Origin of the sequence: Flavobacterium sp. K77, assembly GCF_021608205.1 — a bacterium.
In the GTDB taxonomy this organism is placed as follows: domain Bacteria; phylum Bacteroidota; class Bacteroidia; order Flavobacteriales; family Flavobacteriaceae; genus Flavobacterium; species Flavobacterium turcicum.
Genome location: NZ_JAKIHO010000010.1, coordinates 1 through 50,168, shown reverse-complemented (window position 1 = coordinate 50,168; position 50,168 = coordinate 1). Strand labels below are relative to the sequence as shown.

Annotated in this window: 43 protein-coding genes and 1 pseudogene; 17 read left to right on the top strand and 27 right to left on the bottom strand. The window is 33.8% G+C overall.

Annotated features, from left to right (window positions below; genetic code table 11):
• Positions 1 to 248 precede the first annotated feature (248 nt).
• From L1S34_RS14155 to L1S34_RS14100, 13 genes are all read right to left on the bottom strand, one after another.
• Positions 249 to 1,340 carry a S41 family peptidase gene (locus L1S34_RS14155; RefSeq protein WP_236364670.1) on the bottom strand — a complete coding sequence of 364 codons (1,092 nt, stop codon included), beginning with the start codon at positions 1,338 to 1,340 and terminating at the stop codon, positions 249 to 251.
• A gap of 660 nt (positions 1,341 to 2,000) precedes the next feature.
• Positions 2,001 to 2,420: a hypothetical protein gene (locus L1S34_RS14150; protein ID WP_236364668.1), complete on the bottom strand. Its 420-nt coding sequence runs from the start codon at positions 2,418 to 2,420 to the stop codon at positions 2,001 to 2,003.
• Positions 2,421 to 2,664: 244 nt separating this feature from the next.
• Entirely contained in the window at positions 2,665 to 2,793 is a 129-nt protein-coding gene (locus L1S34_RS14905) for a hypothetical protein (protein ID WP_255710830.1), read from the bottom strand.
• 159 nt (positions 2,794 to 2,952) lie between these two features.
• Positions 2,953 to 3,393 carry a DUF3872 domain-containing protein gene (locus L1S34_RS14145; protein WP_236364666.1) on the bottom strand — a complete coding sequence of 147 codons (441 nt, stop codon included), beginning with the start codon at positions 3,391 to 3,393 and terminating at the stop codon, positions 2,953 to 2,955.
• A gap of 11 nt (positions 3,394 to 3,404) precedes the next feature.
• On the bottom strand, positions 3,405 to 3,965 hold the full coding sequence (locus tag L1S34_RS14140; protein WP_236364664.1) for a conjugal transfer protein TraO: 561 nt from the start codon (positions 3,963 to 3,965) through the stop codon (positions 3,405 to 3,407).
• A gap of 21 nt (positions 3,966 to 3,986) precedes the next feature.
• Positions 3,987 to 4,880 (bottom strand): conjugative transposon protein TraN, encoded by an 894-nt coding sequence (traN, locus tag L1S34_RS14135; protein ID WP_236364662.1) that lies wholly within the window; start codon positions 4,878 to 4,880, stop codon positions 3,987 to 3,989.
• Positions 4,881 to 4,904: 24 nt separating this feature from the next.
• Positions 4,905 to 6,203 carry a conjugative transposon protein TraM gene (traM, locus tag L1S34_RS14130; RefSeq protein ID WP_236364660.1) on the bottom strand — a complete coding sequence of 433 codons (1,299 nt, stop codon included), beginning with the start codon at positions 6,201 to 6,203 and terminating at the stop codon, positions 4,905 to 4,907.
• Between the two features lie 226 nt (positions 6,204 to 6,429).
• Positions 6,430 to 7,053: a conjugative transposon protein TraK gene (traK, locus tag L1S34_RS14125; protein WP_236364658.1), complete on the bottom strand. Its 624-nt coding sequence runs from the start codon at positions 7,051 to 7,053 to the stop codon at positions 6,430 to 6,432.
• Positions 7,054 to 7,073: 20 nt separating this feature from the next.
• Entirely contained in the window at positions 7,074 to 8,066 is a 993-nt protein-coding gene (gene traJ / locus L1S34_RS14120) for a conjugative transposon protein TraJ (protein WP_236364656.1), read from the bottom strand.
• Between the two features lie 2 nt (positions 8,067 to 8,068).
• On the bottom strand, positions 8,069 to 8,701 hold the full coding sequence (locus tag L1S34_RS14115; protein WP_236364654.1) for a DUF4141 domain-containing protein: 633 nt from the start codon (positions 8,699 to 8,701) through the stop codon (positions 8,069 to 8,071).
• A gap of 24 nt (positions 8,702 to 8,725) precedes the next feature.
• Entirely contained in the window at positions 8,726 to 11,230 is a 2,505-nt protein-coding gene (locus L1S34_RS14110; RefSeq protein WP_236364653.1) for a TraG family conjugative transposon ATPase, read from the bottom strand.
• Positions 11,227 to 11,559, bottom strand: coding sequence for a DUF4133 domain-containing protein (locus L1S34_RS14105; RefSeq protein WP_236364651.1), 333 nt, complete (start codon positions 11,557 to 11,559; stop codon positions 11,227 to 11,229). The genes L1S34_RS14110 and L1S34_RS14105 overlap by 4 nt, the downstream gene beginning before the upstream one ends.
• A gap of 10 nt (positions 11,560 to 11,569) precedes the next feature.
• A complete protein-coding gene (locus tag L1S34_RS14100) occupies positions 11,570 to 11,872 on the bottom strand; it encodes a DUF4134 domain-containing protein (RefSeq protein WP_236364649.1) in 303 nt (100 codons plus the stop codon).
• 431 nt (positions 11,873 to 12,303) lie between these two features.
• On the opposite strand from L1S34_RS14100, the gene L1S34_RS14095 reads away from it, so the two are divergent.
• From L1S34_RS14095 to L1S34_RS14075, 5 genes are read left to right on the top strand one after another with little or no spacing between them, the layout of a single operon-like run.
• Entirely contained in the window at positions 12,304 to 13,098 is a 795-nt protein-coding gene (locus L1S34_RS14095; RefSeq protein ID WP_236364647.1) for a thymidylate synthase, read from the top strand.
• Between the two features lie 2 nt (positions 13,099 to 13,100).
• Positions 13,101 to 13,988 (top strand): phosphoribosyltransferase-like protein, encoded by an 888-nt coding sequence (locus L1S34_RS14090; RefSeq protein WP_236364645.1) that lies wholly within the window; start codon positions 13,101 to 13,103, stop codon positions 13,986 to 13,988.
• 16 nt (positions 13,989 to 14,004) lie between these two features.
• Entirely contained in the window at positions 14,005 to 15,978 is a 1,974-nt protein-coding gene (locus L1S34_RS14085) for an ORC-CDC6 family AAA ATPase (RefSeq protein ID WP_236364643.1), read from the top strand.
• 3 nt (positions 15,979 to 15,981) lie between these two features.
• Positions 15,982 to 16,890 (top strand): hypothetical protein, encoded by a 909-nt coding sequence (locus tag L1S34_RS14080; RefSeq protein WP_236364641.1) that lies wholly within the window; start codon positions 15,982 to 15,984, stop codon positions 16,888 to 16,890.
• A 2-nt stretch (positions 16,891 to 16,892) separates the two neighbouring features.
• Complete coding sequence (locus L1S34_RS14075) at positions 16,893 to 18,086, top strand: N-6 DNA methylase (RefSeq protein ID WP_236364639.1); 1,194 nt, start codon at positions 16,893 to 16,895, stop codon at positions 18,084 to 18,086.
• A gap of 202 nt (positions 18,087 to 18,288) precedes the next feature.
• Here the strand turns inward: L1S34_RS14075 and L1S34_RS14070 are convergent, their stop codons facing one another.
• Genes L1S34_RS14070 through L1S34_RS14060 form a run of 3 tightly spaced genes read right to left on the bottom strand, consistent with a single transcriptional unit; the run spans position 18,289 to position 20,128 of the window.
• A complete protein-coding gene (locus L1S34_RS14070; protein ID WP_236364637.1) occupies positions 18,289 to 18,921 on the bottom strand; it encodes a conjugal transfer protein TraD in 633 nt (210 codons plus the stop codon).
• Between the two features lie 22 nt (positions 18,922 to 18,943).
• Positions 18,944 to 19,348, bottom strand: a complete 405-nt coding sequence (locus L1S34_RS14065; RefSeq protein ID WP_236364635.1) for a DUF3408 domain-containing protein — start codon at positions 19,346 to 19,348, stop codon at positions 18,944 to 18,946.
• Positions 19,349 to 19,360: 12 nt separating this feature from the next.
• Positions 19,361 to 20,128, bottom strand: coding sequence for a ParA family protein (locus L1S34_RS14060; protein ID WP_236364633.1), 768 nt, complete (start codon positions 20,126 to 20,128; stop codon positions 19,361 to 19,363).
• 710 nt (positions 20,129 to 20,838) lie between these two features.
• On the opposite strand from L1S34_RS14060, the gene mobA reads away from it, so the two are divergent.
• The 5 genes from mobA (at position 20,839) to L1S34_RS14035 (ending at position 26,386) form a co-directional block, all read left to right on the top strand.
• On the top strand, positions 20,839 to 21,285 hold the full coding sequence (mobA, locus tag L1S34_RS14055) for a conjugal transfer protein MobA (RefSeq protein WP_370637652.1): 447 nt from the start codon (positions 20,839 to 20,841) through the stop codon (positions 21,283 to 21,285).
• Positions 21,282 to 22,598, top strand: coding sequence for a conjugal transfer protein MobB (gene mobB / locus L1S34_RS14050; RefSeq protein ID WP_236364632.1), 1,317 nt, complete (start codon positions 21,282 to 21,284; stop codon positions 22,596 to 22,598). The genes mobA and mobB overlap by 4 nt, the downstream gene beginning before the upstream one ends.
• Positions 22,599 to 22,702: 104 nt before the next feature.
• Positions 22,703 to 24,703 carry a conjugal transfer protein MobC gene (mobC, locus tag L1S34_RS14045; protein WP_236364630.1) on the top strand — a complete coding sequence of 667 codons (2,001 nt, stop codon included), beginning with the start codon at positions 22,703 to 22,705 and terminating at the stop codon, positions 24,701 to 24,703.
• Positions 24,704 to 24,750: 47 nt separating this feature from the next.
• Positions 24,751 to 25,086: a helix-turn-helix domain-containing protein gene (locus L1S34_RS14040; protein WP_236364627.1), complete on the top strand. Its 336-nt coding sequence runs from the start codon at positions 24,751 to 24,753 to the stop codon at positions 25,084 to 25,086.
• A gap of 49 nt (positions 25,087 to 25,135) precedes the next feature.
• A complete protein-coding gene (locus L1S34_RS14035) occupies positions 25,136 to 26,386 on the top strand; it encodes a type II toxin-antitoxin system HipA family toxin (protein ID WP_236364625.1) in 1,251 nt (416 codons plus the stop codon).
• Between the two features lie 432 nt (positions 26,387 to 26,818).
• Here L1S34_RS14035 and L1S34_RS14030 read toward each other — a convergent pair whose 3' ends face one another.
• The 7 genes and pseudogenes from L1S34_RS14030 to L1S34_RS14000 all read right to left on the bottom strand — a co-directional run bounded on the left by L1S34_RS14030 (position 26,819) and on the right by L1S34_RS14000 (position 34,460).
• Positions 26,819 to 28,900: a type IA DNA topoisomerase gene (locus tag L1S34_RS14030; protein ID WP_236364623.1), complete on the bottom strand. Its 2,082-nt coding sequence runs from the start codon at positions 28,898 to 28,900 to the stop codon at positions 26,819 to 26,821.
• Positions 28,901 to 28,921: 21 nt separating this feature from the next.
• Positions 28,922 to 29,974 (bottom strand): annotated as a pseudogene (locus L1S34_RS14025) (DUF3945 domain-containing protein); the annotation flags it as partial.
• A 104-nt stretch (positions 29,975 to 30,078) separates the two neighbouring features.
• The gene (locus L1S34_RS14020; RefSeq protein ID WP_236364621.1) at positions 30,079 to 30,291 is read right to left on the bottom strand and encodes a hypothetical protein; all 213 of its coding nucleotides are present in this window, start codon (positions 30,289 to 30,291) and stop codon (positions 30,079 to 30,081) included.
• Between the two features lie 88 nt (positions 30,292 to 30,379).
• On the bottom strand, positions 30,380 to 30,685 hold the full coding sequence (locus L1S34_RS14015; protein WP_236364619.1) for a helix-turn-helix domain-containing protein: 306 nt from the start codon (positions 30,683 to 30,685) through the stop codon (positions 30,380 to 30,382).
• Positions 30,686 to 31,165: 480 nt separating this feature from the next.
• Positions 31,166 to 31,999: an RteC domain-containing protein gene (locus tag L1S34_RS14010; protein WP_236364617.1), complete on the bottom strand. Its 834-nt coding sequence runs from the start codon at positions 31,997 to 31,999 to the stop codon at positions 31,166 to 31,168.
• Positions 32,000 to 32,031: 32 nt separating this feature from the next.
• Positions 32,032 to 33,444, bottom strand: a complete 1,413-nt coding sequence (locus L1S34_RS14005) for a GNAT family N-acetyltransferase (RefSeq protein WP_236364615.1) — start codon at positions 33,442 to 33,444, stop codon at positions 32,032 to 32,034.
• On the bottom strand, positions 33,429 to 34,460 hold the full coding sequence (locus L1S34_RS14000; protein WP_236364614.1) for an aminotransferase class I/II-fold pyridoxal phosphate-dependent enzyme: 1,032 nt from the start codon (positions 34,458 to 34,460) through the stop codon (positions 33,429 to 33,431). The genes L1S34_RS14005 and L1S34_RS14000 overlap by 16 nt, the downstream gene beginning before the upstream one ends.
• 221 nt (positions 34,461 to 34,681) lie before the next feature.
• Here L1S34_RS14000 and L1S34_RS13995 point away from each other — a divergent pair, with 221 nt between their 5' ends.
• The 4 genes from L1S34_RS13995 (at position 34,682) to L1S34_RS13980 (ending at position 37,961) form a co-directional block, all read left to right on the top strand.
• Positions 34,682 to 35,065: a DUF7793 family protein gene (locus L1S34_RS13995; protein WP_236364613.1), complete on the top strand. Its 384-nt coding sequence runs from the start codon at positions 34,682 to 34,684 to the stop codon at positions 35,063 to 35,065.
• A 36-nt stretch (positions 35,066 to 35,101) separates the two neighbouring features.
• The gene (locus tag L1S34_RS13990) at positions 35,102 to 36,022 is read left to right on the top strand and encodes a helix-turn-helix domain-containing protein (protein ID WP_236364612.1); all 921 of its coding nucleotides are present in this window, start codon (positions 35,102 to 35,104) and stop codon (positions 36,020 to 36,022) included.
• An 86-nt stretch (positions 36,023 to 36,108) separates the two neighbouring features.
• On the top strand, positions 36,109 to 37,593 hold the full coding sequence (locus tag L1S34_RS13985; protein ID WP_236364611.1) for a MauE/DoxX family redox-associated membrane protein: 1,485 nt from the start codon (positions 36,109 to 36,111) through the stop codon (positions 37,591 to 37,593).
• An 89-nt stretch (positions 37,594 to 37,682) separates the two neighbouring features.
• On the top strand, positions 37,683 to 37,961 hold the full coding sequence (locus L1S34_RS13980) for a DUF6520 family protein (RefSeq protein WP_086452579.1): 279 nt from the start codon (positions 37,683 to 37,685) through the stop codon (positions 37,959 to 37,961).
• A gap of 44 nt (positions 37,962 to 38,005) precedes the next feature.
• Here the strand turns inward: L1S34_RS13980 and L1S34_RS13975 are convergent, their stop codons facing one another.
• The 4 genes from L1S34_RS13975 to L1S34_RS13965 are packed head-to-tail and all read right to left on the bottom strand — an operon-like array spanning position 38,006 to position 45,015.
• Positions 38,006 to 40,588 carry a S9 family peptidase gene (locus tag L1S34_RS13975; RefSeq protein ID WP_236364609.1) on the bottom strand — a complete coding sequence of 861 codons (2,583 nt, stop codon included), beginning with the start codon at positions 40,586 to 40,588 and terminating at the stop codon, positions 38,006 to 38,008.
• Positions 40,589 to 40,592: 4 nt separating this feature from the next.
• Positions 40,593 to 40,913: a RagB/SusD family nutrient uptake outer membrane protein gene (locus L1S34_RS14920; protein WP_370637654.1), complete on the bottom strand. Its 321-nt coding sequence runs from the start codon at positions 40,911 to 40,913 to the stop codon at positions 40,593 to 40,595.
• 9 nt (positions 40,914 to 40,922) lie between these two features.
• On the bottom strand, positions 40,923 to 42,002 hold the full coding sequence (locus L1S34_RS13970; protein WP_236364607.1) for a RagB/SusD family nutrient uptake outer membrane protein: 1,080 nt from the start codon (positions 42,000 to 42,002) through the stop codon (positions 40,923 to 40,925).
• 19 nt (positions 42,003 to 42,021) lie between these two features.
• Entirely contained in the window at positions 42,022 to 45,015 is a 2,994-nt protein-coding gene (locus L1S34_RS13965) for a SusC/RagA family TonB-linked outer membrane protein (RefSeq protein ID WP_236364605.1), read from the bottom strand.
• A gap of 1,624 nt (positions 45,016 to 46,639) precedes the next feature.
• Between L1S34_RS13965 and L1S34_RS13960 the strand changes: the two genes are divergently transcribed.
• The 3 genes from L1S34_RS13960 (at position 46,640) to L1S34_RS13950 (ending at position 49,565) form a co-directional block, all read left to right on the top strand.
• Entirely contained in the window at positions 46,640 to 47,422 is a 783-nt protein-coding gene (locus L1S34_RS13960; RefSeq protein WP_236364603.1) for a hypothetical protein, read from the top strand.
• Between the two features lie 640 nt (positions 47,423 to 48,062).
• A complete protein-coding gene (locus L1S34_RS13955; protein ID WP_236364601.1) occupies positions 48,063 to 48,743 on the top strand; it encodes a HEAT repeat domain-containing protein in 681 nt (226 codons plus the stop codon).
• 147 nt (positions 48,744 to 48,890) lie between these two features.
• Positions 48,891 to 49,565 carry a hypothetical protein gene (locus tag L1S34_RS13950; protein WP_236364599.1) on the top strand — a complete coding sequence of 225 codons (675 nt, stop codon included), beginning with the start codon at positions 48,891 to 48,893 and terminating at the stop codon, positions 49,563 to 49,565.
• Positions 49,566 to 50,168: the final 603 nt, after the last annotated feature.

Below are 50,168 nucleotides of genomic sequence, written 5' to 3'. Positions count from 1 at the left end.
ATTCAAAAATGGTTTTGAAATTGGCGAGATAAGTTGCCCAACAAAATACTTCCCAGAAGCATCAAGCATTAATTTTAAACGTAGCGTTATTTATGGGTTGGGGGTTCTAAAAGAATCATTTAAAGGAATGCAGAACTGAATTAGTAAAAGATTTTTATTTACCGAAATTTAGCTTATTTAACTTCTGGTACAAAAACAAAAAAATTGATTTGCCCTAATTCACTCCTTATTGCAATACTTCTTTAAAATCATTTTGAATCTATTTTTAAAACTTCAAGCGCCTTTATAATCAAGGGATCACGATTTGAACTAATATCATTTTTAGTATTTCTCATTTCAATCTGAACAGGAACGCCACGATCTTCAAGTAAAATTCTATCGACTGTGTAATAACTATCATTTGATAATGTAAAAAATAGATCACGTGACAATTTACCTTCAAACATGTCTGATAACATTCCGGAAGTGTTGGTTCCTATGGTAGTCACATGAGGTTGTTTGTACAAAGCAAGCGTAAAATCTTCGGCAGAGCTCGCTGTTTTATCATTAGTCAAAATCACAATTGGGTTGGTATAACGAACTCCTTTGTTGGGCGTTATCACAATTGGTCGTAAGGGAGAAAATGTTTGGTAATCTCCTTTTATTTTAGTGCTTTTATAATGCGTGATGCCTTCTTGCAAAACAAATCTTTTAGCTAATAAATCACCAGCATGACCTCCTCCATTTGCTCTCATATCAATAATGATTCCTTTTGTTTTTGAAAATGAATTTACAATACTGTCAAACAAAGTAAGCATGAGCTTTATATCTTTTAATTCCTTTTTGGTGCTATATAAACTTTCTAGCGTGCCAAAACAACGTGAAATTCTGATGTAGCCAATACCATCACCTTGTGATGTATAATATAAATACTCATCATTTACAACGGGACCAATTTCTTTTATTACCTCAAATTTTTCATTCTCCAAAGTCTTAAAACTGGTTTTCCAAAGTTCCTTTTCAATACCCTTAAACTCTAATTTGAAAGCGGATGGCTTTTTATTTTTGTAGACTATATCATCCCCTTTTGAAATGGTAATGTGACCATCTTGCAAAGGATCAACCATTTTTCCTAAAATACTGATTAGTTCATCTTGCGTGGTTGTAGCTTTTACTTGGTTGCGATATTGGATGTAAGCATCATCCCAGTTAATGCCTTTTAAGTCAAAAAATGCATAATTATCCTTAAACGTAGTCCAGAATTTTTCGAAGTCTTTTTCAGGTAAGCTTAATGCTTTTTTGTTTTGTGCAAAAACAATCGAGGTAATACATAAAAAGATTGTAATGAGTAATTTGGTCATGGTTGTATTTTACATTAATTGACTTTGAAGCAGGAATTTAAAAATGCTACTTAAGCTTAGTTTAGGATTGAACAAATTTGTTACAGATAGTTTTGACATTAGAGCTACTGCGAGCTTGGCATAATGCTCTAAATAAAAATGAACTTATTGCAAAGTACAAAATGGTATGATCATATTTGTTCGCACTCAAACATGATTTCCCATTTTAAATATTTTTTTTTTATTTTTGTGTTGGGTTTTGTAGCACAACAAAAAATAGTGCATCGATTACGGCGTAAATATTGTGGGTGAAAACCCCATCAAAACCAAGTCAGGCTCGCGCGGTCGGGCAACGCTCAATAGTAAACATTATACTATGCTATTGTTCGAAAGTATAGCAGTACATGAGATGACATCAAGTGTACTTTGTCAAAGCCCCTTTATAGGGGTTTTGTTGCATTAGATCATAATGGCACCCAGCTCCACTTGCTGCAAAACCAAGTCATCCTACTTTCTACCCATTTCTGTTTGTCCATTGTGGATAAAATAGTGCTTCATGCTTTATTGTGGTTTTTCTTTTACGTTTCTTGTTAATTTTGTTCTACTGCTACTCCAATCTTACGAACATTTTTACTATTTACATTTTAATTAAAGAGGCAAATTGTGAATTATCAAATAGATCTAGCGTTCTAGCTCTCCATTTGCTAGTTTTCCTCCCATTAATTGCATCGTAAGCAGCGCTCCATGCGTTTGAAGAATTAACTTAGATGCTTCTAAATTATCTTTAACGGTAGAGAAACCTTTAATGGCATCGGAACTTACCGCCTCACTATTTATTGCTGCTAAAATAATAGCATCTAGAACTGGATTTTCAAATACAGTAATAGCATCTTCTACTGTGCTTATTTGATCAAATTTTGTACTGCTTTCAACTGCATTGAGCGTTTCTAAAAAATCGTTTACAAATTTTGGTATTTCAACTTCAAACAAATTTTTACTTCCATCTAAAATGGATTGTGGCAGCACGTCAACATAGCTACTAATAATTTCGTCAAAATCAGATTTAGATTTAAGCAAAGTAATATAAATTTCTTTTCGCATAATAGTTGTTTTTTAGTTCTTTGTACAATTAATACCTGTTAAATAAAAAAATTTAAATACCAATACCCAAAAAATGAATATTCTCTGACTCTATGGTGCATAAGTATCTGCTAGCATGCTACAAAACAATACCTACTTTAGGAGATATTAAATTGTAAAATTATATAGCTCTTTACCTAATACATCTAATAACAGTTATGTATTTGTGTCAAAAAAAATTTAGAATCATCCTTTCTACCAATTGTCACCTCTTTTTGGGTACGGGTGGTTTTAATGAAGGTGTATTTCCTGGAGTATCCTTATTGTCGCGTTGTCGCTTATCAGGATCGCCAGTTGTTTTAGCCATTCTCTTTGGTCCTGGTTTAAGTGCCATAGTGTTTTTGTCTTTTGGAGTTACAACACAAATATAACAAAAATACACCTACAATAAAATACTAAAAAATAACAAAATCATCTTTGTAAAAAAATTAAAAGTCAAAAAACCGACTTGCATACAGGATACAAGTCGGTTATGTTCAATTCGATGCTTACTTTAGTCACTACTATTAAACTCAAAACTCAATTGCTTTTCATTCCCAAAATTATCGGAAATCCATACATCAAAGGATTGCGAGACAGTAGAGTTAGACGTATAATACAATCTAAATTGCTTGGCCAGCAACGGATACAAATCATTTGGCAGATATGGCGGTTCATCGTTATTCCGTAACGATCCTTGTCCGTCAAATTGAAAATACCGAATAAAGTACTGTGTATTACTATAATTGCCAGTTGGTTCAATAATAAACCTTATCTCCGCGGTATTGCCAGTTGCAATTTCTTTGGGTACGGGCATCACTTTAACTTCAAAAGGGAAATTATTTTGTATTTCTAATTCGTCATTGCTACAAGATGTATTGGAACTTATCAAAATTGCCAACAATACGTACATTGTCACGATGCCAATTCTGGATTTATTGCAAAATGTTATCATAATCTTATATTTTAAAAGTTAATCCTAAATCCTATGCCCGCTGATGGCCTGAAAAGTCTCAGGTCTCTACCCCACAGAACTTTTGTACGCCCTTGCAGGACTAGTACAAATCTGTCAGACAAGTATGTTTCAAAAGACAGCCGTCCACCAGCACCATAAATGAAATTATCTTCACTTGCTATTTTCGCCCCGTCAAATAAAAGCTCTTCTCCTCGATTGATACTTTCATACCCGACTACACCTATTATGGCTGCATTGAATGTAATGTTCTTGCGGGGATCACTCAGCAGGAAAAAGCTGTAGCCACCTTCTGCAGTGTAGGTCTCCTGCGGAATGTGAGAGTCTTTATATTCATAATCTTGTTGTGAATACTCCAAAGCCCAAAGCTGGTAATTGCCGTTTTTACCATTTACGGTCATAGCCACATTGATGTAATAATCATTGCCGATTTTGTTATTGGATAATACACCTGCATTTACTTCCAGTCCTTTTTGTTTAGGCAGCATACGTTGTGCCTGTGCAATTGTGATACTCAGCAAAACGAGCATTACTGTATAGATATACTTTTTCATTTTCTAAGACTTAATAGATTACTAAAACTTCAAATGCATATCGCTAATTAATCGGGCTTTTATCAAATCCGAATTTTCCACCTGAAAAGTTTGATGTCTTCCGCCGTTATTCTCGAAAACCTCAATCAATAGCACTTTATCATCATCAATGGTAAATTGGTCCAATAGGAACACATTTTGTTCTGTTGTTTTTCCGCCAATCTCACCAAGTGACTTGTAAGTTCTTAGCGGTGTCATTGGTCTTTCCTGCACCACGGTTCGCTTGGCAATCTTTTTGTCCACTACCTTGAAATTGACAAAATCAATCTTGAAGGGAACATTCGTGCGATTATCCAGTTCGGTATGGAAATAATATTTACCGTTATAAATGTAAATTCCTTTGAGAAGAAATTGAATACCGAAACTTTTCGCCCCAATGTGCTTTACAATGCGTTTATCGTTTTTATAAATTGTTTCCAATAACAAGCCTGCCAGAGAGGGAGAGTTGTTACCCAACTCTTCAAAAAGTACATTACTCGCGCTACCCTTGTCAACTGTCTTTTGCATTGTTAGTAGGTCATAACTCAACACCTTCGGAGAAGAGCTGTAATACACATTGAAACTGTAAAAATGGCCGTCATTGGTAATTACCGAAAAATTGGTTTCTGGTTCAAATTCTTTGACCGATGCTTTAACACGAAGTACATTTTCGGCATCATCCGCTTTTCCCGCAATCAGATATTCACTACCCAAATCCACGTAGCGGATAGCGGCTGGGAAAATCAAATGCGAAGTTTTATCATAAGTAACTTCCATAAAGTACGGCTCTATCTTGCCCAAAACAAAAGGTTTGTTTGCGCTGTCCTGTGCAAAAGAGGATACGACAAAGCCAATGATCATGGCAAATGCCCAATAGGTTCTAAAATAATTTTTCATTGTTAATTCTATTTATATTTTACATTATTTTTTGGAAACAAGAAACACTTGATGACCTGCTTTTACGGTAACTTTCGGCATTTTGACTTTTTTGGCGAAATAGCCCGAAATGCCCTGTACTACACCACGGCTCAAATCAGCGGCAACTTGTTGTCCTGCAGATTGGGTTAGCATGAGGCTCGTTCCTGATTGCTGACTCATATTGCCAGCCATTTCAGTACGTGCATTCATTTCGCGCGAGTCAGGGATATACAAACCCTGCTGACCATCTAGATCATAAATCGTAATGTCAACGGGGATGATGTTCCCGTCTAGTTCTATTGAAGTAATTGTAAGTTGTAAACGTCCTCCTTCCAATTTGGCGTTAGCCGTTAAGATTGTTCCTTTAGGAATGGAACTATTAGACGTTTGGGCAGGCTCTAGTAAACGTAAACGCACTCCTGTTTCGCCAATAATAGTTTGCGTTTCTTGAATACAGGCTTTAATACTGTTTTTAGGTTGAACCACATGATTTAGAGTACTTGGAGTATAAAAACGGTTGTTTCTTTTTCGACTCCAGTCGGCTAAAAATATGCTATCGTTTGACTCCTGATGCAAGGCCGATACACTGTTCTTTCTTTTAGAAGTGAATGGCACAAAATGCTCTTTTTGAGTAAATGAAGAAGACTTAGAAACAGTACCATTGACAGTTGCAACTTCTCTTTTATTTGTATCCAAAGGCAAATATTTAGCCGCCATCTGATAGGATTTTTCCATCAAATCCAATTGATGATCAACAACATTAGTTGAGGGTTCTTCCTTTCTTGCCAATTCTTCTTTTAGCTCATCCAACTGTTTACGTAATTCCTTCGTTTCAAAATTATCAGTATTGTAAAAACTACTTAATGTGGTTTGTGCATTACGATAACTATTCAATGATTCGTTAGAATTTGCTTCTTTTTCAGGAACATCTTGCAAAGATTCATCTGTACTGCCTTCATTCCAGTAATCAGACAGCGATGTCAAGGCATTTTGCTTTGCTTTATTGTTCTGTTCTAATAATTCCTGTTCATAGGCTTTTTGTTTGTCATTTTCTAAGCTAATGGTTGTAGCTTGAGGAACAGAGTCATTAAGTCCCGGAAACTCGATGTTTTTTATATTTTCTGCTGGTTTAAATATCAAATACATACATCCAAAAAATACTACTGCCATCAATCCATAGATGATCGGCTTTTTAATTTTTTCGGTTTTACTCTCATTACTCACCTCTTGTCTATCAGAAGCTGTATTGATATTGCCATCTATAACATAGACCGCATTTTTCTTACTTACATTTTCTTTCATGTCGTTTCTTTTTTATAATTATTACTAATCATTCCTTGAAGTATTTTACGCAAAAGGATCTAGAACAAAGTGGTAAGAATACCAACTATGCTGATTATTAAATAGGCGGTAAAACAGACCATGATATATGTATACTGCTTGTGCAATGGGAGCACCCGCCATTTAACCTCAACTTCATTGATCCACAGATCAATATTTTTCCGAATCTCTTTCATAGTAATCGTTTTTATCGTTCTATAATTTCCAGATCTTTGTTTTCCAAAATCGTAAACTTCTCCATATTGAATCCTTGTGGATTATTATCTGAACGAACGGAATTAACTAGGTAGCACGAACTAACTAGATTCCTTTTCGTCACATTACTAGATCTAATAATGAATTGCTTAGAATACGTTTTTACAGCATAAGGATAAGTTTCAAAATCACATACCACACTATCAACTTCAAGTCGTTGTTGGACATTTCCTGAAATGATCCTATTGTAATATCCCTTTTCAGCTAAGTCTTTGTAATAATCAAAAGCACTTTTATCAGCAAGATTAAATGCTCTTTTCATATTATTCTCAATTGCATTTTTATCTGGAGCCAGTGTAAAGAATAGCTCGTGAAACCGACGAACATGCTCACGAGCCTCTACAGGTCGATTGATAGAAGCATCCTGAGCCAGTGCCAACATTAGCGATTTTCCATTGTCTAATACATACACTTTTTGACGTTGTAATTCAGCGAACCGGTAGGACTCCCAAACAGCATATCCCGATATCCCACAACACAGTACTGCAAATACAAAAGCGTAAAGCCTAATTTGACTGAAACTATTTTCGATGTTTCTTAAAGTTTTAAATTCCATTTCATCTTATTTTTAAATTCTTACTTCATTAATTTACCGCCAATAGTACCTACAACCGTGGTCGTTCCTGCCCCAATAATATTCCCTGTTTTAGTAGTGGTTTGATTGATATTGCGAACAAAATTCCCTGCACCACCTGCCTGAATAATCCATCCAGTCACCGTAGGTATAGTAAAATATCCTATAATGCCAATAATCATAAAAATGATATAAACAGTACTCGATGAATCAGGGATAAAATTGGGATCGGATAAACTATCGATGTCCTTTTGGAGTATTAAGGATTGGATTTTGGACAACATCGCACTAAAAAGATCTGAAACGGGTAACCAGAGGTACACACTAATATACCGAGTCAACCACTGCGTTAGTGTAGACTGAAATCCATCCCAGACTGAAATCGCAAATGCTAAAGGACCCAATATTGAAAGCACTATTAAAAAGAATGTTCGGATTGTATCTATAACTAATGCGGCTGCTTGAAAAAGTACTTCTAAAAATTCACGAAAACCATCACGAATCATTTTCTTGACATCGTACATTTCTCTTTCGATATACATCCCTGATATGGTTGCCAAATCAGAGGGGGTCCATCCGAGTTCCTCCAACTTTTTATCAAATTCTTCATCCGATGCTAAATAGGATTTCTCAGGATTTCGAAGCATTGCCTCTCTTTCCAATAGGTCTTTTTGCTGTTGTAAGGCATTCAAATCAAAAACTTGACTTTCTAATATGTTATGCGTTCCTTGCACCACTGGACTCATTACTCCATTAAGCGTTCCTAAAACAATCGTTGGAAAAAATGTAATACAGATACCCAAAGCAAAAGGTCTAAGCATTGGAAAGACGTCTATTGGTTCAGCACTACTCAGCGCTTGCCAGACTTTTAATGCGACATAAAACAATGCACCCAATCCAGCCAAACCCTTAGCAACCGCTGCCATGTCTGCTGATAAAGGTATCATCTCGTCATATAGCGAGCGTAGTACTTCATGAAGATTACTAAATTCCATGATTACCAGTATTTCTGGTTAGCCGTTCCGTATAATTCCAACACTCTTTGACTGTTATTCGCTTTCTTGGCTCGCAAGTAACTGACAGAAATATTTTTATTTGTGAAGTACCGAACCAAATTGTGATACTCCTTTACTTTTAGATACACCTGTTCAATAATGTCCATTCGTTCTTTATCATTAAGCGACAAACTTGAAGAGTTTACAATTTGTTTTAACTCTTTCAAAAGTTCTGTGCTTTCGTTTAACAGTATGGAATAGCCATTCGCAATTGCTGTAAGTTCCTGCTCATTGAAATTGGGGTCGTTCAACATTTTTCCAAAATTGTTTACATACATTTCAGAAACATCACCAACAAGTAACACAGTCTGCTGTACCTTTCGAGCATCTTTAACTAAATTGTTTACCGCCTTTAGTTTATCATAATATTCTTTTCCTTGACTGTAGACTTTTTGGACTTCTTTAAAGTTGTTAATCATATTGGTCGCTGTAGTGGAAGTTTGTATTATCTCTCTTGCTGAATTGACTATTCCTTGTGCCAAATTTGTAGGATCTGTTACAACCCACTGTGCTTTAACAGTCGGAATGAAAGCGAATACAATCACTATACACACCATAATTTTTAAATTTTTCATTTCTATTTGTTTTTAAAATTTTTACTAATTGTTTTCTTTTTCTCTTTTCTCAAGGGCAATCCTTTTGATAGCCTTTTCTACATTTCCATCTAATTGCCCTGCAAGTTGCATGACTTCCAACTTTTCTGTTTCTTCAGTGGTATAGGCTAAATATTCCTCGAAACTAACTTCTGTAGCATATACTGCCGAATGCGTACCTCCTAGCCCAATCCAAACTTCTTTATATAATCTATTAGGATCATTATTCATATTGATCGAAAGTACTTGTGCTTTTTCTTTTTCAGTCAGACCAAGCATGGCCTGGATATCATCAAATTTGTTCATGTACTTCCTTTGATCTAGCAGTATTTTACAATCCGAATTATTAATAATACTTTCCTTTACAATAGGTGATTGAATGATGTCATCTACTTCTTGCGTTACAACAATAGCTTCACCAAAAAACTTTCGCACTGTTTTAAAAAGGTATTTGATGTACTCTGCCATCCCTTCTTTTGCAATAGCTTTCCACGCTTCTTCAATCAAGATTAGTTTTCGTACTCCTTTCAAACGACGCATCTTATTGATAAAAACCTCCATAATTATGATAGTCACTATTGGAAAAAGGATTTTATGATCCTTGATCGCATCTATTTCGAAAACAATAAATCGTTTAGAAAGTAAATCCAGTTGTTTTTCGGAATTCAATAGATAATCGTACTCACCTCCTTTGTAATAAGGTTCTAATACATTTAAGAAGTTGGCAATATCAAAGTCTTTTTCTCTTACCTTTTTATCTTCTAATACTTGCCTATATTCTCCTCGCACAAATTCATAAAACCCATTGAAGGATGGAAATTCATCCTGCTGCTTGATTCGCTCAATGTACCCACTCACTGCATTTGAAAGTGCCACTTCTTCGGACCTTGTTGGAGGTTCATCATCCCTTTTCCATAAGGTCAATATCAAAGTTTTAATACTTTCTCTTTTCTCAATATCGAATTCGCCATCATCGGTGTAGAAAGGGTTAAAGGCTATCGGATTGTCTTCGGTGTAGGTGAAATAAACGCCATCTTCTCCTTTGGTTTTTCCTTTGATCAGTTCGCACAATCCTTGATACGAATTTCCCGTATCCACCAACAGCACATGAGCGCCCTGTTCATAATATTGTCTGACCATGTGATTGGTAAAAAAGGACTTCCCTGAACCGGATGGTCCTAATATGAATTTGTTCCTGTTGGTAATAATACCGCGCTTCATAGGCAAATCAGAAATATCCAAATGAATGGGTTTCCCCGTCAGTCGGTCAGCCATCTTGATTCCGAAAGGAGAAGGCGAACTTTTATAATTGGTTTCTTCAGTGAAAAAACAAAGCGCAGGCTCTATAAAAGTGTAAAAGCTTTCTTCACTCGGAAAGTCCCCTGCATTGCCTGGCATTCCTGCCCAGTAGAGCGTTGCAACATCTGTAGTATTGTGCCTTGGTTTACATTCCATCAATGCCAAAGCACTACCTGTGTCGTTCTTTAGTTGTTTTAATTCAACTGGATTATCTGACCATGCCATTACATTGAAGTGTGCCCGAATAGAAGCATGTCCAAAAGAATGTGCTTCATTCAAATAACGTTCGATCCATTCCTTATTTATTTGATTGGCTCGACTGTACCGTGCCAAGGAATGCATATTTCTTGCTGATTTTTCGAACTTGCGCAGGTTCTCTTCGCTGTTGTCTAAAAATAGATACTGATTGTAAATGTGATTGCAGCTCAACAACAATCCAACTGGTGCAGCAAAAGACAAAAGACAGTCACTTCTATCGGTAGACAACTTTTCATAACGGGTTTCTGCTGATACTGAACTAGGCAAATCATCGGTATCGGACAACGTATGCAGACAAAGCCTTTTGTTTCCTATGCGAACTTCTTCTCCGCCCAAAGCAATATCTTGCAATGGTGTTCCCTCCTCTCTTGAAAGGCTTAGGTATTGTTCCAATAATCCTTGTTTGTCATCTGTTCCAATGATATCTTCCTCGCTTAATCGTTCTAATTTTATAAAATCGGAATCGTTCACAATTCGCTCAAATTGCGCCACCGATTCCATAAAGCGAGAAATAGTTTCTTTATCTCTTAGTTCTTTTGGGATGAGCACTCCTTTACAAAGCGAAGAAAAATTACTCTGCATTCGCATACGCTCTTTAGACGTTTTAGTGAGGAAGAGATAACAATAATGGTTGAGAAACGGACGTTCATTAAAATGTTGTTGGTAGGACTTTGCCAAAAAGCTCAAATCATCTTTGGCAATATCAGGAGCATAATTTTCCTTGATGTACCAATCCTGTTTGTGTACCACCGTATAATCAGGCAAGGTTTTTATAGCCTTGTGCCAAGCCGAATGAATGGCTTCATATTCCGCAGAGGCTACTGTGAAAAGCTCTGGTAGCTGCACTCGAAAACAAGTAGTGATATCACCATCCTTAGAGATAATGCAATTATTTTCTACTGCCAACAATGGAAACTTACTTTCCAGTGTTGTCGCTTTTGATTTATTTCTCATAGCTGATGCATTTTGGAATTCAACTGAAAATAGCGATGCATAGGCTTACGACAGATGATATATCGTGGATGTCTTTTGTTCGCTCCAACTTTCATCAAACCATGTTCACCATACTTTTTGTTCAATGAAAAAGTTTGCCATACTAATAGCGATCCCCCACCGATTCCTATAAACAGACACAGATACGAATTGACTCCAGTCATGTACAAGATCATTAGCAGGATAAGCATCCCTAGCAAACCACCAGCAAAAATGAACAAGTACTGCGCTTTCAGTCCTTTGAACTCCACCGTTCTTCCAATACCTTTATTTATATTATACGTATTCATACCGCAAATACTAAAGGAAGAAAGAACGTAAGACAGTTGCCGCCACAATCAAAAAGATACAAGCTCCAAACCAACTCGCAGCAGTCTTGCTTGTATCCGGATCACCGCTACTGAACTTGTTATACACCTTCACTCCACCAATGAGGCCCACCACTGCTCCTATTGCATAAATAAGTTGGGTAGCAGGATCAAAATAAGAAGTGACCATTTGCGTAGCTTCCGTAATTCCTGCTGATCCGTTTCCTTGTGCAACTGCACTAATTGTTGATAGTACAACGACTGCCAACACTACTTTTTTAACTTGATTTCCCATGATTTTAAAAAATTAAATTGTTCTTTATTCCTGTACTTTACAGGAGTAGAGCACAAATATCATGTGGAAACAGTTGCTGTTTAATATGTTGTCGTTATGTGGAGTTGTTTGGCAGAAGAAGACTTGATAATTTAGTTTGGGATATTAAAAATCACTAAATTCGAGCAATCAATAATGTTATATTGTAAATCGCAATACGCGATATAGCATGATGAAAGATTGTTAATTAGATAAGAACAATTTCAAATGTTAATGGAAAATATAGAAAGAATAATAAAATAAAAGCTCTTTATTATTAGTTTAAAAAAGCAAGTAAAAGTTTATTACTTGTGACTTACGAAAACAATTTTTTATAATTAAAATTAACAATTTTTTCCTTTTTTTTATAAAAAAGAAATAGATTTGTAAAAAGCCAAATTACACTCAAAGTTATGAATCAATATGAAACTTTACTGAAATACGTAAAAGAGAATGGTGTACAGAAAACAGATAGAACTGGAACAGGTACGAAAAGTATTTTTGGATATCAACTACGTTTTGATTTGGCAGAGGGTTTTCCATTAATCACAACAAAAAAATTACACTTAAAATCAATAATTCACGAACTTTTATGGTTTTTGAAAGGAGATAGTAATATTAAATATTTAAAAGATAATGGCGTTAAAATTTGGGATGAGTGGGCAGATGAAAATGGAAATTTAGGCCCAGTCTACGGTTCACAGTGGAGAAGTTGGCCAACTGCAGACGGAAAACATATTGATCAAATAGCTCAAATTATAAATACCTTAAAAAACAATCCCGATTCTAGAAGAATTATAGTGAGTGCTTGGAATGTTGCAGAAATTGAAAATATGAAACTTCCCCCATGTCATTGTTTATTTCAATTTTATGTAGCAGATAATAAATTATCATGTCAAATGTATCAAAGAAGTGCAGATTTATTCTTAGGAGTTCCTTTTAATATTGCATCTTACGCACTTTTAACGATGATGGTAGCTCAAGTCTGTAATCTTGAATTAGGTGAATTTATCCATACTTTAGGAGATACTCACATTTATTTAAATCATCAAGAACAAGTAGATTTACAGTTGACAAGAGAGCCTAAACCATATCCAAAAATGGATATTAATAGAGAGGTAAAAGACATTTTTTCTTTTAAATTTGAGGATTTTATTTTAGAAGGATATGATCCCGACCCTAGTATTAAAGCCCCTATAGCAGTATAAATATGATGGAATTACCAAAGGATTGGAAAATTTATTCTAATGCTATTAGAGATAGATGTCGAGACTTAATTCAGTACAAAATATGGAGTGGTATTGAATTAGTTCAGTTTAATAAATGGAGAAATAATTTCAAAACCGATGAAGAAAAGTATTTTTCGGCTTGTGTTCTCGATTCTCTCATTTACAGATCAAATCAGCAAACATATTCTCTTATTGAAGATATGCTGTTCAAAAACTTGAATAATTTATTTAGAACTTTAGGATATACTGAAATAATTGATTTTCCAAATAATATGACTACCCATATTAAAGACCCTTTGATTAGATTTGTACCAGTAATAACTCGCTTTGATCCAGTTACTAAAAGTTCAAATGAGATTTTAAGATTTATGAAAAGGTATTTTTATATTTCAGAACAATGGATAATTAATCCCTGGAACATTGAAGAAGAAGTTAAAAAGGGTGTCAAAATTTTCATTTTTATTGATGATTTTCTGGGGACTGGTCAACAGTTTGATGATGCTATAACCTATTCAAATCTAGGTCAATTGATAAAAAACAACACATTTATTTATGCTACATTGTTAGCGCATGAAAATGGGATTAAATTTTTAGAAATTGAACATCCACTTGTTCAGATTGTACAAAGTGAAAAACTTTCAAATTCTAGTCATTCTTTTTTTTATAATTATTTTCCTAAAAATGAAATGGAAGCAAAAAATTTTTATGTAGAAATGATTCAAAAAAGAGGAATTACTCTTAGCTCAGGTAACGAGTATGGATTTGGTAATTTAGAATTAACAGTTGCTTTTGAACATGCAGCTCCCGATAACTCTCTACAAATATTGACGTATAGAACTGAGAATTGGAATCCTTTGTTTAATCGTTAAATTGATAAATATTAAAATGGAAAATTCATTAGCACAAAATAGAGCGGAAGAACTTGGATATGACCTTTGGGAAGATTTTGTTATTCCTCCCTTTTTTAATAGTCTCGATTTATTATCAGCAAAAAAACCAAGAGTAATAGTAGGTGGTAGGGGCTGTGGTAAGACCAGTTTACTTAGGTACCTATGTCATGATACTCAATTTTCAAAAAAAAGAAGTTTAATTAATAATACTGAGCTTGCTAATATTGGTATTTATTGGAGAATTGACACAAATTTCGCTAAGATTTTATCACAACGAGGATTGGAAGATCATATTTGGAATAGTGCTTTTGAACATCTTTCAGTATTAATGATATCACGTGAAATATTAAAAAGCTTAGAGAGTATAGGTACGTCATCAATTGAAACATTTTCCACAGATGATTTAAAATCTTTTAATTTTAATATACTTAGTAGTTTTTTAGAAAATGTTCCAGCCGATTTTTTTGAACTTAAAAATTTTATTAGAAAGGAAATTAATCGTTTTCAAACATGGGCTGGAAGTATTAGGACGTTTCCTCAACCAGTATTTCTACCACTAAATTTTATCAAAGAATTAATCATTGAAATAAAAAATCAAAATTTAACTTTCAACGATTCAAATTATTTAATTTATGTTGATGAATATGAAAACTTATTAGCTGAACAACAAAAATTAATAAACACGTGGGTAAAACATAGTGAAACTCCACTTATTTTCAATTTAGCTATGAAACCACATTCTTTCAATAATAAAAATACAATAGGTAATGAACCCATAGCCGAAACTCATGACTACAGAGAATATAACCTTGAAGAATTCTATTTAAAAACAAATTTTGAGCTATTTGCTGCAGAGATACTTTTTTTAAGATTATGGAAAAATGATCATTCATATAAAATTCCAATAATTCCAGATGAACTTAAGAAAGTAAGTAATGAAATCCTTGAGAAAAGGGTTTCTGATGACTACACTAAAAAAGTTCTAAAAGCTGCAAAGGATTTTTTTCCTGGAAATTCTACTGATGATATTGCAAATGATATATTTAAAGAACCTATTCTTAAACGTCGATTAACAGATTTAATTCTGAAGGCAATTGAATCTAAAAAGTATAAAATTACTGCTGAAGAATTACTTGTTGAAGATTATCCTCAAGCCGGAATTATAATTCCTGCTCTCTTAAACAGAAATCATTCTATTGAAGATATAAAAACAGAAATTTCAAAATTATTAAATGGGAAGAACAATAAATTTACCGGAAGTACTGGCTGGATCCACAATAATGTTTACGCCTGTATATTAATGATTTATGAGCCTTTAGGTCGTTTTTGCCCCTTATATTCAGGGTTTGAAGCATTTTGTTTAATGTCTAAAACTAATCTTAGGCATTTTCTAGAGCTTAGCTACAAATCTATCACAAATGAAAATTTAAACAATTCAAAATCTAAGAAAGATTTCATAAGTATTCGTTCTCAAGCAGAAGGAGCTAAACAAGCTAGCTCTACTTTTTTACGAGAAGTTAAAAACTTTGGAAATGAAGGAAATAAACTTCATACTTTTGTTCTAAGATTAGGAACATATTTTAGTTATTCTCATAAAAAACCAGCACAAAGTGAACCAGAACAAAATCATTTTAATATCGTAGGGAATAAATCTACTGAATTAAGTAATTTTATTAATGAAGCTGTAAAATGGTCAGTATTATATGAATCAAGAATAACCAAACAGAAAGGAGGAGAAAATAATCTACAGTCTGAAGATTATGAATATATCTTAAACCCAATTTATGCCCCATATTTCCATATAAGTTATAGAAAAAAGAGAAGCGTACAATTTACCTCATCTGAGCTGAGTACAATTGCTTTTGGTGATTTTAAAGAATTTGAAGTGTTTTTAAATATTGCCGCAAAAAAATGGAAAATAATTCCAGATGAAAGTTCTTTAGATTTATTTACAGAAATTGAAAATTAGCTTATGAAAATTAGTATGCAGTTTAGTGATTCTGTTTATAATTTAAACTATTCGGATTGGGATATTGCTTTTGTTGGAAATGCCATTAACAAAAGAGGTAATGAAGGTTTAGAATTTATTAAAACAAAATCTAGTCAAGTAGTTATTGTTGAATATATGCCTAGTATATTTAAAATGAAGTTTGATAACAATGAATTTTACGTTGATGATATCGATAAGTTATTAGAGCCACATATTGGTAAAAACATTTTAATTGATTCGACGACATTAAATCTTGCAGAAATTTTAATTCTTATGCAAGCTTTAAAAGATTTGCTCTTAAAAAATTTTTCAATACTATATATCGAACCTAAAAATTATAATATAAAAGATAAAGCAGCTGATATATTGCATCAGCGAGATTTTGAGTTATCAGAAAGTATTGTCGGATATGAGGCAATTCCTGGACATGCATTATTATTATCTTCTGAGGTTACTCAAAAAGTTATATTCTTATGCGGTTACGAATCGGAACGAATAGATAGAGCTTTAGAAGACTCTGATATTCTAGGTTCAAATTGTTCTTGTATATTTGGCATTCCTGCTTATAGTCCTGGATGGGAAATGAATTCATTTGACAATAATATAACAGTAATAAAAGAGAAAGGAATTAGCGGAGGTATTAACTTTTGTGGAGCTACAAATCCACTAGCTATATATAAAACTCTTGAGAGTATTTATGATGGTCTTGAAGATGAAGACGAAATGTTTATAGTACCTTTAGCAACAAAACCTATGAATATAGGAGCTTGCTTATTTTTACTAAGTAAACCAAAAGAAAAAGTTGCAGTTTTGTATGACCATCCTAAGGAGATTAAAGATAAAGCAATAGAAATTTCAAAATGGCATTTATTTGACATTACAATAAGTTAATTATGGATATTCTCGGAAGATTTTACACAAGTAATATAATTTCAAACCTTTTAGTAGATAATTTTGAATCAAAATCACCAAAAAAAATTCTAGATTTAGGATTAGGTGATGCCTCGCTTTCAATAGCAGCATATTCGAAATGGGAAACAGCTAAATATTTTGGAACTGAAATTGAAAAACATAAAGTGGAAACGTTAAACAAAAGTCTTTCTTTCATAAAAGTCTTCAATTATGACACGTTAAATCCTAATACTTCAAAAAGATTACAAATCAAATTTGGTCAAATTGATATCGCTATTTGTAATCCACCGTATATAAAAGTTGAAGACAAAAGCCAGTATATAAAACTATTTAGAGAAATAGGTTGTGACAAGTTCAACAAACTAAAGCGTATTACTTCCGAAATAGTATTTTTTGCACATAATATAAAATTATTAAAAAGGAAGGGGGAACTTGGAATCATTGTTTCTGATAGTTTAATCACAGGAAAAGATTTTAAAATATTTAGAGAAACGATTTTTGAGAATTTTAATGTTAAAACAATAATACAGCTTCCTGATAACATATTTAATAAAACAGAAGCTAGAACTCATATAGTTTTTATTTCTAAATCTAAATCTAAATCTAAAACCTGTAAATTACTTTTGTCATCAACTGAGGGTACATTATCAGACGAAATAATAGTTGAGAATACAGATTTGATAGAGAGAATGGACTACCATTTTTATAATAAAATTACTCTTATCTCTACTAAATTAAAAACATTAAATGATATTGGAGCAAAAATACGAAGAGGTAAGTACTCATATAAACAACTTAGATTAAGTAATACTAAATATTTTCATTCAACAGACTTCAAATATAATAATGATAAATTATACTTTAAAAAATCTAAAAATGATGATTTAATAGATGTTATGGCTAAAAAAGGAGATGTTTTAATGTGTCGTGTTGGAAAACGAATTGTTGGAAGATTTGCTGTTATCAAGTCGGGCTCGATAGTACATAGTGATTGTATTTATAAAATAACTGTTCCTCAAAAATATTTAAATTCTTTAATTAATTCTTTGAATTCCGATGAAGGAAAAATATGGATCAGTGCCTATATCCATGGAGTTTGTTCACAAGTATTAAGTAAATCCGACTTAGAAAATTTTCCCCTTTTCCAATTTCCCACAGATGAAAAGGATTCGTAATGCGTACCCACTCACTATAATTTTGAAATGTCAGATTAAAATGAAGCATTATAAAAATATTTCGTATAATCAAAAGGTATCTCTACGATTGTTTAACTTGTTCTATTCGACTATTCAGTTGATTTCTTGAAGATGAATTAAAAATTTTATATTGTACATTATGAATAAACAGAATTTAAAATAATTTAAAAGATGTTGGGAGCTACACAAACTCCCCAATATCAAAATCCTCCAAATCTTTTTTCTGCATAAAAGAAGAACCAGAATCCGTCTCTGAAGAAAGTGTACCGTCTAACAGCTTGGCTATTTTTTGAGAAGCATCTTCGATGGAATTTTCCAATAAATTGAATAATTCGGTTCCTTGTATTTTCTGAAGTAGGACTGTTGCTGTTTCCTTTTGAGAGGATCTCATTTTCTCTTTTTTTAACAACGTTTTTACAGTGCTTAACTCTTCAAAGGTAACCCCTTGGGCAAAACCATTATCGCCATTGGTAATTCCATAACTATTCCATTCTTCCTCCTCATTCTCAAAATCAGGTACATTCACAAAAACTTCATCCAGCTCTTCTTGTGGAATTTGTAATTCGACTTTATCTTCGTCGATTTCTATATCAAAATTATCATTAAAATGATCCTCTTTTTGCACTTGACTGTCATTGGATATCTTTGGCACTGAAAGGCTTCTTTGAGGCTTAGGCTGTCCCATAATATCCTGTAGACTTGAATTAACTTTCTCTTCCTTTATCTTTTGCTTATGATATTTTTTAATGACAATTTTATCCTTTGCTAAAAGGAAAATGACGATGAGTAGACAAATTACAATTACAGTTTCCATTCTATTTAGTATTATACATTGATTAAAAAATCGGCTTGTTTCGCTCATTAAAAAATTCCTGGATTTCGGTTCCAAAATCATTAAAATGCTTTTCTAAAATGTTATCTATGTAAGAATACAATGTTGTTTTCTCTTCCCTTGTCAATTGAACAATTCGAAGGAGTCGTTCATGGTATTCAGGTCTTATGTACACCACTTTACCACTACGACCAGACGGATATCTGTTAGTGAGAAATACTTCTTCATAATTCCGTTTCTTTGTAGCACTTACACGAATTTTCTCTTTCGGCTTATTTTCTTTAGCTTCGATACTTTGACTTGAGTTTTTGTCATTATTAAACACTTCATCTCCACTCATAATATTCATAAGGTAATCCTCATCTACAACTGGTTTTTGAAAACCTTTTCGCTTTTTATCAGATTCCATAGTAGAAAGGATTTAAGGATTTATGATTTTGAGAAATTCATTTACAAAAAGATCCAGCTTAGTTATCTTCATCAAATTAGGCTCAGCAGGAAGCAGGCTAGATCTAAAAATATAATTAGTAGTATCATCCGTTTCCTTGCGGAAACGCTTACTATCCATTATTCTTGACTCCATTATAGAAAGGCCTAATTCTTCTATTACACTTTGATAGGCTTTGTACAAACTAGTCTTTTCCCTCCCATCCACTTGATTCCAAAACAACCAAAATTTCAAGTTCTTGTTACCTCCATCTGTTTCTGGAAGTTGCAAAAATGCTTTGGCAAAGCCCAAAGTACTTTCTACTACCAAGCGATCGGCTGTAATAGGAGAAAAAATAAAGTCCATTGCCTTTAATGTGGTCAGAACGCCCTTGGAGTTGGCAGTTCCTGGAAGATCAAACAAAATAATATCCCAATCACTATTGGATTGATCTATATATTCTGACGCTTTTTCTAGCGCATTCTCGGCCTTACAACGAATAACAGGAAATGCTTTTTTATCAATCGACTGAAACTGCTTCATCGCCGCTCTCTTATGATACTCATTTTGCATCACCGTTTTAAGATCTCTGTCTCTCATATTGCCAAGACTATGCTGTGGAAAATCACAGTCCAAAACCAGTACATTAAATCCCAATCGATAATGAAGCACACTAGCTAACAAAGTTGTCATTGTAGATTTCCCTACTCCACCCTTTTGGGTAGAGAAACTAATTTTTAAAGTTTTATTTATTGTTTCCATTACTTATAATTTTAAAGTTATCTATTTGCTAAATTGTTTTGCTGTACAGCAGTATGCCTTGTTGTATTTCTATACAATGTTCTGCCCTATTGATTTGCTTTAAATATGCACTTATCTATAATTGTATATTCATACAATTTCGAACAACTATTCCTTGTTTATTGGTAATAGGTAAACTCATTTATAGTACTGCTTTTATGCTTTTATAGTTGTATAGTTGTACAACTTTATCGTTTTACACCTTACCATTCTACTTAATACTTGCTTACTCCTAAACTTTGATGTTTGTATTTGAAATTGGATAAAAAGTCATTTTTATATATCTATTTACAACTTTGAAACAAAGAAAGCTGGTAACTCCAAACCATCTCAGAATAAGGAATGCATTGGCGTTACATGGCATTGTTTGGCAACACTTACTACTACACCATTCTAAAATTCAATGATTTACTTTGTTAAAGAAGTAAATAAATTAAAAAATGAAAGGCCCAAATCTATATTTGAATAAGAACAGGAACGGCTCAAAGCCGTTTTTCCCTGCTTTATTAAATCTGTTCCGCCGACAGGCGGACGGATTATCTGTTCACCAGAACAGAGCAAGTTGTGTTTTGAGGCACTCGAAATGAAAGCCGTGCCTCAAAACAACTTGCCCGCCGCGGCGGGGCTAAAACTCCCTCCGAAGTCGGGGTTTTCAAAAAATTAAAATTAGAATGATGATGGAGAATCAACAAGACAAAAAGCAACGCAAAGGCGGTCGGAATCCTAAAAAGGATCCTAGTATCCACCGTTATGTTTTTCGATTAACGGACCAGGAAAACGCTAAATTCCTTTCTCTTTTTGAAGCTTCGGGAGCGGATAATAAAGCGCTATTTATCACCTCTCTCTTATTTGAAAAGCAAATAAAAACGGTAAAAGTTGATCTAGCAGCAATGGATTATTACATGCGCTTAACCACTTTGTACGGTCAGTTTCGTGCTGTTGGTGTTAATTACAATCAAATTGTCAAGATATTATACCGGAATTTTTCTGAAAAGAAAGCCGCAGCCTATCTGTTTAAATTAGAAAAACAAACGATCGAGTTGGCTCAATTATGTCGTGCCATAACGCAATTAACGAAAGAGTTCGAAGTAAAACATTTGAAAAAAGCAGAAAAATGATAGCAAAAATTGGTCGTGGAGCAAATATAATTGGTGCACTCTCTTACAACCAGCTTAAAGTAGATCAGGAAAATGGATCAATTTTATCGACTCATAAAATAAGAGAAGCAGTCAATGGACAATTTACCGTTAACCAATTATATAGGTCGTTCGAACCGTATCTAATGGCAAACAAGCGAACAGAAAAACCTGTTTTGCATATTTCTCTTAACCCAAATCCAAAAGATACTGTAAGTGATGAAGACTTTAAAAAAATCGCACAAGATTATATGGAACTGATGGGCTATGGAGACCAGCCTTATGTGATTTTTAAGCATACCGATATCGAACGAACGCACATTCATATCATTTCGACCTGCGTTGATCGTTACGGAAAAAAGTTATCTGATTCCTATGAAAAATTACGTTCTATGAATGCTTGCCGTGCATTGGAGCAAAAATATCAATTACTTCCTGCAACTGAAAAAAATCAAAATCCGAATGAAGTAATTTTTAAACCTGTTGATTACCGGGAAGCCAATGTAAAAAGTCAAATAGCATCGGTAATTCGACATCTGCCAAAGTATTATCAGTATCAAAGTTTAGGAGCTTATAATGCACTACTTTCTCTTTTTAATATTACTGCTGAGCAAATAACGGGTGAATTACGCGGTCAGTCTAAGCACGGTCTTGTTTATTTTGCTCTGAATGAAAAAGGAGAAAAGGTAACGAATCCGTTTAAATCCTCTCTTTTTGGAAAACAGGCTGGTATGGATAGTTTGCAAAAACATTTCGAACAATCGAAAGTAAAAATGAAAACAGAACCATCTAAAGAAATCCTGAAAAATTCAATAGAGGTTGCCATCCATACCACTAATAATGAAACCGATTTTAATAAACAACTAGTCGATCAAGGAGTTAATACAATTGTTCGAAGAAATGATCAAGGTCGTATCTACGGAATGACTTTTATTGACCATGAATCGCGCACTGTGTGGAATGGATCCCAATTAAGTAAAAATTTATCTGCCAACGTTTTTAATGATTTATGGAAAAATGGAGGGACTCAAAAAGGTCAAAATGAGAGACAGCATACCAAAACAATTTCATCCACAGCTAGTAAAAATGAATCCACAGCAGAAATAGAAAAACCACATGCACTTTTTGATTTTCTTAATGGAAATTATTCAACCCATTCTATACCTGACTTTGGACTTATAGAAAGCCTTGGATCTTTATTACCAATTACTCAAGGTGAAGATTATGAAGAACAAATATTTGCTAATCAAATAAAGAAAAGGACAAAACATAACAATCAGCGCGGCAAGAAATAGTTTAGCTAGACATCCATCGCCAACCAATGCCAACGAAAGTCAATTGACCTAGATTCTTTTACGTTCGATCTACTTTCGCTCGTTACATTTTTAACTTTTCAATTATGCAAGGAGAAGACGACCTAAGAGGACTAGCCAAAATAATGGCTTTCATACGCGCTGTAAGTATCCTTCTAGTAATCATGCACTTTTACTGGTTTTGTTATAGTTTTTTCTTAGAAAAGGGCTGGACGCTACAAATAATTAACAAGATACTAGGGAATTTTCAACGGACTGCAAGTCTATTTTCTCACACTTTGTACACTAAGATTTTTTCATTGGTATTGTTAGCCTTAAGTTGCTTGGGTACAAAAGGAGTCAAAAACGAAAAAATTACTTGGTCTAAAATAGCTATTGCCTTAATCGCTGGATTTATACTTTTCTTTTTGAACACTTCATTGCTTAAGTTGTCCGCTGATTTATCTATTTCGTTATACATCACGACTTCCTCAGCAGGCTATATATCGTTAATGCTGGCTGGAGTTTGGATCAGTCGAATACTACGAACCAATCTTATGAGCGATGTTTTTAATAATGAAAATGAAAGCTTCATGCAAGAAACCAAATTGATACAAAACGAATATTCCGTTAATCTGCCAACCAAATTTTATTACAAAGGCAAATGGAATGAAGGTTGGATTAATGTAGTAAATCCATTTCGAGCCTCCATAGTTTTAGGAACGCCAGGATCTGGAAAAAGTTATGCCATTATAAATAACTATATCAAGCAGCATATCGAAAAAGGATTTTCAATGTACATCTATGATTTCAAATTCGATGATCTTTCTACCATTGCGTACAATCATTTACTAAAACATTCGGACAAGTATACCGTTAAACCAAAATTCTATATTATCAACTTTGACGATCCTAGCAGAAGTCATCGTTGCAATCCCATCAATCCAGATTTTATGACAGACATCTCAGATGCCTATGAATCTGCCTATACCATTATGTTGAATCTTAACCGCAGTTGGATCCAAAAACAAGGCGATTTCTTTGTGGAATCTCCCATTATATTACTAGCCGCTATAATCTGGTTTTTAAAAATTTATGATAATGGAAAGTATTGTACATTTCCACATGCCATTGAATTGCTCAACAAGAAATATGTTGATGTTTTTACCATCCTTACTTCCTACCCTGATCTCGAAAATTATTTATCTCCATTCATGGATGCTTGGCAAGGTGGCGCACAAGATCAATTGCAAGGACAAATCGCTTCCGCAAAAATTCCCTTGTCTCGAATGATTTCGCCTCAACTCTATTGGGTAATGACTGGAGATGACTTTTCGTTGGACATCAATAATCCGGATGAACCTAAAATTCTTTGCGTGGGAAACAATCCAGATCGACAAAATATTTATTCTGCTGCCTTAGGTTTGTACAATTCGAGAATTATAAAACTAATCAATAAGAAAGGAAAATTAAAAAGTTCTGTGATAATAGATGAGTTACCAACCATTTATTTTAGAGGCTTAGATAACTTAATTGCCACAGCTAGAAGTAATAAAGTAGCGGTATGTTTGGGATTTCAAGATTATTCGCAATTGACACGTGATTATGGTGACAAGGAAAGTAAGGTCATTCAAAATACGGTGGGTAACATCTTTAGTGGTCAAGTCGTCGGAGAAACAGCCAAAAGCTTATCCGAACGGTTTGGCAAAGTTTTACAGAAACGCCAAAGTTTAACTATCAATCGAAATGACAAATCAACCTCTATATCTACACAACTAGACAGTTTGATACCAGCATCAAAAATCTCCACGCTTACTCAAGGGGTGTTTGTGGGAGCTGTTTCAGATAATTTTGACCAACGCATAGAACAGAAAATTTTCCATTCTGAAATTGTAGTTGATAATGAAAAAGTAGCGGCAGAAACGAAGGCTTATAAAAAGATACCCGTTATTTTACCTTTCGTTGACGAAAACGGACAAGATAATATGAAAATCGAAATTGAGGCTAATTACAAACAGATTAAGCGTGATATTGTTCTCATCATAGAAAGTGAATTGGAACGCATTAAAAACGATCCAGATTTACAACACTTGGTGCAAGAGGGTTGAAATAAATGGCCTTAAATAGAATAAACCTTTATTAAATGTTTGTTATTATGTACATATTAGCTATTTTTGTTCATATTAATGAACATTTTAATATGAGTGCAAAAAAGCAAGTCTTATTCCCTAAACACCAACTCCTTTTAGAGCAAATGGGTGAGAATATTAAATTGGCTCGAAAAAGAAGAAAGCTCACTGCATTACAAATTGCTGAAAGAGCCGATATTGCTAGAACCACTTTATACCAAATAGAAAAAGGAAACTCTAGTGTGGCAATAGGTGCCTATTTTAATGTTCTGAGAGTACTCGGTTTGCAAGACGATTTTTTAAAAATAGCTGCTGACGACGAACTAGGAAGAAAACTTCAAGATCTTGAACTATTAAAGTAATCCCTTGCTAGATCCAAATTAAACAGATCACTTATTCAAAACACACAACATGTCACAAAGTAAAACCGACATCTACGTTTACGCCCATTGGCAAGAAATGCAGGAACCTAAATTAATAGGTGTCTTATCTGCACAACAAGCTAAAGGAAAAAAAGCATTTAGTTTTGAATACGACAGGAACTGGCTCAAAACAGAACAAAAATTCCTTTTGGATCCAGACATCCAATTATATGGTGGTCCACAATACCCGAACCAAAAAGAAAACTTTGGCATTTTTTTAGACAGTATGCCTGATACTTGGGGACGCACCTTAATGAAACGTCGAGAAGCGCAGCTTGCTAGAGAAAGGAACGAAAAACCAAAAACACTATATGATCTTGATTTTCTATTAGGTGTATATGATGAAAGTCGTATGGGAGCATTACGATTTAAAACCGACCCGAATGGTGATTTTTTAGATAACAATAAAAACACTTCTACCCCGCCCTGGTCCTCTATTCGAGAACTCCAAAATGCAGCAGCTAATTTCGAAAATGACAACAATAATGAAGATGTCAATAAATGGTTATCGGTTCTTATGGCACCTGGATCTTCATTAGGTGGAGCAAGACCCAAAGCCAATATTTTAGACAATGACAAAAGTCTTTGGATTGCTAAATTCCCCTCCAAGACAGATACTGTGGACAAAGCATCTTGGGAATTTTTAGCTTACAAATTGGCTATCAATGCAGGAATCAACATGGCACCCTGTCGTATAGAAAAAATCATGGGCAGTCATCATACTTTCTTTACCAAACGTTTTGACAGGGAGAACGATGAAAGAATTCATTTTGCTTCGGCTATGACTATGACAGGCAACAATGAAGATACTATAAGAGACAATCCCGCAAGTTATTTAGATATTGCCGAATTCATCAGTAATCAAGGAGCAAACGTACAACAGAATCTTCACCAACTATGGCGTAGAATCGTCTTTAACATAGCCATTTCTAACACCGATGACCATTTGCGAAACCATGGGTTTATATTAACCAAAGAAGGCTGGATACTCTCCCCAGCTTACGACCTTAACCCATCAATAGACAAAGAGGGTTTGGCTCTTAATATTGATACGGATAACAATGTAATGGATTTTGAATTGGCTAAAAGTGTTGGGGAGTATTTTAGATTGAATACTTTACAAATGGAAGCCATAATTCAAGAAATCCTTAAAGTTACAACAAACTGGAAAACGGTAGCCAAAGAAATAGGAATTTCTAGAGCAGAGTTGGAAATGATGGAAAAGGCTTTTATTTATTAGAGCTAGTTTTAAAATCCGTCTCACTCCAGTAATTCACCTTGCTCCGTTCGGCTGCTCCCGTCAGTATGCCATAATGATTATAGTGTAAACAAAATCTGTTTTTTTGCATACCTACCCTTCGCAGGCACTTCACAGCCCATAAAAAAAACAGCAGCTTAAAATTAAGCAGCTGTTTTTTTTGGCTGTTTCATTCCTCAGCTCCGCACGTTCATTCCTTGCTTTCGGTCAGGCATATATAAGTAGAATAAAGCTTCATTGCGTTGCGCTCCGTGCCTACGCTCCACTGCATTCCAGCCCTATCCTACTTAAAGCCTTCCTTGTAATAATTTGAGTTGGTACTCAAATCTCTTAGATTCATCTTCTTCTGCAAAAATTGCAGATATAGTAATAGTCACTTTTTGGTAAAAAGTAACCAGAAATCAGTCAACCACTTTATTTTCCTTTCTTCTTTTGAGGAAAAATGAAAGAAGTATCACCTCCTTCATCCATAGCTATAAAAGCATCGAATTTCTTACCTGATTTACTTATCAGCCCTTTTAAGAGATTGGTCTTTCCTTTAGTTATCAGGTCCTCTAAATCCACAAGACTGAGTTGCATGCCACATATATTTCTGAACTGTACCCAATTACAGCTTTCCTCCTTGCATTTTACCAACTTGTCCCGAATAATCAATTTTTGGACCTTACATTTTGGACAAATAAGTTCAGGTTGTCGCTCTACTTCTATTACTAAATCAAGTATTTCTTGAGTTAAAGACTTTGTAAAAATTTCTATGTCTTTCTGAAAGGTTACTAAATTCGATTCCTTATTCTCTATTTTTTGCAAAGCTAGTTCCCATTTTGCAGTCAATTCTACATCGGCTATATTTTTATCTTTTACCAATTCATAGACCTTTAGTCCTTTTTCTGTCGGAAGCAGTAATTTCTTATCACGTGTGACATATTCCCTTTTAAAAAGTGTTTCAATAATGGCTGCTCTAGTGGCAGGGGTACCAATTCCTACCGCTTGTACTATTTTACGTTCCTGCTCGTTTTCAATCTGATGCCCTGCTTTCTCCATTGCAGATAACAAACTTGCTTCCGTGTAAATAACTGGTGGTTTGGTTTTCTTAGCTACTATTTTTGCTGTCTTAATCTTTACTTCATCACCAATTTTTAGAGTTGGTAATTCTTGAATTGGATCCTTATCTTCATCGCTAAAATCACCTTTGATAACTCTCCAACCGGCATCTAGAATTTTGATTCCTTTTAATCCAAAATCATAGTGTGCCACCTGAAGTACAATGTTCGTTATCTCTTTAGTACAAACCGGAGAAACGGACTCTAATAATCGATAGACAATCATTTCGTAAATTGCTTTTTCCTTGGCTGATAAAGCGGATGGTATTTTATCTGTTATCAATATTCCATGATGATCGGTCACTTTTAAATCGTCGACGATTCGTTTATTCAAACGGTTCAATTTCATTTTAGCAACTATATTTTTGAATTTCTCCAGCTCTTCCGTTATCCTTATCAACTTATGAATTTCTTCCCACATGTCTTCAGGAATAAATTTACTCCCAGTACGTGGGTAACTTATGAATTTCTTCTCATAAAGACTTTGAGCAATATTGAGCGTTTCCTCAGCCGTTAGACTTAACCTTGTGTTAGCTTCCTTCTGCAAAGCGGTTAGATCAAATAATAATGGTGGCTGCTCACTAACTGTTTTGGTTTCTGTGTCAATTACTGAAGCCTTTCCATGCTTATGTAACGTTTTCAGTACATATTCGGCCTTTTTACCATCATCCCATCTAAGAGTGGAAAGACTTTTAAAATCAACGTATTCTTTATTATGCTCTAATTCAATTTGCCAATAGTCTTCAATTTTGAATGTTTGGTTTTCTAAAAAACGCTTGCAAATTAATGCTAATGTTGGAGTTTGAACCCGACCCAACGAAAAAACACCACTACCACTCGCAACTGTAAGTGCTTGCGAAGCATTGATTCCTACTAACCAATCTGCACGACTCCTTCCTACTCCGGCATCATATAAACTATCAAAGTCTTTTCCCGATTTTAGATTCTCAAATCCTTTAATAATTGCCTTTTCGGTTAACGAACTAATCCATAATCGTTCGAAAGGTTTAGAGCAGTTTAAATACTCATAGATGTACCGAAAAATAAGCTCGCCCTCTCTTCCAGCATCGGTAGCCACAATGATACTATCGCACTGCTTAAATAATTGATCAATAGTATTCAGTTGTTTTAATGCTCCAAGATCACGAATATATGTCTTATCTTTTTTTACTTTACGTACTGTCAATAAGAATGTATTAGGCAGTATAGGCAAAGCCTCTCTTTGAAACCCACTAATTCCATAATCTTCCGGCATGGCTAAAGACACTAAATGCCCTAACGCCCAGGTTACCTGATACTCATTTCCCATCAAGTAACCTTCCTTCTTTTCTGTAGCTCCTAACAAGAGAGCAATCTCCCGAGCAACACTTGGTTTTTCTGCAATTACTACTTTCATCTGAACAAGTCTTTAGGGTAATTACATTTTTCTACCTTTAGATTTAGCAGCTACTTTGGGTTTCTCCTGCTGTTCTTGCTGTTTTGTATTATCAGGATTATTCTGCTTGCTTTTCAAAGGCTCTTTAATTTGCTTAGTCGTCTCGTTGGTTTTACCTTCGGAATTAACTGCAACCTGTGTTTTACTCTCTTCTCTAGGTTGTGCTTTCTCTTTTAGTTTAGTGGGATTGTCAAAAGAAAAGCCTGTTTTTCCAGTATTTTTATCGAATGTGATATATCCTTGGTATTCTTTTCCCTTCTTGTCAAGTAATCCGCTTACATATACCGTCTGTCCTTCTTTGAATTTTTCATATTCTGAAGTATCCAATTCTTTCCCTCGAAAAGCTTTTGGAGCTTGAAGATCTTGCTTTTCTGTTTGCTTGTTGGTACTTCCTCTATCGAACAAAAACTCAACATATCGCTTGTCGGCATTAAACTGAACTGAAGCATTAAAAGGCTCTCCTTTTTTTGAAATCATACCTTCTAAATACAATGCTTTTCCCTCTGATAAAGTCATTTTTTGTTGGTCATCAAGCTTAATGCCTTTGATTTCTTCTGGAATTTTGATAAGTGTTGTACGTAGCGCAATCAGCTCATTAGTTAATTTGTCAATGCTTATAATTGATGGAATTGTTTCTCCAGTTTTCGGGTTTGTCAAGTCAACCACTCTGCCCATATTTCCATTTTTAAGCAAATTATCTTTGTCTTCCTTTGTAAATTCATGACCAAAGAATTTAAAATGCAATTGAGGTTCTTTTCGAATTCCGTGAATTGCCATAACTACTTGACCATCTTCTTTTACTTGTAGTGAAAGCCTAGCGTCCATTTTAGTGATTGAAGTACCTAAATCAAGAGTGATAGGAACTAATTCATTCGTTTTATACCCTTTCAGCAAAGGTTCAAGGACATTCATTTTTTCAAGTCGTTCTTTTGTTAATCCCAGATTAGCCATTGCTTTCCAATCAATTTGTTCTAACTGGTAGCGGTTGTCTGCTGTTTCGGTTGTGCTGTTTGTTGATTCCATAATATTTAGATTTTAAAAGTTGATATTAATTTTTGAGCTATTTTTCAATTACTCCTTTCAGAAATGAGTAATTTTTACATTGTTTTCTGCTCTACAGAAATACTTGTAGAATTATGTTATTTTTTAAAATCAGAAAAATAATCTGAGAATAAATCCCCTTGTTTGTCCACGCGCTGAAAATGTTTTTCATCTTTCTTTTGTATGCTAATAGGCAATTCAATAGGATCGATCATTACTTGATCTTGGGATATATTTTTAGTATTATCTGTCTTTGCTTCTTCAGAAAAACAATTTTCTTTTTTAATCTCTTCTTGTACATCTTTCTTCATTTGTTTTTCGTTTAAAAATTAATTCAATCGAAAATAGCTAGGTAAATTAGACGGATTTTAGAATTGGCAATGATTGGAACAACATGTCTTACAATGTCTTTGGATTTTTTAGAGGGGAATTAAAACTATCGCGTATAAATTGATGAACATCTGAGAGCTTATAATAGATTTTCCCACTAATTGTATAATAAGGCAACTTCCCCGAAGAACGGTAACGTTGTAAGGACCTTGGACTTATCTTCAGCATTTGTAAAATATCCTGATTGTCCAACAACTCTTCTCCGTCAATAATTGCACGTTGATTTTTAGCCCCATTTGCCAATTCCATAAGTATGTCAAATCGTTCCATGATTCGCTCCATCCAAGCTATCAATTCTATTCTGTCGATATTCATAAACAAAAATTTAGGTTTAATACGAAGTGTTTAGCACCTCTTCCAGATATAGGTACTGTTTAAAATGCTGACACAAAATTCAGTTGCTTTTTTTTCATTTTATCCCAATGGCTTTCGTAGTACTGTAAAAATTTAACATTTAAAACCCTTTAAACGTGTGTTTTAAGGAAAAAAAATCTCATTTAAATGATAATTTCTTATTCGATTTAAATTATTCAATATGAGGTTTCAATTTTTTGAGTGATTGTATCATGAAAAATGATATCGATCATGATCTCTGTTTTAGAAGAGATCAGTTTTTGCTGATTTTTTTTAGAAAACAAAGCAACTTATATTGGATTTTTACCCAATAGCTTTCGTAGTACGAAAAAACTAAAATTACATTCTACGAAGATTTATCATTTGATTGCTTCTAAAAAAAAAAGCAGCAAATCCCCTTAAATTAGGATTTACTGCTAGTTTATTTTCGTAATTACAACTTTACTCCTGGTCTTCTCTGGACATTTTTTGTTGTAGGTTTAGCGTTAGTTCTTCCAGAAATTTTGTCTTACTACTTTTACGGGCTTTGATTTCGCTGTAGGTCTTATAGATGTTATCTAGTTTGATATTAAAAAAATCTTCAAAGGATGCTGTTATCGTATTAATATCTGCAGCACCATGATTGATTGTTCCATTGACAAATAAGGCATAAATTAATTCCGTCAAAGCTGTCTTTGGTCCTGTCCATACCAATACTTTATGCTTTTTTTCTTCAAAAATATCACAATCGTCCACCTTTAGCCTTTTTAGTGCTTGTCTGATATAATGAATAAATCGATACATGGCTTTTACTTTTGCCCATAGCATGTCTTGAGATGTTGAAAATTCCGGAAATTGGTAATAATCAGTCATAGGTGTAAATGGGAAATTATCCCGATGGTTTCGAGTAAAAAATTGATGATCCATATAACTGTATCCTTGTTCCATATAATGCACAAAATCAGCATTTCTGTAAAAGAACTTATTGATTTTTCGCAATTCTTTTTGGAGAAATTGGACTTTATATGCGTTACCAGCTTTTGGCATTCTTAATTCGCAAGAATGCACCTCAGTAAAATAGATCAAAAAACTCATTGGAACGGGTTTGGTATTTTTAAAAAATTCTATCTCTTCTGGGACGGTGTTAAAATCATTTTTTTCAACTATCTCTTTTAAGTTCGTTAAGGTTTTATTACACAATATAATTCCATTACAAGCCTTATTTTGCATTGTTTCGTTTGCTTCTAAGATTTCATTACAGATAACATCAAATGATTCAATTGCTTTTTTAAACATCTTATTCAATATTAGTTGTTAATTTACTTTCATCATTTTGCAATTGATTTGTAATCGTTTTGCAAAGTATTCATTAATTCCATGGCGTAATTGTCTCTTGCCTGAACATAAGCTACTTTTGGAATTACCTTAGCTCCTACTTTTCTCTTTTCAAATGAAGCTGATACGCCAAAATCTATCTTTTGAAACTGTAACTCATTTGCTCTTTTTATAGTTTGAAACAACAATTGTCTGTACAGTTGGTATTCTTTTACCCATTTATAATCCATACCTACTAATTCAGGTACATAGGTATAATTGTTATTTTTGTAGCAAAACATAATACCAACAAATGGATTTTTGGGTTCTGCTTTCAGAGCTAGTATTATAAACTCCCAATTTGGACTGTCATTCATGCTTTCGAAAATTTCTTGCGTATATCGAAATGTATTGATGGCGTAGTTATTGTCTTTTACATTGTTGTAGAGTTGATAAGCTCTTGCTATTTCTGTTTTATTCAATTTATCTGTTATTACAACATCATAATACCTCTCATAAGGCTCTATATCTTTATTGAAATGCTTACGGGACCGCATCGATAATGTTTTTGTAAACTCTTCTTGTGAATGCCAAACTTTGTTTTCAATTATACAGGATTCCGGCATTTCTATTTTGAAATAACCTTGATCTACTATTATTTTGTTGTAGCTATTGTCTTTTTCGAAATCTCTTAATACTAGCATGTCTGCATTTAACTCATTGTATTTTCGTTCCACATTATCTAATAAAAGTTTCAATGCTTTTTCTGCCAAAGGATGTTGCTGATTGATAAAGCAATGTTCTCCTTCGGTAAAAAGAGATCCCATACCCAATACTCTTGATGTGAGGTATAAAGGATTGGTCTTTCTTATTTCTTCCAAATGAATGGAAACCGATTCAGTAGCTAACATATCATCTTTCCAAAGTCCATAGGTAAAAAAGGTCATTAATACCACGATACCTGTGTTGTCTTTGATAGTGAAATAATAAAAATCCCATTGGTTGGTAGGATCTGGATGTTGACTAAATGCTTTTTCTAAATAAACTAATCCTTCCCAATCGAAAATATTTTGTTTTCCCATGTATTGATTCCATTCTGATTTTTCAATATTTTGAATGGTATTATTTTCTTCGATAAATAGCACTCGATCTTGTGACTCTAAAATATTTTCTGATTTTTTATTATTCATTCCAAAAGCCTGTCTGATTTTGATTTCACTATTATTTGTTTCTTCCAAAGCTCTGGGAAAATGGTAATCCATCGCCTCAGCCAATGCAGTAATATCTTCCAACTGATTGTGACTCGATAATGTTATTCTGATTCCCGTGTTTTTGATTGGAACTGCTGGATAAATCCCCAAGTTGAGAAAAAATCCTTCTTTAAATAAGCGATGTATAAACTTATAAGCTGTTATAGGCGTACCCATGCCCAAAAAAATACTGGCGAATCATTTTTTGAAATTATGGGGAGATTTCTATTCGATAACAACTGGTTAAAATAATCGATTTTTTCAGCAAGATCTTTTTGTTTCAATTCTATTTCAGGAGATAAATGAATGTCTGCCGAAGCAATTGCAGCAGCTACAGATGCAGGTTCTAACTGAGCGGAAAAGGTTAATGGTCCTCCAAAATTTCTAATTTTATCCCTCAGTTTCTGATTTCTACAAAATACCGTCGCACCACTGGCTCCGAAGGTTTTACTCAGTGTACTCACTACAATGCAATTTTCAGGAAGTTCTTTTATTGCATCAAAAATGAAACCAGTTCCATTTTTACCTCGCCAACTCATACCATGAACATCGTCAAAATAGAGATTGAGCTGAGGATATTTTTGAATCAAAGCCAATAATTCTGGTATCGGCGCATAGTCACCAAACATGGAATATACACCATCCGCCATGTACCAGATTTTATTGCATTTGGTAGTTAATTGTTTGATTTTATCTTCTAACATTTCCAAACTGCTATGTCTGATCATTTCTACTGGAATTCCACGTAGCTTTAAAAGCTGACAAGCATTTTGTACACTCCAATGTACTTGATGATCCATTATTACAGCATCTTCATCTCTTATCAATGTCGGAATAACCGCTAAATGTCCTAATGTACTGTTCTTTGTTATTATTGGTGGTATTCCATACATTAGCTCTATTTTTTGCTCTAGCTCATTATAAAGCGGATGCGAAATATATGACTTTGAAAGTGGAAATTGCGTACCGTAATTGTTTATGGCGGCTATTGCGGCCTTTTTTAACCGAATGTCTTGTTCAAGGCCCAAGTACCCTGTTGTACCAAAATGAAACATTTCCTTTCCCTTAATTTGGATTGTCCTACCTGTCAGTATTTTGCCTTCTGCATAGAGATGTAAAACACCCTCGTTTTTTGCTCCTGATAAAACCTCATCGACTATATCAATGAAATTATTGTGCTTGATTTTTGCCATTTTTAAATTGTTTAAGTTGTTTTAAAAATTAGGATCCTAAAATTCATCATAATAATTTAAAGTTATTTCATCTAATAGCTCAATACTCCCAATATAACAAGTCAAAGTACTGAATTGACAACCAAAACATCTAAATTGTAACAAATAATCCCAAATTGGCAAGTGACTTATTAACAGATGTTTATATTTTTGTTAAGTTAAAAAAATATAATCCATAAAACATGATTGCAGCACATGACATTTATGAGAATGATTTTGCCAAGTTCTGGATTTCTAAAGGCATTCTCTTTTTTGAATACAAACCCAATACTACAATTAATTTGAGGGTAGCTAAAAGCGTAGTTTCGGATCGAATCCATTTTCAAAACGAATCAACATATCCAATTTTGTGTGATATCAGGGGTGTTGTTGATAGTGATAAAGCTGGAAGAGATCATTTAGCACAGTCAGGTTCTATTTTAACACAAGCAGTTGCACTTCTTGTACATGAAAAAGTATCGCTTATAATTAGTACTTTTTATGTAGAAATTAGTAAACCTTCTGTACCTACTCAAATTTTTACAAAAGAAGAAGATGCTTTAATTTACCTTAGAGGGTTTGTTTAACGGAATTTTAGAAAAAAGAATTAAAAGTTGAATCTAATGAACAAAACACACAACAACGAGCGACTTGTTACAATTCATCAAATGCTATTTGAAATGGCACGCGGTAATTTCAACTCTCGAATTCCTTTAAGTTCTAATGATGAAGAATTGGAAACGCTAGTTGTTTTAATTAATATGGTTGCAGAAGAAATGAAAGAGTCAGTTTTTCAAATAGGATACGTAAATACACATAAGACACAGCAATTTAAACCTTTAAGCTCTATAGTTTTAGATTCCTCTTTTTTTATTAAAAATTTTACCCCCGAAGTTACAACCTTTTTAGGCTATTCAGAATATGAGCTTTTGAACCTATCTTTGAGAGATATTATTTCTGATGTTTCTTTTAAACAACTTGAAGAAGTAACTAAGAAAAGTAATACTTTTAATACTACTGTTACACTACATTTTATAACCAAAAATTATTTACCAATTGCAGTTGCCAGTACAATATTACAATTAGTAAATCGTTCCGAAATCGTAATAAATCTGGCGACTCCCGAACGTCACGATTCTTACAAACCGATATTATATAGCTCTGAAAAAGAAAGATATATTAAAACTCGAAAAGCCGATGCACAATTAATTCAAAAACTTTACGATTATATATTAGCGCACCTTGAGGAACCACTTCCTCCTTTAAAAGTACTTTCATCTAAATTTGGTACCAATGAACATAAATTAAAAGATGGTTTTCGGCATTTTTTCAAAACTAGTATTTACCATTTTTATAATATTGAGCGACTCAAAAGGGCTTACTTCATGATTGAACATACCGGAATACCATTAAAAAATATATCTATCATGAATGGTTTTAACAATTATCCAAATTTCTCAAAATCATTTAAAAAACAATTTGGTTTTTCTCCAAACGAATTAAAGCGAAATGACATCAGTTTTCATCCAACAGATGAAAATTAGGTTTCTTCCTTTTGACTATCTCTTACTCCTGAAAAGACAACTCTAATTATTTTATAATTCAGAATTTTGCTTTAAAATAAAGTACTATGAAACTGAATTTTAAATTACAAAAAGTATTTCTAGAGATCGTTTGCTTCCTTTATATCGTTTTATTTACCTATGCTTCGATCAGTAAACTAATTGATTTTGAAAACTTTCAAACTCAATTAGGCCAATCTCCACTTTTAAGTGCTTATTCAACAAGTATCTCTTTTCTAGTAATTTTTGTTGAATTGGGACTAGTCTTTGCTTTATCAGTGCGCGTATACCGAATAATGGCCCTTTGTTTATCGGTGGGCTTAATGGCTATTTTTACTACTTATATTATTTTGATTTTAAATTTCAGTTCGTTTATTCCCTGCTCTTGTGGTGGAATTTTAGAAAAGCTTGGATGGACTGAACATTTGATTTTTAATCTTTTTTTTATTGTTATAGGTAGTTGTGGTGTGTTGCTTCATCAATTTGAGAAAAAAAGGATTATCTCAATATTCTTAATCGTAGTATCAAGTGTACTTTTTGTAGTTTTTTTATTTCTATCTTCAGAGAATACTATGCAGAAGCAAAATCCATTTATTCGTCGATTTACTCCTAACGTTGCATCAAGGACTTTAACAAAAAACTTAAATAACTATGGATTTTATTTTGCTGGACAATTTGATGGAAAGATCTATTTAGGAAATACCATTTCTCCATTAACAATCATTGAATTTGACAGCACATTGCAATATAAAAAACAATATACTATTTCACTTACAAAAGATAATTTACCTTTTAGAGCCGTTAAAACAAAAATTATGGGTACTCATTTTTTTCTATACGACGGTTCCATTCCTATAATTTACAGGGGCTTAGTTTCTGATTGGAAAGCTACCATTTGGGTTAGCAAGAAACCTTACTTCACTATATTACAACCAATTGATTCTACTCTTTGTGTATTTAGAGGGCAACAATTAGGTACTTACGAAAATATATTGGGAACCATATCTTTAAATGATTCTTTAAAAATTAAAAAGCAAAAGCATTTATTACAAAAACAAATAGACGGTGTTTTTGACACGGACGGAACTATGACTTATAGTGAGGGTTTAAACAAAATCGTATACACTTATTTTTATCGGAATCAATTTATTGTAGCTGATACAGCTTTGCAACTTGTGCATCGGGTTAAAACTATTGATACTACTACTAAAGCTAAATTAAAAGTAGTCCGAATCAGAAAATCAGGAGATAGCAAACTTGCAGCTCCGCCGTATACTGTTAATTTAAGAAGTGTGGCCTTTAATCAACTTTTGTTTAATCAATCAGGGCTTCGTGGTCGTTATGAAAGTGAAAAGAATTGGAGCTATGCCTCAATAGTTGATGTTTATAATATTACCAATAAAACCTATTTATTCAGTTTTTATATCTACCATGAAAACAAAATGAAAATGAGTGATTTATTAATAACTGAGAAAGCTCTTTATGCAATAGTAGGACATCAAATTGTCAAATATACATTTGGAGCACCTATCCTAAAGCAACTGAAAAAATAAAATGAAAGATATACTGGCCAGTATCAGGGGTAAGATCGAAAACCTGTAGAAAAGAGTAGATCCAAATAATAATTATTAATTTTTTTATTATGAAAACAGATTTTTTAAAATTGATGGTGCTTCCAATGGTAGCATTCTCATTGGCTAGTGCTGCTGCTGTAACCACTAGTACCGCTAAAGAAAGCCAAACGGCTACTGCAATTATTAATGGTTATATCCATTCACCACTACCTTCTAGTTGTAAACTGGTAAACGTAGATTGTGATGTAACCGGAAATGCTTTTTGTATGAGTGGTTCTTCACAAGTATTCGATAAAGATAGCGAAACGACTTGTTCTACGCCGCTTTTTAGAACTGTTAATCCGTAGATTAACGAATAAGTGCAGTTTATTCAAACTGCACTTATTTATTTTTAGTCTTTTAGATATCTGTCAAACCAATCGGTAATTCGATTTGTAAGGTCCATTTTATTCTCCTTGATTACAATTACATGCTGATCTTTGGGATAAACCAATAAAACATTCTTTTTCTTGGCTCTCCTCAATGCATTATAAAAAAGTAAGCTCTGTTCGTAGGGTAAATTAGTCTCCATTTTCCCAACCCAAGACAGTAATGGTGTAGTGACATTATTTGCATAAAGTATCGGTGAATTTTTTAGATATAGCTCTTTGTCTTCAAAAATAGATTTTCCTATTCTCCATTGTTGCGATTCACTTCGCCATAATTCCGGAATATTGAGACTTTTTGAGTTACTAAAATACCAACTTACCATGTCTGAAATTGCTGCACCCGATACTGCAGCTGCGAAAATATTCGATTTTGTAATAATATAATTTGTTTCATAACCTCCGAAAGAATGCCCTATTAAACCAATTCGTTTGGAGTCGATCATTCCTGTTTTAACAACAGCATTGTATGCAGCAACAACACAATCTAGTGCACTATTTCCCGTTTCTCCTTCATAATATTTCACATCAGGCAATAGAACAAAATAATTCTGTTGCACAAAATGTTTCACATTAAAGCCGGTGTCGTTGTACAAAGTCGGAATGCAATATTCGTGCAATGAGTTTGTTATTTGCGAGTACACATTGATTATCATCGGATATTTTTTACCTACTTCATAATTTACTGGATAATATAATAATCCTTGCAATTTATCTCCTTTTGAATTCGTAAATGAAATTAGTTCTACCTTTCCTTGATTAAAGTTTTTATCATGGGTATTGCTTTCAAACAGAACCTTATTCATACCGTTTTTAAATGATACAATTCTTGGAGACTCATTATGCGATTGTTCTCGATAGACATAGACTTCATTATTGGCTCTACGCAATTCATCTGATTTTGTAGTATTATTTGCTAGTGGAATTAAAGTGTTGGATGTAGAAACTAATTTGAATTGTTGTGCTTTGGTGGTCGCATTTCTTGCTGAAACAATTAAATCATTAGCTGAATTAATTTCAGTTAGTGCCCAGCCATTGTAATTATCATTCCCTATTTGCTTGATATTTGAACCATCTACAGTGAAGTAAGTACCGCTTTCTCGTCCGTTAGTAATGCGATTTAGTTTATTTGTTTTGATGTCAAATTGATAGACATCGAATTCATCTTGTACCAAAAGGTATTCTCCATCATTACTCCATCCTTTCATTCCAAAAATATGTGGTCTTGTTATGTACTTTAAATCATTTGAGACCCATTCGGAACCTGCAGGTGGCACAATTGACACGGTAGATTGTGTTTTTATATTGTACAGCCACCAGTTTTTATCTTTAAAATAGCATATGTACGCTCCATTTGGAGAAAAAGACAATAAGTAATTTTCGCCAGGTTGTTTTTCTAAAAATAGCTTTTTGCTACCATCAGCTAGATTGTACAAGAAATAGTCAACCTCACCATAGCGTTTAAAATGAGGAGCATATGCAGTTGGATTGTAAAGTAATGCAACTGATTTACTGCCGTTAAGCTGTACAAAAGGAAGTTCTTTATTTGTAATCGTATTCCAGCGCTTTTCTTCAATAAACCAAACCGATAAAGTGGTGTACCCTTCTAAGTTTTCCCTACTTGCTTTTGGATAAATCCATAAATCTTCTGTATCCCAAACCTCAACATCGTCTTTTTTTGGTGTTGCCTCTTCTTTAAGTTTTGCGATTCCAAAAAAAACTCTTTTACCATCACTTGAAATTTTAAAAGATTTTGTGGTAACAATTTCATGCTTTTCTGGAAAATTTAAGAATGATTTTGGTTCAAAGGTTTGAATGGTGTTATCTTGGTTTTTGTAGAAGTTCAGTTTTGTGTATTTCCCGTTGATTCCCTCTTCGAGCCAAAAAACACCTTTTCCATATTCTGCTAATGTCAGAACAGATAATTTGTTTTGCGTTGTGTGATATTCAGTTTTTTTGTTTGTATTAAGATTTATTGTTCCGAAACTACCTTTCCCTTCATGGCTAGTGAGATAAAGTAGGATATTATTAAGCTGATCCAATTGGTATTCTGCTACATTTGGAACACGGTTGATTTCTTTGTTTTTTATGGTCCTTACTATCAATTCCTCATCATTGGAATAGCTCACGATAATTTTCCCGCTTTTGGCAAATTCAAAAGCAGCACTATTCGCTATAACAGTACTTTCACTACTTTCTAAGTTAGTTACTATTACTTTATCTCCTTGAAAGGCACCAAATGCAATTTCACCACCAAATTTGCCTTGTGTTCCTAGTGGAAAACTAAATCTAATATTTTTCTGGGTATGTTTTACAAAGAGTGTATCTGAACCATTGCTGTACTGCATATCAAATGATATCCAGTTTCCTTTCTGGGAAATAGCTCTGTTTTCTAATTTACCCCACTTTTCATACTCTGCTACAGCAATATTCTTTTTGGAATTATCCTGCCCGTAGATAGAGCAGGATATTACTATCCAAATTGTCAAAATTGTTTTTTTACAAGAATAACTGAAAACGATAGTACTACTGTTTTTTAATAGCTTCATGACTTTAATAACCTGTGTTTTGTGGTTGTAAATTAGGATTTGCGTTCAATTCTAGCTCTGGGATAGGCCACAAAATATCGGAACTGTTCCAGCCTAGTTTTGAAACAGCTAGTACTTCATCGACTGTTCCAGTGCGCTTTAAATCAAAAAATCGATGACCGTGTTCCGTAAAAAACTCAAATCTGCGTTGTTTTTGAATTTCAGTTAAAATTTCAGTGGCAATAGTTGAGGTAATTATTGGTAAACCGGCGGTCGTTCTTATCTTATTTAAATCCTCTTTTGCGCCTGCTAAATCGCCTAGTTTTGCTCTTGCTTCGGCTCTGATTAAATATTGTTATGCTAAGCGCAACACAATAGAATATTCCTGCGAACTTGTTGTTGCGGTGCGCAGTTTGTATTTATTAGGATGATACCAAGTATTTAGTCCGGTGGTAACTGACTTTGTCCAATTCACTTTGCGTTGGTCACCTGTTTCAAAAGCACTCATAAAATCGGTACGAAGTGCACAAACTGGTGGCGGTCCAGATACGAAAATAAAAGTTGTACCTTCATTACTATTTCGTACCGCTGTAGCTGATGCTAATTGCCAAATAGTAGTTTTACTATTTCTTAGAAAAATCTTGTTTAAATCCGTTTCCCAGGCATAAAGCGGACTATTGATAACAGTAGTTGCTTCATTTGCTGCTTCTGTATTTTTATTCATGTATAAATATACTCTCGCCAGCATGGCTTTGGCCACCATTTTATTGGGTTTGGCACGATCCGAAGAACTATAATTTTCAGGCAATCTAGAACTGGCACTTTCTAAATCCTTCGCGATTGCTGCATATACTTCATCCGCAGCGCTACGCGTAACTTTTCTATTAATTTCATAATTGGTTCCTGTAATATAGGGGATGCTACCATAAATTTGCAACAGATAAAAATGCACTAGAGCACGAACGAATAGTGCTTCACCCGACACTCTATTTTTAACCGCAATAGGTAAATCAGTCGCATTTTCAACACCTTGAATAACCGAATTTGCATTATATATTTGACTGTAGCTTGAAGTCCAAAGTGACGCCACAGTAGCATTGTCAGCCGTAAGCGCATTGTTGTAAATAGGTAGCGAAATTGTAGAGTTGGTATAATCTTGTAATTCATCAGCATACAACCCCATTCTAACAGATGCACCAGTGGGTAAACCAGATAGTATGCCACCGTCACGAAGTTGTGCATAGATTTGTGCCATTGCTGCGTTTGCTGTCAATTCACTTTCAAAAACTGTAGTTCCTGTAAGCTGAGAATTAGGTAATGGAACCTCTACAAAATCACTACAAGAGCTTGAACACAGTATAAGTGCCAAAACCAAAAGAATGCGATATACCTGAAATGGCTTTATTAATACCATTTTAAATTGTAAATTTTTCATATTACTATTTTTTTTAGGATTAAAAGTTTAATGTCATTCCGCCGCTAATCACTTTTAGCGGAGGGAGGAATCCTGAGAACTTAAACTCGGGATCACCTGCTTTGTAAGATGTAAATGTCAGTAGGTTTTGACCTTGAATAAAAAGTTTGCATTTTACATTAGTGGTAGCTTGTAACGGTATATCATAGGAAAGTGAAATATTTTTTAGTCTGATAAAAGAGCCGTCTGTAATTACGGCATCACTTTCTATGTATCTGTAATAGGAGCTTACCGCAGCACCATTTAGTCCCGTAGTGTGTAGTTGAGAACTGCTTTGATCCCCAATTTGCTGCCAAGCATCACCACTAGTGCTGCTTTGGTTTACTTGACCACCTCCCGGAACATTTGAAATGTAGTCATAATTGTCTCTTTTTAAGAACTGCAATAAAAAATCCAATTGCCAATTTTTATAGTCCAATTGGTTTTGGATGCCTCCAAAATATTTAGGAGATAAATCCTTGCTAATTTGCTTATCGCCTGCTGTTATGCTTCCATCCCCATTTAAATCAACAAAATCGTATAATCCTGTTTGTGGATTAACACCTTTGCTTTGGTATAATTTTACAATATCAATTGATTCACCAATCACATACCGATTTGCAAAAGTGGAACCTGAAAGATTCGGAAAAGAAAGTAATTTATTTTTTGCAACGGCCACATTGAAGTTGGTTGACCATTTAAAAGAGTTTGAATCTATATTTACGGTTCTTATGGAAAATTCAAAACCTGAATTTTCAACGGTCGCATCAAGATTCGCATTTAATGACAAGAAACCTGTTGTAGCTGGCATAGGAATACCCACCAATTGATCCGACGAACGATTCCTATAAAATGCTAGCGTGCTAAAAATTCTGTCTTTAAAAAAACCAGTTTCTAAAGCTAATTCTAGTTTACGATTGGTTTCCCATCCAAAGTCGGCATTATAAAGTCGTGTAGGTTGTAACCCAATTATACCCTGATAATTTATCCCAGTTGTTCCGTAGGTATCATAAAACTGATAATCTCCAATTTGATCATTACCCGTAGTTCCATAACTAAAACGGAGTTTTCCAAAACTCATTTTACTATTTTCTGGATTGAATTTTTCTTTGCTAAAAATCCATGCAGCACCAATAGCACCAAAATTAGCATATTGTTTGCCTGGTCCAAATCGGCTGGAGCCATCTCGACGACCTGTAAAGTTTAAAAAGTATTTATCGTTGTAACTGTAATTGACGCGACCAAAAAAAGCTTGATAACGGTATAAAAAGGTATCGCTATTGGTTATGTTTTTTGTAATTGCAGAAGCTAAGTTATTAATTAGATTGTTATTTGCAAAACCAATACCCGATTGGAATAGGCGCTCTGTACGTTGCTGTTGGCTTGTCATCCCCAGTAATACATCAAATTTGTGATTTCCAAATTTTGTGAAGCCTCTTAGTTGTGGCTCTATAATCCATGATTGTCTGTTGGTAAGGTTTAAGTGCATAATGGAATTGTCACTCCCAACTTCGTAAACGGGATTGTAAATGGTGGATGGTATTGTTCGGACTTCTTTCGTTTTTAAATCGGTAAAACCAAAGTTTGATTTTATTTCTAAACCTGGAATTAGTTCATACGACAATACGCTGTTGGTTACTAAGTCATTGGTGTTCGCACGGTAGGTGCTTTTTAGAGGTGCCAAAGGATTTTCGAAGGTATCATTTTCCCAATTCAGATTTCCATTCGAATCGTAGAGTGCGGGAGCGTTTGGTGCCAAATAACGCGCTGTTAACGTTAAATCTGTTGCTGCTTGTAGATTATCTTGCGCCGTGTAATTTCCCGAAAAAGAGATTTTGAATTTCTTATCTAAAGAAGTGTAGTTTATTGAGCTAAGAATACCGCCTTTAATGTATCTGAAATCTCCTGGAAGGACTGTTCCCTCGGTTCTGTAGTTCCCACTAATCAAGAATTGTGTTGTTTCACTTCCACCAGAGATACTGGTTCTAAAGTCATTAATTGTTGCTGAACCGCCTAATAATTCCTTTTGCCAATTAGTATATCGGGTTTGATCCCAAGCCCCATTTACATCATAATCAGTATCCGATATTGGAATTCCATCATTGATAAATGCTTGTTTACGCATCGACAGATACTGCTCAGTATTCATCAAATCTACAAATTTAGTCGCTGTACCAACAGCTGTTGAGGCCGTTACTGAAATGTTTGTTTTACCCGATTTTCCTTTTTTTCGAGTTATTAATACCACACCATTTGCTCCCCTTGAGCCATAAATTGCCGTTGCATCGGCATCTTTTAATACTTCGATGCTTTCAATGTCATTGGGGTTAATACTGTTGAGCGGACTGGCTTGGCTTGGTAATGCCGTTGAAGTATTCGAGCTTCCTATGGACTCGTTTGAATAGGGAACTCCATCAATAATGTATAATGGCTCATTTCCATCAAGACGAATGCTGTTGCGACCTCTAATTTTAATTTGGAAACCACCGCCGGGAGTTCCCCCATCTTGAATGATATTGACACCTGCCAATCTCCCTTGCATTGCGGCTAGTACGTTTGTGACAGGTTGCTTGTCAATGTCTTTTGTAGTCATTCTTGCGATGCTACCGGTTTGCTCTTTTTCTTTAATAGAATAATATCCGGCATTTATTATGATTTCCTCTAAAGTAGTAGCATCTTCAGTCAATTTTACATTGATAGTTACTTGATTTGCAACTACAATTTGAATCGTTTTATAGCCTAGATAGGAAAATACCAAAACATCATTCTCCGCTGCTAGTATAGTGTAATTGCCGTTTTCATCAGAAAATGCTGTTGTTGGCTTATTATTAACCTTTATGGTTACGCCAGGAACTGTGCTGGTATCATCGGTAATTGTACCTCTGATAGATCGTGTTTGCGCATTTAATCCTGTTATGAAGCACAAGAAAAGGATGCAGTACAGTTTGGACAGTTGTGTTGTTGTCCAAAACTTCAAAAATGATTTTTTTTTCATACTTTTGAATTGGTTAAATTAAACTTCGGTTTAGTTTGCTTTGGCCCTCTATTCGTCCGCCAAGAAGAGTTAGAGGGCCTTTTTTTTGTGATTAGCCTCGAAAGCGCTAAAGCATAGATTTATATTTTTTAAGTCATAGGCGTTATCTGTATATCATAAGGTTTTGTAACATCTAAGCAAGCTGTTTCAGGTGCCAATAAATAGTTGTTTATCTCAGTTTTTGTTATTTAGATAAAGCAATCGCAGCAAGTAATCCAACAAATTAACAGTGTAATTAAAGCTAGAATTAAAGTAGCTTTTAGTGTTTTATCGTATTTCATTATTTCGTTGTTGTTTGCTGTTTTTCAATTTGTTATGTCGATTTGCGCTATTACTGTTACCACAGAATTTAAGAGCACTCTTTTTTGAGTGCAAAAGCTTTTGAATTTATGTTATTTTTAAAGGAAAGTACACTGCCGTTGCCAGTTGCAGCCCAACGCAGGCAGTGCGTTTCCAAACTAACTAATTCAATTAATTGATTTACGATACTATAAAAAAGAAGATTTGCTAAGAATAAAAGTGAGTAACTTTTGAGCATAAAAAAGGCATGGAACTCATCTTACTGCCTTAGAGGTACTGGTATACCAGGGAACAATAAGTGAGCCCACGCCATGGGACGTGAGCATCTTACTTATCATTTCGTTCCTTTTAAAATTACCAGTTTTCTAAGACGAAATTCAAAGCGAATGCTTCAATGTTTTTTGAAGTGTCGCAAAAATACATAATGTTAAATTATGTTTTACAAATATAACAAAATTTCTCAATATGCGTACTTTAATACGCATTTATTTTTTGTCTTTCACTTTTCTTTGTTACTATGAGCGGAGTAAGTGAAAATGTGTGTATTTATATTTATGAGAATTGGATCCAGTCTTATAAATCACAGCGCTCATTTGCCATAGACCATAATATTGAAGAAAGTGTGGTTCGGAAGATTAAAAACACCGCCTTACATCAAAAAGATTCCAACTACAGCATACCCGTAAATACACTTCATAAGATATGTGAGGCCAGAAACATGAAGCTAACGACTTTTTTCGAGTTGATAGATTTATAGTTTAAAAAAGGATGCTTTGGCATCTTTTTTTGTGCAATAAAATTGTCTATTCTGCTTTATCAATTATCTATGTGGGAGTAACTATCAGAGGAACAATTATTTTATCCGTTTGTCAATTTATTTTTGATGGATGGAATGCTATGAAATAATTGTAGTTATTACTTGGTAGTTTTTGGGTTTATACTTGCATGGTCAATTTTATGATCGGAAGAAAATTTGTATAAATAAGGTAGCAAATTTGTCCATATAATTAGTTTTTCTGTTGGGTGTAGAATACTATTCAAACTAAACTAGAAAGAAAAAGGATTATTAGAAATTATATTCAAATTTAAAATAGTAAAAAAAGTATTCAGCAAATAAAAAGTGTATTTGATGATTTGTAATAAAATTATTATTGTTATATTTGAACCATATACGTTATCGTATAGCGCCAATACACCCAAATTTGGGCTGATACACGCTACAATGTAACGCATATATACTAGTTGTGCGTCAGTTTAGCGGAACGTACTGAAAATAGAAAGAAAAATGAAAAATAAAATTCTATATTTTCTGATTTTATCTTTATTTATAAATTGTAAAAAAGAAAAAATTAAAATTGAAAAACAAACTAAAATTGAGCAAATTTATGCTGAAAACAATTATGGAATGTTTGGAGGGAAAATTAATCTGAAAATATATTCCGATAGTTCTTACACTTGCGTACGATACGAAAAAAGCCCAAATTATGAAAAAACTGAAAAATTTGATGGTTTTTTCAAAATAATAAATGATACAATAAACTTTTTCCCATCTGATTTCAAACTAAATTATTCAACAAAAGCGGTTATTAAAAATAATTTCGTGGAATTTGTTGACGGAGAATTTCCTCTAAAAATCGAAATAAAAAGAAATAAATTAAAGTCAAAAAATAGTTTAAAATTTGACAAAATTAAAGATTATGCGATTTTCACATTCGATGAAAAATATCACAGCAATATTTATTACGGATATAAGCCAAAAACAGTAAAAGCATATGATTTAAAGCAAAATGAATTAGAAGAATTAGATATTATATTGAAAAAATGTTTTGTGGAGAATAATACAAAACTAAAAGATATAAATAATTACGTCAAACAATGCATTGTCGTAATAAATCAAAAGCAAGAAATTGAAGTTTGGGTAAGTTGTTATTGCAAAAGCAAATATGAAAAAGACAATTACAAATATTCAATAATCCAAATGAACGACGGCGGAAATTGTAATATAAATCTAAAAGTGAATTTAACAAAACATAATTATTCAGAACTAAATATAAGTGGAAGCGCGTAAAAAAACCGAACGCACAACACACGTTTGGCGCAATTGCGAATTTTGTGGTATATTCACGTTCACGTTACGCAAGAAATATTATCTTTAACAGAAAATAATCAGTTCCGAAGTTCGCAACTGACGCCAAGCGTGGGAACGTTAGGGTGTATAGCTCCGTTGAAAAGACACCGCCGACATCAACCAGACGTTTTGCAACTGAAAAAATAATAATGAACTAGCTAGGCGTGCCGACGCAAAGCAAGCTCGGAATCTGACAGTGAAAAGCGAAAGACAAGCAAATGTGAATCACTTTGCGGAAAACAGAAAGCGGAAAATTTTTTCCTTTTTTTTTGAGTTTTAATGGTAAAACATCATTCTGACGACAAACAGAAAACAGAAAAGCTACCGAAATTGAAACGTGGAAAAGTTGCCGAAATTGGGCTGGAAAATTGGAACAGATGAACTTTCGTGCTTTTCAAACGTGTCGCTACACACCCTAACACACGCTACAAGCAAGCAGGGTAATTGGCTTAATTTGAAGATAGTTTTTGTTTGATACATTTGTTTTTAACCGAAAGATTACGCATCTTTAATCCCAGCCTGCGTGTAGCGCGAGAACGTTAGCAGATATTTCAGACTAACCGTACCAAAGACAAAAACTATGATTGAAAAATTAAACAAGTTTGATTTAAAAATTTCGGAAACCTTAAAACTAAAAACTTTCGAATCAAGAGATGGATTTGTTCTACTTGAAAACGCAGAGTTTGAAGAAATAGAAAGCTATTTTACAAATTTTCCGATTTATAGAAATTTAGTTGCTATATTAACTGATGAAAACTCAAATTATTGGTGTATTAATGTAAACGGACCACTAAAAGGAATGATTTGTTATTTAAGTCACGACGAACCAAATTTAGAACCAAAATTTAAAAATATTTCAAGTTTTTTAAAAGCTATCGACGAAAATCCAGAGGCATATGATTTTAATGATTTAGAAGAAACTTCATTTGACTTTCCAAACTCAAAAAATGAAACAGAATTTAGTGAAAGAAAAGAAATAATCGAAAAACTTTTTTCTGAATTCAATTCAGAAAATGATGAAGATATAAGACAACAAATAGCATTTTCAATTATTGCATTAACATCAAAAGAAGAAATTGAAGATAATATTTATCCATTCCTTGATAATGAAGATATGTATGTTCAAGAGAGGGCAATTCAAATTTTGGGTTTTCATAAATACAAACCAGCAAAAGAGAAATTAATTGAACTAAAAAAAACTGCAATGTATAATGGACAAACAGCTGTCGGAATTGCACTAAAAAAAATTAACGAAAATTAAAGAAACATCTGCTAACACACGCTACAAGCAAGCTGGGCAATGGGTTTAATTTGAAAATAGTTTGTGTTTGATACATTTGTTTTTAACCGAAAGATTACGCATCTTTAATCCCAGCCTGCGTGTAGCGCGGGAACGTTGGCAGTAATTATGAGAAAACCCTACTTAAATATAATATTTTTTTTATTCTGGACAGGATTTACTCTTGCCCAAGATAATATGCAAATTGTTGATTACAATAATCTATTAAAATACAAAGTCGATGAAAATAGATTTGAATTTGGTTGGCTGAAAAATGTTTTTAGTGGTATTCCTTGTTTTAGAGATTACACAAAAAACGATGCAGAAATGCAACTCATTGATTCGAAAAGTGATTCAATAATTTATAAATCAACTAAACCCGAAAGAAACGGATTAGAAATAATAACCAAAGAAATATTTTTAGATAAAAAAACACGAAAATTTCAAATTACAGGACAAATAACTGGAGGTTGGGAAAGTGTAATACCAATGGAATTTGAAATATATATTGGACATAGAAATGATACCATATCAAATATAACTTTATCACCAAACTTACATGGCGATGTTTATTATAATGGGAAAAAAGTTGATACAACAATTGTAGTAGATGTTGTTCCTGCATTTTACTTGAGTGATATTAAAAAATTTGAGGCTTATCGAGGAGAAAAAAACCTGATTAATTCTAAATACAAAGAAATGCTTTTTAACATTGAAGCAATAATTGACGAGAAAAGTGTCTTGGTTTTTGGATTGTCATCTAGATATGCTGAAATATTTGAAATTGGTAAATTATTAAAATAACTACTGCCAACAGGCGTTTGGCAAGATTGCGAATTTTGTAGTAAATTCACGTTTATTTCTCGCAAGAAATTTTATCTTTGATAGAAAATAATCGGTTCCGAAAGTTCGCAACCTCGCCAAGCGCCGGAACGTTATGCGTGAGTTTTGGAATTTACGCAGACATTACGAATTAGAAATAAAATTACCTTTCCGCCAGAGTTTTTGAAAGCAGAAACTTGAAAGCAGAAACTTGAAAGCAGAAACTTGAAAGCAGAAACTTGAAAGCAGAAACTTGAAAGCAGAAACTTGAAAGCAGAAACTTGAATGCGAAACTTGAATGCAGCAACTTGAAAGTGAAACTTGAAAGCAGAAACTTGAAAGCGAAACTTGGAAACTGAAATTTGAAAAGCAGAAACTTGAAAGCGAAACTTGGAAACTGAAATTTGAAAAGCATTATCCGAAAAGAAGATAGAAATAAATTTTTCCACAAAAATAAACCCACGCATAACAGCCGTCTCAAGCCATTGCGAATTTTCTCCTAAATTGACGTTTTGATTTCGCAAGTTTATTTATCTTAGCCAAAACTAATCGGGTCCGAAGTTCGCAACGGCGTGAGGCGTCGGG

Bases quoted from the DNA above. Each gene is read 5' to 3' on its own strand.
- L1S34_RS14155 (WP_236364670.1), bottom strand. From the start codon at position 1,340: ATGACCAAATTACTCATTACAATCTTTTTATGTATTACCTCGATTGTT.
- L1S34_RS14150 (WP_236364668.1), bottom strand. From the start codon at position 2,420: ATGCGAAAAGAAATTTATATTACTTTGCTTAAATCTAAATCTGATTTT.
- L1S34_RS14905 (WP_255710830.1), bottom strand. From the start codon at position 2,793: ATGGCACTTAAACCAGGACCAAAGAGAATGGCTAAAACAACTGGCGAT.
- L1S34_RS14145 (WP_236364666.1), bottom strand. From the start codon at position 3,393: ATGATAACATTTTGCAATAAATCCAGAATTGGCATCGTGACAATGTAC.
- L1S34_RS14140 (WP_236364664.1), bottom strand. From the start codon at position 3,965: ATGAAAAAGTATATCTATACAGTAATGCTCGTTTTGCTGAGTATCACA.
- traN (WP_236364662.1), bottom strand. From the start codon at position 4,880: ATGAAAAATTATTTTAGAACCTATTGGGCATTTGCCATGATCATTGGC.
- traM (WP_236364660.1), bottom strand. From the start codon at position 6,203: ATGAAAGAAAATGTAAGTAAGAAAAATGCGGTCTATGTTATAGATGGC.
- traK (WP_236364658.1), bottom strand. From the start codon at position 7,053: ATGGAATTTAAAACTTTAAGAAACATCGAAAATAGTTTCAGTCAAATT.
- traJ (WP_236364656.1), bottom strand. From the start codon at position 8,066: ATGGAATTTAGTAATCTTCATGAAGTACTACGCTCGCTATATGACGAG.
- L1S34_RS14115 (WP_236364654.1), bottom strand. From the start codon at position 8,701: ATGAAAAATTTAAAAATTATGGTGTGTATAGTGATTGTATTCGCTTTC.
- L1S34_RS14110 (WP_236364653.1), bottom strand. From the start codon at position 11,230: ATGAGAAATAAATCAAAAGCGACAACACTGGAAAGTAAGTTTCCATTG.
- L1S34_RS14105 (WP_236364651.1), bottom strand. From the start codon at position 11,559: ATGAATACGTATAATATAAATAAAGGTATTGGAAGAACGGTGGAGTTC.
- L1S34_RS14100 (WP_236364649.1), bottom strand. From the start codon at position 11,872: ATGGGAAATCAAGTTAAAAAAGTAGTGTTGGCAGTCGTTGTACTATCA.
- L1S34_RS14095 (WP_236364647.1), top strand. From the start codon at position 12,304: ATGAATCAATATGAAACTTTACTGAAATACGTAAAAGAGAATGGTGTA.
- L1S34_RS14090 (WP_236364645.1), top strand. From the start codon at position 13,101: ATGATGGAATTACCAAAGGATTGGAAAATTTATTCTAATGCTATTAGA.
- L1S34_RS14085 (WP_236364643.1), top strand. From the start codon at position 14,005: ATGGAAAATTCATTAGCACAAAATAGAGCGGAAGAACTTGGATATGAC.
- L1S34_RS14080 (WP_236364641.1), top strand. From the start codon at position 15,982: ATGAAAATTAGTATGCAGTTTAGTGATTCTGTTTATAATTTAAACTAT.
- L1S34_RS14075 (WP_236364639.1), top strand. From the start codon at position 16,893: ATGGATATTCTCGGAAGATTTTACACAAGTAATATAATTTCAAACCTT.
- L1S34_RS14070 (WP_236364637.1), bottom strand. From the start codon at position 18,921: ATGGAAACTGTAATTGTAATTTGTCTACTCATCGTCATTTTCCTTTTA.
- L1S34_RS14065 (WP_236364635.1), bottom strand. From the start codon at position 19,348: ATGGAATCTGATAAAAAGCGAAAAGGTTTTCAAAAACCAGTTGTAGAT.
- L1S34_RS14060 (WP_236364633.1), bottom strand. From the start codon at position 20,128: ATGGAAACAATAAATAAAACTTTAAAAATTAGTTTCTCTACCCAAAAG.
- mobA (WP_370637652.1), top strand. From the start codon at position 20,839: ATGATGATGGAGAATCAACAAGACAAAAAGCAACGCAAAGGCGGTCGG.
- mobB (WP_236364632.1), top strand. From the start codon at position 21,282: ATGATAGCAAAAATTGGTCGTGGAGCAAATATAATTGGTGCACTCTCT.
- mobC (WP_236364630.1), top strand. From the start codon at position 22,703: ATGCAAGGAGAAGACGACCTAAGAGGACTAGCCAAAATAATGGCTTTC.
- L1S34_RS14040 (WP_236364627.1), top strand. From the start codon at position 24,751: ATGTACATATTAGCTATTTTTGTTCATATTAATGAACATTTTAATATG.
- L1S34_RS14035 (WP_236364625.1), top strand. From the start codon at position 25,136: ATGTCACAAAGTAAAACCGACATCTACGTTTACGCCCATTGGCAAGAA.
- L1S34_RS14030 (WP_236364623.1), bottom strand. From the start codon at position 28,900: ATGAAAGTAGTAATTGCAGAAAAACCAAGTGTTGCTCGGGAGATTGCT.
- L1S34_RS14020 (WP_236364621.1), bottom strand. From the start codon at position 30,291: ATGAAGAAAGATGTACAAGAAGAGATTAAAAAAGAAAATTGTTTTTCT.
- L1S34_RS14015 (WP_236364619.1), bottom strand. From the start codon at position 30,685: ATGAATATCGACAGAATAGAATTGATAGCTTGGATGGAGCGAATCATG.
- L1S34_RS14010 (WP_236364617.1), bottom strand. From the start codon at position 31,999: ATGTTTAAAAAAGCAATTGAATCATTTGATGTTATCTGTAATGAAATC.
- L1S34_RS14005 (WP_236364615.1), bottom strand. From the start codon at position 33,444: ATGGGTACGCCTATAACAGCTTATAAGTTTATACATCGCTTATTTAAA.
- L1S34_RS14000 (WP_236364614.1), bottom strand. From the start codon at position 34,460: ATGGCAAAAATCAAGCACAATAATTTCATTGATATAGTCGATGAGGTT.
- L1S34_RS13995 (WP_236364613.1), top strand. From the start codon at position 34,682: ATGATTGCAGCACATGACATTTATGAGAATGATTTTGCCAAGTTCTGG.
- L1S34_RS13990 (WP_236364612.1), top strand. From the start codon at position 35,102: ATGAACAAAACACACAACAACGAGCGACTTGTTACAATTCATCAAATG.
- L1S34_RS13985 (WP_236364611.1), top strand. From the start codon at position 36,109: ATGAAACTGAATTTTAAATTACAAAAAGTATTTCTAGAGATCGTTTGC.
- L1S34_RS13980 (WP_086452579.1), top strand. From the start codon at position 37,683: ATGAAAACAGATTTTTTAAAATTGATGGTGCTTCCAATGGTAGCATTC.
- L1S34_RS13975 (WP_236364609.1), bottom strand. From the start codon at position 40,588: ATGAAGCTATTAAAAAACAGTAGTACTATCGTTTTCAGTTATTCTTGT.
- L1S34_RS13970 (WP_236364607.1), bottom strand. From the start codon at position 42,002: ATGAAAAATTTACAATTTAAAATGGTATTAATAAAGCCATTTCAGGTA.
- L1S34_RS13965 (WP_236364605.1), bottom strand. From the start codon at position 45,015: ATGAAAAAAAAATCATTTTTGAAGTTTTGGACAACAACACAACTGTCC.
- L1S34_RS13960 (WP_236364603.1), top strand. From the start codon at position 46,640: ATGAAAAATAAAATTCTATATTTTCTGATTTTATCTTTATTTATAAAT.
- L1S34_RS13955 (WP_236364601.1), top strand. From the start codon at position 48,063: ATGATTGAAAAATTAAACAAGTTTGATTTAAAAATTTCGGAAACCTTA.
- L1S34_RS13950 (WP_236364599.1), top strand. From the start codon at position 48,891: ATGAGAAAACCCTACTTAAATATAATATTTTTTTTATTCTGGACAGGA.